Raw genomic sequence first — 57226 nt, 5'->3', positions numbered from 1 at the left:
ACCGGTACCACGAGGCCGCGATCCGTCGATACGGCCACGCCGATATCCTGGTAGCCGTGGTAAACGATATCGGTACCGTCGATGGAGGCGTTGACATCCGGGAAGCGCTTGAGAGCTTCGGATGCGGCTTTCACGAAGAAGCCCATGAAGCCGAGCTTGGTGTCGTGGGCCTTCAGGAAGGTATCTTTGTACTGGGCACGCAGCGACATTACCGCTCCCATGTCCACTTCGTTGTACGTGGTCAGCATGGCAGCGGTCTGCTGAGCCTGAACCAAACGCTTGGCGATGGTTTGACGCAGACGGCTCATCGGCACGCGCTTCTCGGCACGCTCACCCTCGACCGCTGGCGCAGCAGCGGCTTTGGCAGGCGCAGAGGATTTGGCCGCTTTCTTGGCCGAGCCATCTTTAACGGCTTTCTGAACGTCTTCTTTCAGAATACGGCCGCCTTTGCCGGTGCCTTCGATCCTGGACACATCCAAATCGTGCTCGGCCACCATTTTACGTGCCGCCGGTGCGAGAATCTTATCGCCGACTTTCTCGTCAGCGCCTTCGTCGTCGCTGCTGGAAGTGTCGTTAGAAGCCGGTGCGCTAGCTTCATCGCTACCGCCACCTTCAACGAAGGTCGCCAGAATCGCTTCGGACTCTACTTGGCTGCCCTCTTCGGCCTTGATCTCTTGCAGCGCGCCGTCAGCCGGTGCTACGACTTCCAGCACGACTTTGTCGGTTTCGATGTCGGCGAGTACTTCGTCACGCTTGACCGCTTCGCCGACCTTCTTGTGCCACGTGGCGACGGTGCCTTCCTGGATGGACTCAGGGAAGCTAGGCGCTTTTACATCGTGCTTTTTACCGCCGCCAGCAGGCTTAGACTCTGCTTTTGATTCGGTTTTTTCAGCGCTGTTATCGCTAGAAGCGCTCTCTTTAGAAGAACTATCTTCTTTGCTGCCAGACGCGCTGCCTTCGCCAATTTTGCCCAATACTTGCTCAGACTCGACGGTCTCGCCCTCTTCGGCCATTACGTCGGTCAGGGTACCCGCTTCCGGTGCGACGACTTCGAGCACCACTTTGTCGGTTTCGATTTCAACAATCAGCTCGTCGCGTTCGACGCTGTCACCCGGCTTTTTATGCCACGCGGCCACAGTGCCTTCGGCAACGGATTCCGGAAAGGTTGGCGCTTTGATCTCAGTAGCCATGTCGTTTCCCTTATGTGTTCTCTAAACCCGGTGGGCGCTTATAGATTAAAAGCGTCTTCCACCAGCTGGCGCTGCTGTTCAGTGTGGACGGACATGTAGCCCGCTGCCGGAGCAGCCGAGGCAGGACGCCCTGCGAATTTCAACTCACGCCCAAGGCCGTCTTTCAACATATCGGCCACGGTACGCATGTGGTGCTGACTGGAGTACCAGGCGCCTTGGTTCAGCGGCTCTTCCTGACACCACACGATGTCTTCCACATTGGCATACGCCTGGAGCACTTCCAGAAGCTCTTCTTTCGGGAAGGGGTAGAGCTGCTCTAGACGAATGATCGCCGTGTCGTCACGCTCGTTTTCAGCACGCCAGTTAGCCAAATCGTAGTAGACCTTACCGGCACACATGATGACGCGGGTGACGTTGTCGGCGTCGAGATTCGCTTGATCCGGCAGTACCATGTGGAACTTGCCGTGGGCGAGATCTTCCAGGCTCGACACTGCTTCTTTGTGGCGTAGCAGCGACTTCGGCGACATGACCACCAGCGGCTTGCGCAGCGGACGAATCACCTGGCGGCGCAGCAAATGAAAAATCTGCGCTGGCGTCGTCGGTACGCACACCTGCATGTTGTGCTCGGCGCACAGCTGCAAGAAGCGCTCCAAACGGGCTGAGGAGTGCTCGGGCCCCTGACCCTCATAGCCATGAGGCAGCAGCATGGTCAAACCACACAGACGGCCCCACTTGGTTTCACCCGAGGAGATGAACTGATCCACCACCACCTGGGCGCCGTTGAAGAAGTCACCGAACTGCGCTTCCCAGATGACCAGGTCATTCGGGGCGGTGGTCGAGTAACCGTATTCGAACGCCAACACGGCCTCTTCCGAAAGGAACGAGTCGTGAATGGTGAAGCGCGGCTGACCATCGGACATGTTTTGCAGCGGCACGTAGGTCGAACCATCTTTCTGGTTGTGCACGACCGCATGGCGGTGGGAGAACGTCCCGCGACCTACGTCCTGGCCGGTGATACGGATCGGATGGCCTTGGTCCAGCAGCGTGGCGTACGCCAGGGTTTCTGCAAAGCCCCAGTTGAGCCCCATGCCGCCCGCCTGCATTTTGCGACGGTCTTCATAGATCTTGGCAACCTGGCGCTGAACGTCGACACCGTCCGGAATGTCGCACATTTTCGCGGCTAGCTGCTGAAGGCGCTTCATATCGAAGGTGGTGTCGGCATCGCCGGTCCACTCGTGGCCAAGGTACGGCGCCCAATCCACGAACAGCGACGTGTTCGGCTCTTGCACCAGGGCGTTGGCCACGTGGTTACCCGCCACGAGATCATCGCGATAGGTTTCCACCATCGCTTTGGCGTCCTCTTCCGAGATAACGCCCTGCTCTACCAAGCGCTGCGCGTAAAGCGTGCGCGAAGAGGGATGATCTTTGATCTTGGCGTACATCATCGGCTGAGTGCCTGACGGCTCATCCGCCTCGTTGTGACCACGGCGGCGGTAGCACACCAGATCGATCACGACGTCTTTCTTGAACTGCTGACGATAATCCAGCGCCACTTGGGTGGCGTGAATCACTGCGTCAGGGTCATCGCCGTTGACATGGAAAATCGGCGCCTGAACCATTTTGGCAATGTCAGTACAGTATTCCGTAGAGCGAGCATCCAAGGGGTTCGAGGTGGTGAAGCCCACTTGGTTATTGATGACGATATGCACCGTGCCGCCCGTTTTGTAGGCACGGGTTTGAGACATCTGGAATGTCTCCATCACCACGCCCTGACCGGCGAAAGCAGCATCACCATGGACGTTGATGGGCAGTACTTTGCTGCCTTCATCGTCGTTACGACGATCCTGGCGGGCGCGTACGGACCCTTCGACTACCGGCGCAACGATCTCCAGGTGCGACGGGTTGAACGACATGGCGAGGTGGACTTCCCCACCCGGTGACATGACGTTCGAGCTAAAGCCCTGGTGGTATTTCACATCGCCAGAGCCACGCTCGATGACTTTCTTGCCATCGAACTCGTCGATCAGATCCGCCGGGTTTTTACCCAGGATATTGACCAGCAGGTTCAAGCGGCCACGGTGAGCCATGCCAATGACGACTTCTTTGGTACCGTAACCACCGGCGCGCTGAATCAGTTCGTCCATCATTGGCACGAACGACTCACCACCTTCAAGACCGAAGCGTTTGGTGCCTGGGTACTTGGACGCCAGGTAGTTTTCCAAACCTTCCGCTGCGGTCAAGCGCTCCAGTACGTGCTTACGCACATCGTCGCTGAACTTGGGCGCACTGCGGACAGACTCGAAACGACGCTGCAACCAACGCTTCTCTTCGGTATCGACGATGTGCATGATTTCGCAACCGATGGAGCGACAGTAGGTCTGCTCCAGCGCGTCGACGATGTCACGCAGCGGCGCTTTATCAATACCCAGGAAGAACGAACCGGTTTGAAACTCGGTGTCGAGATCAGCTTTAGAGAGCTGGTGGAACGACAGGTCGAGGTCGGGAACGGGGGTGGGATTACGCAGCCCAAGCGGGTCGATATTGGCCTTCTGATGGCCACGGAAGCGATAAGCGTTGATCAGCTGCAGGACTTTGACCTGCTTTTTGTTCTCACCGCTGTCGGGGGCGGCGGCTACCCGGCCCGGGCGGCTTTCACGGCCCAGTTGGTAGAACTGATCACGAATGGGGCTTAGTGGAACATCGTGGGAGGCACTGCCCTCAGGACGCGGCAGCTGGTCAAAATAGCTGCGCCACTCGTCTGAGACAGAATCAGGATCGGCGAGGTACTGCTCGTAAAGCGCTTCCACGTAGTGGACATTGCCACCACTAACGTGAGAGGAACGCCACATCAACTCCATTATGCCTTGTTGCATCTCTCGGTCACCCTGCACTGATGGGGTGGTATCGGCATCGCTGCATGCGCGCAACGACATCGCTATTGCCCTGCCGGCGGGGCGGGACGTTTGCCGGCGGCGCCGACCGAAGGCCGGAAGCCCTTGTTCATACACGTATTTGCGACGCGTTTCTCACTCAGTTCATGCTCAAAAGCCGGTACTTAAAGCACCGGCTTTTAAACTTGACTGGTCACGGTGCGACGCGTCGCCGCACCGTGACAGCCCCTATGATAACAAGCGAAGCGCTACGATTTAAGTAGCTTTATGCTGCAACTTACGTGGTAGACGCTTTTTCTTCATAGGATTAAGTAGTTACGTGGCGTCCGCGAGCAACATTTCACGAATTTTACCAATCGCACGGGTCGGGTTGAGCCCTTTCGGACACACGGCGACGCAGTTCATGATGCCACGGCAGCGGAAGACCGAGAATGGATCTTCCAGGCTGGTCAGGCGCTCACGGGTGGCAGTATCGCGGCTGTCGGCCAGGAAGCGATAGGACTGCAGCAGCCCCGCTGGGCCTACGAACTTGTCCGGATTCCACCAGAACGACGGGCACGACGTGGAGCAGCACGCGCAGAGAATACACTCGTACAGGCCGTCGAGCTTGTCGCGCTCTTCCGGCGACTGCAGGCGCTCGATGGCCGGTGCCGGGGTGTCGTTCTGCAGGTACGGCTGAATACGCTCGTACTGCTTATAGAACAGCCCCATATCGACCACCATATCGCGGATGACCGGAAGGCCAGGCAGCGGGCGGAGTGTCAGCTTGTTGTTTTTCACAACGTCTGACAGCGGCGTGATGCACGCCAAGCCGTTTTTGCCGTTCATGTTCATGCCATCGGAACCGCACACGCCTTCACGGCAGCTACGGCGATAGGCCAGACCGCTGTCTTGCTCTTTCATCAAGTGCAGAACATCCAGCACCATCAGATCGCGGCCTTTGGTATCGACCTGAAACTCCTGCATATAAGGTGCGGAGTCGGTTTCCGGATTGTAGCGGTATACGGATACCTGAAGATTGGACATGGTGACTCCCTCTCGTCGGTGCGGAGATTAGTAGGTACGAACCTTGGGCTCGAACGTATCGACGGTTTTCGGCTTGAAGTTGACGTCGCGCTTCTTCAGCTCTTTGCTGGCCGGGAAGTAGAGCGAGTGTTTCAGCCAGTTAACATCATCACGGTCAGGGTAGTCGTAGCGCGAGTGGGCACCACGGCTCTCTTTACGCTCGAGGGCAGCAATCGCCGTTGCTTCTGCCACTTCCATCAGGTTGTCCAGCTCCAGCGCTTCGACACGAGCCGTGTTGAACGCGTTGGATTTGTCCGGCAGGTGCGCATTGGCAATGCGGCTACGCAGGTCCGCCAGCTTTTTGACACCTTCTTGCATGTTTTTCTCTTCACGGAATACACCGAAAGAGTTCTGCATGATGTCTTGCAGCTCGGCTTTCAGCGCCGGAATGCTTTCGCCACCCTCTTCGGATTCGTTCCAGCGCGTGATGCGCTTCATGGCGAACTCGATGTCAGACTCGGAAGCGTCGAGGTATTCGATACCTTCGTTCAGCGCGCCTTCGATGAACATACCCGCCGCACGGCCGAACACCACCAGGTCAAGCAGTGAGTTACCGCCCAGGCGGTTAGCACCGTGAACAGATACACACGCCGCTTCACCACAGGCAAACAGGCCGTTGACGATACGATCGTTGCCGTCGTCGTCTTGGGTGATGGCCTGGCCATGGATGTTGGTTGGAATACCGCCCATCATATAGTGGCAGGTCGGCACGACCGGAATCGGGTCTTTCGCCGGATCGACGTGAGCGAAGGTTTTAGACAGCTCTACGATACCCGGCAGACGCTTGCCAAGAACTTCTTCACCCAGGTGATCGAGTTTCAAGAAGACGTGGTCGCCCTTCTCGCCACAGCCGCGGCCTTCGAGGATTTCCATGACCATGGAGCGTGCCACGACGTCACGACCTGCCAAGTCTTTGGCGTTGGGCGCATAGCGCTCCATGAAACGCTCCCCGTCTTTATTGATCAGGTAGCCGCCTTCACCACGGCAACCTTCGGTCACCAGGGTACCCGCACCGTAAATACCGGTCGGGTGGAACTGCCACATTTCCATGTCCTGCATCGGGAAGCCAGCGCGCAGCGCCATACCAATGCCGTCACCGGTATTGATCAGAGCGTTGGTGGTAGAGGCGTAAATACGGCCCGCACCGCCAGTGGCCAGAACCGTGGCTTTCGATTTGACGTGCACCACTTCACCGGTTTCGATGCACATGGCGATACAGCCTACTACATCACCACTGGCGTTCTTGACCAGGTCCACCGCGTACCACTCGTTCAAGAAGGTGGTGTTGTTCTTGAGGTTGTTCTGGTACAGAGTATGCAGCAGCGCATGGCCGGTACGGTCGGCTGCCGCACAGGTGCGAGCCGCCTGGCCGCCTTCGCCAAAGTTTTTCGACTGACCGCCAAACGGGCGCTGGTAGATACGGCCGTTATCGAACCGCGAGAACGGTAGGCCCATGTGCTCCAGTTCGAAGACCGCTTTGGGGCCTTCGGAACACATGTACTCTGCGGCGTCTTGGTCAGCAATGTAGTCGCCGCCTTTGACCGTGTCGTACATGTGCCAGCGCCAGTCGTCGTTCGGGTCGGCAGACGCGATGGCACAAGTGATGCCGCCTTGAGCGGAAACCGTGTGAGAGCGTGTCGGGAACACTTTGGACAGAACGGCTGTCTTCTTACCGGATTTCGCCAGTTCAAGCGCAGCACGCAGGCCAGAGCCACCGCCACCGATGATAATGGCGTCGAATGTCAGGCTACGAAGATTAGACATGTATCAAGCTCCCCACAGAATTTGAATGCCCCACACCAGATACACGAAGATGGCCAGAATGATCAGCGTCTGGGCACCCACGCGCAGGCGAGTGGACTTGAGGTAATCGGTGGTGACTGTCCACAAACCGATCCAGGCGTGCGCGGCGATCGAGATAAACGCCAGCAGCGAGAAAATGCGCATCCAGGTTTGCTCGAACAGACCGCTCCAGGTGTAGTAATCCAGATTCGGATTGAGCAGCAGGTAGGCGACCACGAAAACGGTGTAAAGGGTCAGAACGACCGCAGAAACACGCTGCATTAGCCAGTCAGACAGCCCGCTGCGCCCAAAACTTGTGATGTTGGTTACCATACCCAAACTCCTGCCAGAATGATCAGAACTGCGCTTACTACGACGGTCGCCTGCGCTTTTTTCACGCCACCTTCTAATGTCACGCCAATGTTGGCATCCATCAGCAGGTGCTTGATGCCCGCGACGAAGTGGAACGCCAAGGCAGACAGCAGCCCCCACGCAACGAACTTGGCGAAGAAATTGTTAGCCAAGGCGCTGCTGACAGCGTCGAAGCCAGCCGGAGATGACAGGGATTTACCCAACGCCCAAAAAGCGAAGATCAGGCCAACGAACAGGATGACACCCGTGATACGGTGTGTAATCGACGTTAGCGCCGGTAGTGGGAAATGTATCGTGGTTAGGTCTAGGTTTACGGGTCGTTTGCTATTCACGGCGTTATACACACTCTCTTGGCCCGCTCTGCGACAGGTCGGGCATAGCCCGAGCGGGCAGTGGTTGCTGGAAGGGGCTCGGCCGTTGCCAAGTCGGGCACGACCACCTACCTGCCGGTCGCGCGCCGTGGATTATAAGAACCTTAGCCCCTGCTGACAAACCGATCTCAGGCTTAACTCGACCATGGTGCAAGAAAAATGCCGCCTACCCGAGTCGATTTTGCGATGCAGCATGGTTATAGTGACAGCAGATTGATGGTTTGATAAGCCTGTTAACGTATCGTCAATCCTCTGGCACTTCGCTACTATGAACCCTCTATTCATCATATACAATAATTGTTCAAAACAACAATGTCTGTACAAGCGTTACTAGCGCTTAGGCTAATTGACAAAATGTCGCACACTTCTATAGTGGGCAAGCCTTTTCGCCGGCGCGGTATGCGAAACAACGACTTTACGTCCCAAACCGAATTCGAAAGGAGGCCAGCATGGCTGACAGGAAAGCGACATTGACGGTAGACGGTCTTGATAAAACGATCGAGCTGCCCATGTATTCCGGCACACTTGGCCCCGACGTCATCGACGTGCGCGGCCTAGGTGCTGAAGGCCTGTTTACCTACGACCCCGGCTTTATGGCCACCTCTTCCTGCCAGTCCGCAATCACCTATATTGATGGCGGCAAGGGCGTACTGCTGCACCGCGGTTACCCCATTGATCAACTGGCGAAAGAGTCGAACTTTGTAGAAGTTTGTTACACCCTGCTGTTTGGCGAACTCCCCAACGACGAGCAGTACGCTGATTTCGAATCGCGCATTCGCAATCACACCATGGTGCATGACCAGATCAACAACTTCTTCAAAGGGTTCCGCCGCGACGCGCACCCGATGTCGATTCTGTGTGGTGTCGTAGGCGGCCTAGCAGCCTTCTACCATGACCACATGGACATCACTCAAGAGGAAGACCGGGTCATCAGCGCTATCCGCCTGATCGCCAAGATGCCGACCCTGGCGGCCATGTCGCACAAGTACAACGTGGGTCAGCCGTTCAACTACCCGCGTAACGATCTGAGCTATGCAGAGAACTTCCTCTACATGATGTTCAGCAATCCGTGCGAAGAGTACAAAATCAACCCGGTCTACGCGAAAGCCATGGACCGCATCTTTATGCTGCATGCGGACCACGAACAAAACGCTTCGACTTCGACCGTTCGTTTGGCGGGCTCCACCGGCGCTAACCCGTTTGCCTGCATCAGCGCGGGTATCGCCGCCCTGTGGGGTCCGGCCCACGGCGGCGCGAACGAGGCCGTGCTGAACATGCTCGACGAGATCGGCGACGACTCAGAAGAGAACATTCAGCGCTTCGTCGACAAAGCGAAAGACAAGAACGACCCGTTCAAGCTGATGGGCTTTGGTCACCGCGTGTATCGTAACTTCGATCCGCGTGCCAAAGTGATGAAAGAGACCTGTGATGAAGTGCTGGCCGAACTCGGCATGGCCGACGACCCGCAGCTCAAAATCGCCAAGCGTCTGGAGCAGATCGCGCTCGAGGATGAGTACTTCATCGAACGTAAACTGTACCCGAACGTCGATTTCTACTCGGGCATCATCCTGAAAGCCATGGGCATCCCGACCAACATGTTTACCGTAATCTTTGCGGTGTCGCGCACCATTGGCTGGATCTCTCACTGGCACGAAATGCTCAGTGAAAGCTACAAAATCGGCCGCCCGCGCCAGCTGTACGTCGGTCACGAAAAACGTGACTATCCTAGCAAGTGATTTGGCGGCTAACGCGCTAATGCACGCATAGGATGACAAAGGCCACCCAAGGGTGGCCTTTTGTTTGCTCGTACCTTCTACCAACAACAAAGGTGTTTTATGCGATCTATCAAAACCGTTGCGTTTATCGGTCTTGGCGTCATGGGCTACCCCATGGCGGGCCACCTCACCAAGCAAGGTCTCACCACACGGGTTTATAACCGCACCGCCAGCAAAGCGGAAGCATGGGCCAACGCATTCGGAGGCACAGCCCACGCGACGCCTGCCGAGGCCGCCAAAGGGGCCGACCTAGTGCTGGTCTGCGTGGGCAACGACGACGACGTGCGCCAAGTGACTACCGGCAGCGACGGCGCCCTGAGCACCATGGACAGCGGAAGCTACCTGGTCGATCACACCACCGCATCGGCAGATTTAGCGCTGGAGCTAGAGGCTGCGTGCCGGGAGCGCGGCGTAGCATTCATCGACGCCCCTGTCTCAGGCGGGCAGCAAGGGGCGGAAAACGGCGCCCTCACCATCATGTGCGGTGGCGAGCAGGCTCACTTCGATGCGGTCGCCCCCCTTCTGAACCACTATGCACGTGCCGTGACGCTCATGGGTCCTGCCAGTAGCGGTCAGCTCACGAAAATGGTGAACCAGATCTGTATCGCTGGACTGGTACAAGGCTTAGCGGAAGGCCTGCACTTTGCCGAACAGGCCGGCCTAGATCAGCACCAAGTGATCGACGTCATCTCCAAAGGCGCCGCTGGCTCTTGGCAAATGGAGAACCGCCACACTACCATGATCGCCAACGAGTACAACCATGGCTTCGCGGTGGACTGGATGCGCAAGGATTTGGGCATTTGCCTAGAGCAGGCGCGACGACTGAACGCCACTCTCCCCGTCACCGCCCTGGTCGACCAATTCTATGCGGACATACAGCGTATGGACGGTGGCCGCTGGGACACGTCCTCGCTGTTAAAACGGCTGCGCAAGCCGGAATAACGCTTGACTTTCGGGCACTGCCAATCTGGACAGGGTTTTCCACACTATCTGTGGATAACCCTGTTCACAACCACTAGAAAACGTCCCACAATCGCCATGAACAGTGACCCAGCCTTAAATTGGTTATTTTTTAACCTAACATAAGTTACTGATTTAAAAGGATTTAAGATAAATCGCTGATTTTTTGCGTCATATTTATGCGGTTGTGCACAACCCGTTTTATCGAGATACAAAAGTGGACAAGTCAAGCACAATATTGACAAAAAACGCGTGAAATAGACGCAAGTTCTAAACGGCGGGAATGCAAAAAAGGCAAGTGAGAAGACTCATTGCTATTTGCGAATTAGGCTGTTTTGAAGAAGCAGATAAACGAGGTGGCGTCCCATAGGGGGTTCGAACCCCTGTTCCCGCCGTGAAAGGGCGGTGTCCTAGACCACTAGACGAATGGGACGTATCTGACCTGAGATATCTTGGACAATACAACACCAATGGAGATTGATGTTGGTGGAGCCTAGCGGGATCGAACCGCTGACCTCAACACTGCCAGTGTTGCGCTCTCCCAGCTGAGCTAAGGCCCCACATGTCGTGAAGACGGAGCGTATATTACTGATTCGCCTGATCTTCGTCAAGCGTATTTATCGAAGAAAACGCCACGCTTTCTCACTAGGGGTCACGTGGCGCTCCTCGTGTGCAGGGAAGATGGTCAATTACAGGTCGCGATACTCTTTTTCAAAGCGCTTCGCCTGCTTTTTGGACACGCCCCCAAGCACCTCGATGGCGTTGCGCAGCCGAGCACGCGTCACGTCGGAGCCCAGGATGGCCATCGCGTCCATGACCGACGTACTAGACGTGCTTCCTGTGATGGCGATGAACACCGGTGCCAAAAAAGCCTTCATCTTGAGATCGAAGTGCTCCGCCAATGCTTTCACCTCGGCCAATAGCGCCTCTTTATGCCATGCAGGCACGGCTTCAAAGCGCCATACCAGGAACTGCAGGAGCTTGACGAGCTCCTCGTTCTCGAGCTTGACACCCTCGAAGTCATCTTCGCTAAGCGCCGGTAAGCCCGAGAAGAAGTGCCCCGCTAGCGGAACGACCTGGGAAAGCGTCTCTACTCGGGGACGTACTTGCGGCAAAATCTGCTTCACGTACGCATCGTTGAACGCCCATTCACGGAGCGCCTGCAGCAGTGCGTCGTCATCCAAGTCTTCCCGAATATAGACGCCGTTCAGCCACGTCAACTTCTCCAGATCGAACACGGGCCCACCGAGTGAGACACGCTGAATATCGAATTCCGCCATCATCTCGGACAGGCTGAATTTTTCACGCTCATCGGGCATCGACCAACCCATACGGCCCAGGTAATTGGTCACGGCCTGAGGTAAAAAGCCCATGCGGCGATAGTAGTTGATCGACGTGGGGTTTTTACGCTTGGAGAGCTTGGACTTATCCGGATTACGCAGCAACGGCATGTGACACAGCTGCGGCATGTCCCAGCCAAAGTACTCGTATAGCAGTTGGTGCTTCGGCGCTGAGTTGATCCACTCTTCACCGCGCAGCACGTGGGTAATGCCCATCAAGTGGTCATCTACCACGTTAGCCAGGTGATAGGTTGGCATGCCGTCAGACTTCATGAGGATTTGCGCATCGACCTGCGCCCAGTCCACCTCGATGGTGCCGCGCAGCATATCATTCACGACGCATACGCCCTCGCTGGGCACGTTCATACGTATCACGTACGGCCAGCCTTCCTGCTCACGGCGCGCCTGCTCGGCGGCCTCTAGGGCCAGATCGGCGGGCTTCAGCGCAAGATGAAGCCCCGCTTCTTTACGCGACTCCCGCAGCTCGTCCAGCTCTTCACTCGTGCGGTAGCACTTGAACGCATGTCCGGCGTCTAGCAGCTGTTGAGCGTGCACTGCGTAAATATCACCCCGCTCGCTTTGACGGTAAGGGCCATGGGGGCCGCCAACATCGGGACCCTCGTCCCACTCCAACCCCAGCCAGCGCAGGGAATCCAGAATCATCTGCTCGGATTCAGGCGTGGAACGCACCCGGTCGGTATCTTCGATACGCAGAATGAACTGGCCGCCATGCTGACGAGCAAAGCAGAGGTTAAACAGCGCAATATAAGCAGTGCCTACGTGCGGATCTCCTGTGGGAGAAGGCGCTATGCGAGTGCGAACGGTCATCAACGGATCCTTTTGGCAATGAAGCGTGGCGCCATTATACGCACCCTTAGAACAACCAACAGCCTTAGCAAGGGAACGAGTTCGACTTAAAAGCGTCTGATCGGATGCTCAAGGATCGTCGATAGGAAGATGCGCGTTAAAGCACAATCGCTTAGTATGGCGTAGTACCTATGATTCGTGTTCATACATGAGAAAGAGTTGCGCCTTTCTCGATATGATCAGAGCGCCACCTTACGGGTGGAAGTACATTCAACGAGCTGATTTGGCTCATCGACAGGAAAATGAAATGGAATCGCTAGGCTCACGTATCAAGCAACTGCGGCTTAGGGCCAAGCTCAACAAAGCTGCCCTTGCACGTAAAGTTGGCGTGTCAGATGTCACCATTTCTTACTGGGAGTCTGGGGCGATCAAACAGATCGGCCACGAGCGCTTGGTGGCGCTGGCTGATGCCCTTGATTGTTCGCTGGCTACCCTGCTAGAAGGCGACAGTGCACCACAACTGTTAACCCTGAGCCATACGGGTCCCCTCCCCTGGGAACAGGTTCAGGCAACGACCATTACCGTACCGCATCATCTGCCGTTAAAGATCGACTGGAAAGCGCCTTGCGTGATGGCGACTCCTGGCAAAGACACGGATTTTTCACCCATTGCATCCGGTGATTTACTCCTGCTCGGCCCGACGCATGTGTTCCACAAAGCAGGCCATTACTTGGTCCAACGTGATGACCGCTTCGTGATCGAACACTTTGCGAAAGCCCCCAGTGACACCTCTATCCATGCCGTGCTGTTGGCACACTGGTGTCCTGCCTAAAGCAACTACCTCCCCATCCCTTTAGTTGTCCTCAATCACCTCCACCTGGTCGCGTGTTCGTCTTGGTTCGTTGCCAATCAAGAAACGGCGCGAGTAGGTGGCTATCTGTCCTAACCCATGGCGGGATTGGCTCACTAGCTCTCCCGCCAAATATTCGCCTTCCGGACCAATGCGTGCCTGTACGCTTTCCGGCTGAACGGTGGCTTCGCCTAGCTGTACCGTAACCAAGTAGCCGCCATCCGGGAGTCCGCTGCCCGAGCCAAACGGCCCCGCTTCGAATCGGCCGCCGTCAACCCGCGTCCGCGCCTGCCAGCGGACACGACTAAGCTCTCTTTCGACGATCACCTGCACTTGAGCGCTATCCGGCAAGTTGGTCTCTCCTTGCACCATGAGGCGACGATCCGGCCTTAACGATGCCGTGGTAGAGATGGCGACCTGCAGCGGCTCCATTGACTCAGTCGGTTGCTCTGGCTCCGATGCACGCTCCTCGGCAACCGAGGTCGGCTGTGACTGGGCCACCTCCTCTTCCGGCCCGCTGCAGCCGTTCAATAGCAGGGTGCCTACCAGCGCCACGCCAATACTACCGAGCGTTTTCCCCATAACGACTCCTCTTGTTAGTGTTCCGCCCACGACAGCACAACGCAAGCTCTCACCATACCGCTTTTGACCGCAAAATACGCAAAGTGATGCAAGGGTTTATAAGAAGAGCGATCTGCTGTGCCATTATTGATACAAGCCTTTCCACATCGCCCCCTTTGATAAGCCACGCATCATTGGGCGATACTGCCCTATTAACGTTTGAGCGGTACGCCCAGCTTTGTACTGTTCAGCCCTTCTTGCGTACAATTGCAAGCTAACGATACCCCTCCGACTACATAGCCACGGCGTACCACCTCTTTTCGTGACACGGCAAGAACGTTGACATTGGTACATGAGTGGTCCTCCGAGCAAGACATATAGACAGCATCCTACTGATGCAAGTGATTGATATGACGACACAACACCCAGCAAACGCGGCCCGCCGATTCTCCGTCGCCCCCATGATGGATTGGACGACCCGCGATTACCGCGCCTTCGCCCGCACGCTCACCAAGCGGGCGCTGCTGTATACCGAGATGGTGACCACCGGGGCGGTGCTGCATGGTTCTCCCCGCGAGCGCTTTTTGGGATATAGCGAAGTGGAGCATCCCATTGCTTTGCAGTTGGGAGGCAGCGATGCGGGTGAGCTGGCGGAATGCGCGGCGATTGCGCAGGCGTGGGGCTATGATGAGGTCAACTTAAACGTTGGCTGCCCCAGTGACCGGGTGCAGAACAATATGATTGGCGCGTGCCTCATGGGCCACCCCGACAAAGTGGCCGCTGCGGTGAAGGCCATGCAGGCGGCGGTGTCGATTCCGGTCACGGTGAAGTGTCGTATTGGTATCGATGACCAGGATGAAGACACCGATTTAGCGCGGTTTATTGATATTGTGGCCTCAGCAGGCTGTGAAGTATTTACCGTACACGCCCGTAAGGCGTGGCTGCAGGGGCTGTCGCCGAAAGAGAATCGCGATATTCCGCCGCTCAATTACCCCCGCGTACATCGGCTAAAGCAGAGCCATCCTGAGCTGCATATTGGTATCAATGGCGGTATTAAAACCCTGGCGGAGTGCCAAGAGCAGCTTGCGCAGGTGGATAGCGTGATGGTGGGTCGTGAAGCGTACCAAAACCCATGGCTACTGGCGGGTGTGGATGAGCAGCTCTTTGGCGAGCAGGGCCCTGCCCGTACACGCTTGGAAGCGGCCACGGCGTTTCGCCCGTACATTCAGCAGCGGCTAGATGAGGGGGCGAAGCTCAATCATATTACTCGCCACTTGCTAGGGCTTTTCCAGGGCTGCCCTGGCGGGCGTCGGTTCCGCCGTCACCTGTCGGAGCACGCACATAAAGAGGGCGCGGGCTTACGCTTGTTTGATGACGCGCTTGGCCTGGTTCGTGAGCCGGAGTTCGAAATGGAGGCTATTGAATAGAATACGCCCGACCAGCCCGTGACCTGACGGCCAACGGGCTGGTGGTTTGGCTAACGCCCAGCGATGCTATCGCTGGGCGTTTTCTTTTGAGGGCTACTGCGCGCGAACGCCTTGCTCAATACGCTCGCCTACTTCTTGATCAATATTGCGCCAGTACTCAAAGGCGCGTTCCAAGACCGGTTCCGTCACGCCACCGGAAAGATGCCCCACCACGTTGGAAACCAAACGGTCGCGCTGGGCATCGTCCATCACCTCACGCACTAATGCGTGCGCTTGGCTCCAGTCATCGTCGTCTTTGCGCAGCGTATACGCGGCGCGCACGAATTGCCCATCCGTCGACCACACCGCATCTTCCGGATAGCGCTGCCCGTCTGCCTTGGGGCCGCCTTTGCTGTTAGGCGTGTACACCGGGTCGGTGGCGTGACGAATGCGCATTGCGCCACCCTGGCCATAGCTATGCACGGGGCTCTTGGGCGTATTAACCGGAATATGCTTGTAGTTCACCCCTAACCGCGCACGATGAGCGTCGGCGTAGGAAATGGAGCGCGCTAACAGCATTTTATCCGGCGAAAGCCCGGTGCCCGGCACCATATTGTTGGGCTCGAACGCGGCCTGCTCGATCTCGCTATGGAAATCCGTGGGATTGCGGTCTAGCGTCAGCTTGCCCACTTCGATCAGCGGATAATCCTTATGCGACCACACTTTGGTAAGGTCGAAGGGGTTAACGCGGTAGGTCTTGGCATCCTCAAACGGCATGATCTGCATGTGCAGCGTCCAAGTCGGGTAGTCGCCGCGCTTGATCGCCTCGAACAGATCCCGGCGGTGGTAGTCCGCATCGCTACCGGCCATCTGGTCGGCCTGCTCTTGGGTCATGCACTTAATGCCCTGATCGGTTTTAAAGTGATACTTCACCCAAAACCGCTCACCTTCCTCGTTCACCCACATATAGGTGTGGCTGGAGTAGCCGTTCATATGTCGCCACGTGGCGGGCACACCGCGGTCGCCCATTAGCCACGCGACTTGGTGGGCAGATTCGGGCACCAACGTCCAGAAATCCCACTGCATATCGTGGTCCCGCAGGCCGTTATCTGCGCGGCGCTTTTGGGAGTGTATGAAGTGCTGGAACTTCATCGGGTCGCGCACGAAGAACACGGGGGTATTGTTACCCACCATGTCGAAGTTGCCTTCTTCGGTGTAGAACTTAATCGAGAAGCCACGAGGGTCGCGCCACGTGTCCGGGCTACCGCTCTCGCCTGCCACGGTGGAAAAACGGATCAGCACATCGGTCTTTGTGCCTGGCTGCAGGAAGGCCGCCTTGGTGTATTGGCTGACGTCGTGAGTGACTTCGAAGTGGCCAAACGCGCCGCTGCCTTTGGCGTGGGGCTGGCGGTCAGGAATCATTTCCCGGTTAAACGCCGCCATTTGCTCCATCAGGTAGTGATCGTGCATGACGATCGGGCCATCCGCGCCTACCGATAGCGAATGCTCATCGCTCGATACCGGAATACCTGCTTCATTGGTGGTGGGATGCTGGCTACCACTGCTCATTACTCTTCCTCCTTGTCACGCTCGACATGGCACGGTCTGTACCACTGGAAAGCACCGCTCGCTGCTGCTTTTTTAACGTAAGCTAAGGCGGCACCCACACAGGTATAGTCAACAAGGCGGTATCTCGCCATCCATGGCGCTGGTTGCATGGCTATTAGCCTAATAGCATTTTCCTATCGAAGCGTATTAATACATTGCGTCTGGCGGAGGCGTTAGGCTGGATTGGAAACTCTCGATCGCCGTTTCGGCCTCTTCGATTTCGTCGAAGCGGGCGATGTGGTAGAGCGCTTCCCCTTCGTTGGCAAGCGGCAAGCGGCTCATGCCGATGACGATACCATCGGCCATGGAGCGTACTTCATCTTCGTCGTTACCGAACGGGTCCGCTACCTTGCCCAGCACTTCGCCCTTGGCCACCCGTGCCCCCAGGCGCACTTTGGGCCGCAGGATGCCATCGATGGGCGCACGCGCCCAGCTTGAGCCATTGGCCAGTTCAGCCGGGGCCGGTGCTCGGCGGCGCTGCTCGCCCGTCAGCATGCCCAACCGACGCATGACGCGCAGCACGCCCTGTACGCCAGGGGCGATAGCCCACTCATCGAAGCGCAGCGCCTCACCCGCTTCATAGGTGAGCACCGGAATACCGCGGCTTTGGGCGTAGTGGCGCAGGCTGCCTTCGCGCAGTTCCGCGTTCAAAATGACCGGCGCGCCAAAAGCGTCGGCCATACGCTCGGTTTCGCTGCCCGCACTCAACTGTGCACGGATTTGAGGCAAGTTAGTGCGGTGAATGGCCCCCGTATGCAAATCGATGATATGGGTGGCATGATCGACGATCTCCTCCCGGAACAGCGCCGCAATGCGGCCACCCAGCGAGCCCTTTTCACTGCCCGGAAAGCAGCGGTTCAAATCCCGGCGGTCAGGGAGGTAGCGAGTCTGCTGAAGAAAGCCAAAGACATTCACCACCGGCACCGCAATTAGCGTACCGCGCAGACTATTGATCGCTTTCGAGCGCAGCAAGCGGCGGACGATCTCCACACCATTGATCTCATCGCCATGAATCCCGCCGCACACCAGCATCACCGGCCCCTCTTTGCGGCCGTGGACCACTTCAACCGGAATATGCAGCGGCGTATGGGTATACAGGCGCGCCACCGGCACGTCGATCTGTAAACGTTGTCCGGGCATCACAGTATGCCCAGCTAGAGAGAAAGGTGCTCGCGCCATTGCCATTCCTTACACGTACGTTGAGACAGAGCCTGACACGCCAAAACACGGTGCCTCAGGGTTTTAAAACAGCGTTTCTAAATCGATCTTATACGCTTTTCAGCATCAAGTAACGCGCTTGATAACCTACATTATCAACTTAACCCGCTATCCATACAGTTTTGAATGTAAAAAAGCCGTCACATCAGATAAAATAGTGCCATTCTGTGTTGATATTGAGGTAATGGTTTCATGGCAAGAAAAACCAAAGCGGAGGCTGCTGCAACTCGCGAAGCGCTGTTGGATGCTGCTGAAGAGGTGTTTTTCGCAAAAGGCGTTGCACGCACGTCGTTAGAGCAAATCGCTCGCCATGCTGGCCTTACCCGAGGCGCCGTTTATTGGCACTTCAAGAACAAAGGCGACCTGTTCATGGCCCTGGTGCAGCGAGTGCGCATGCCGTTCCAGTCGCTGATGGAAGAGGTCAATAACGCCGACCCAACCGTATCGCCGCTCGATGCCATTCGTCTTGCCTGCCACGCGGGGTTGAACCGTTTGGAGCAGCCCTCCCACCAGCGCATTCTTTCCATTTTGCTGCATCGCTGTGAATTCTTTAGTGATATCAATCCCATCGAAATGCAGGACGAAATTGCGGAAGAGTGCTTCGACGAGATGCTCGTGGTGTTTCAGCTCGCTCAACAGCAACAGCTTTTACGCGACGATGTCACGCCAGAGGTGGCCACGCGGCTCATGCAGTCCACGCTGGGCGGCCTGTTCCACGACTGGCTGCGCAACCCGGATGCCTTTTCGCTTCGCGAACGAGGCGGCGAATTGATCGATGCCCTGATGGCCATGCTACACCGCTGAGCTGACTCTTCCTATTGCGCTGCAGCATAGCGGACTATACTGAGCGTATCCGTTTTGACAGGTACCCCGTATGGATGCGTTAGAGTTTGTTCGCGTGCGCGAACTGGACATTGCCGTTCGTATCTGGAACCCAGATGCACCACGCACGTTGATCGCCTGGCACGGCCTTGCCCGTCACGGCGGCGACTTTGCTGCGCTGGCAAGAGAGCTGGGCAGTGAATGGCGAATCCTCGCGCCCGATACCCCCGGACGAGGGTTATCGAGCTGGTCGCTGTTTCCCGCTCACGACTATCTCTACAGCCACTACCTCACCATCGCGATCGCACTACTGGATCACTATCAGCTCGAACAGGTGGACTGGCTCGGCACGTCGATGGGCGGCCTGTTAGGGATACTGATCGCGGCTAACGAGCAGCATCGCGCGCGTATTTCACGGTTGATCCTCAACGACGTAGGGCCAGAATTGAACAAAGAGGGATTGATCGCTCTGTCGAGCTACTTTGGCGTGACGCATCGGTTCAACAACTTTGCCGACTTAAAAGCGGAACTCACCAAGCATTACGCTAGCTTCGGCATTACTCGCGACGAGGAGTGGCGAGAGCTTGCCCTTCATAGTGCCCGCCGCCTGCCCGATGGCAGTTGGACCTACCACTTCGACCCACGCATCGGCGAGCAGTTTATCCACGACACGCCCAGGGACACCTGGGCGGACTGGGCCAATATACGCTGCCCGATCATGGTGATTCGAGGGGAGACATCGACCCTGCTCGACGCCGAGACGCTTCCCAAGATGGCGGAGGCACAGCCTACGTTGACGACGTTGACCGCAGCGGGCTGTGGTCACGCGCCGATGCTCAATACGCCTGAGCAGGTCACGCCCATTCGCCACTTCCTCAACGAACCGGCACGTGCACATCGCGCAGCGGCCCCCAGCACCGCCGTTTCGTCCTCATTACTGAGTTGGCTGACGAAGCAGTGGCGGCGCTGGTTTCATTAACCCAAACAGAAGTCAGGTAGAGTAGCCGTTAGGGTGATGCTTGTGCTGCAAACGAAGCTTATTGATACGCACGCGCGTGTCCAAGTAGTGCTGCTCTAAAACGCTTCGGTACGCACCCTCCTCAGCAAGATATTTCACCAGCACACGGCGCTCCCCTGGCTGCGGGCAGTCCCCGGCTTTGCAGTGCAATTTGACCGTACTGCTGGGCTCATTGAGCAGCGTAGCGCTGGCAGATTCATCGTTTTGGCGCTCTGCCACCACGACGGTAGCGCCCAGCAGGCAGCGGCGTTTGAAGGGTTGATAACGGTGCAGCCCACGCTGCAACACATGGCATACAGCGGCGGCCATGGGAGAAGCCACCGCGAGCGCAGCCCACACCACCAGTACCCCCACCGGCACCCTAAGCATGCCCAGCGCCATCCAGCGCAGGGCCAGGAGCTCAACGGCAAGCGACAGCGCCCCGGCAAAGAGCACTAAGACGCTGAGCGCTAGCGTGGCGGGCACGCCAGCAAACCCTAGCGAGACGAGCGTGCTGGCCATGTGATCATCGCGCAAGCTGTCGCGTTCGAATAGCTCCAACGGCGCTAGCCGAATGAGCACCAGCAGCCAATAGAGCGCAATGAGCGCTAATAAAAAGGTAAAAACGATGGTAGGAAACTGCAGAGCAGCAGAGATAAGCGTTTGCATGGCGTGTTCTCCTCTGAGCGCGTTGCCCAGTCTTGTTTTCGCCTGACCCAAGCTCTATTTATTGACGTTTATTACGTACAAGCTGAAAACGGTGGTCACTACTAGCGTAGCTCATCTTAATCGCTTATGAAGCGGCAGATTTGACCCGTATCATAACGCTGGCAAAAAAAACGGGCGCCCCGTAAAGGGGCGCCCGTGGTAGGCCTGGCCAGATAGGTTACGCCTTATCGTGGCCGAGCTCCGCTTGCTCTTGACGCTCCTGGTTCGGATGGCGCTTGCGGTAGAGCCAATCCGATACTGCGGCAATCATGGCGTAGAAACTGGGAATGAACAGACTCCCCAGAATCGCTACGGATGCCATCCCCACGGCGACCGTGGTACCGATGTGGTGACTACTTACGTCACTGGCACCGGTCGCCAAGGCCAAGGGCAAGGTACCGAAGACAAACGCCAGCGACGTCATGACGATCGGACGGAAGCGCAGTTCTGCTGCGGTAATCGCCGCTTCGCGAATCGATTTACCCAGCTCTTTACGCTGCAGCTCGGCAAACTCGACGATCAGGATGGCGTTCTTCGCCGCCAGACCGACCACCACTAGCATGCCGATCTGCACGTAGACACTGGTATCCAAACCACGCAGCACGATCCCCCCAATACCGCCAAGGAATGCGAAAGGCGTGGCGGTCAGTACCGCCAGCGGCAACGACCAGCTTTCGTACTGCGCCGCTAGGATCAGGAACACCATCAGGATACCGAACACGATCGCAAGCGTTGCCGTATTCCCCAGGTTGGATTCCTGATACGCCGTACCGGTCCAGCCCATGCCCCAGTTATCACCCAGCGTCTCCTGCACCACTTCTTCCATGGCTTCGATGGCCTGAGCCGAGCTGTAGCCCGGTGCCGGGTTACCCTGGAACTGCGCCCCTGCGTAGACCCCAAACCGTGACACGACCGCAGGCCCCGTCTGGCGTTCGAGGGTGACGAACTCAGAGAGCGGGATACGCTCGCCATTACCGCCGCGCACGTAGACGTTGTTGACGTCTTCCGGCGTTTTACGGAACTCGTCTTCGTTCTGCAAGTACACCTGGAAGTTACGGTTTTGGTAGCTGAAGTAGTTCACGAACCCGTTACCAAAGGTGTTCGCCAGCGCCGAATTGATATTCTCAAGCGCGACGCCGTAGCTGAGCGCTTTTTGCTGGTCGATCTCCGCCCGGTACGAGGGCACGTTTACGTTGAACGTCGTGAACACTCGGTTCAATACAGGGTGCTGGTTCGCGGCCTGCATGATTTGCAGCGAGGCTTCATACAGTTCCCGAGTAGACGCCCCGTCGAACGACTGCAGGTAACCGGTGAAACCACCGGTGGTAGACAGTCCCATGATCGGCGGCACGTTGAAGGCCATCGCCGAACCGCCATCGATACTGGCACCCAGCTGCATGATGCGGCCAACCAGCTCATTGGCAGTGAGCTCACGCTCCGCCCATGGCTTCATGTTGATGAACATGATGCCGCGTGCGGTATTCACCGCGCTGGACAGAATGTCATAGCCCGCCACCGCAGAAGAGTACTCGACCCCTGGAATCGCTTCGATCTGCTCGCTCAGCTCCGCCATGTATGCCTGGGTACGGCTCAGCGAGGCAGCATCCGGCAAGGAGATACTCGCCAGCACGATTCCCTGATCGGTCTCGGGCACCAGTGTCGAGGGCGTGTTGGCGTAGAGCCAATAGGAGCCCGCGCCCACTGCCACGGTGAGCGCCAACGCCAGCACCCAGAAGCGCACCAGCTTCTTGACGAACCACATGTACACGGCGGTAAAACCGGCAAAGAAGCGGTCGAACAGACGCAGTGGCGTGCTGATGGCACGCCTAAAGGCCGACTGCTTGGAATGGTGCAAGTTGTGCTTGATGAAGATCGCCGACAGGGCTGGGGTAAAGGTCAACGCCATCAACGCCGACAGCGCTACCGAAATGGCCACGGTGATCGCAAACTGCTGATAGATCTGCCCGGTAAACCCGCCCAGGAAAGCCACCGGCACGAAGACCGCCGCCATGATCAGTGACGTGGCGATAACCGGCCCGCCCACTTCCTTCATAGCGCGGATCGTCGCGTCACGAACGCTGATATCGTCCTCTTCGCTAATGACCCGCTCGACGTTCTCGACCACCAGTATCGCGTCATCCACCACGATACCTATCGACAACACCAACGCGAATAGCGTCAGCAGGTTGATCGAGAAATCGAATAGATAGAAGCCTGCGAAGGTACCGATCACCGATACCGGCACCACCGACATGGCGATGACGGTAAAGCGCCAGTTCTGCAGGAAGATAAACAGAATCACGATAACGATCAGGAACGCTTCGATGAACGTCTTGATGACCGTTTCGACCGAGGCATCGATGAACAGCGTCGTATCATACGGAGTTACGTACTCCAGGCCCGGCGGGAAACGCCCGGACAACTCCTCCATGGTAGCGCGCACCGCATCCGCGGTTTCCAGCGCGTTGGCCCCCGGCTGCTGGTTGATGATGATCGGCGTCATGGCATCGCCGTTCAAACGCGCATCGACACCATAAAAGGAGGCACCCAGCTCGATCCGTGCGACGTCTTCCAGACGCAGCGATGAGCCATCGGGATTGGTACGCAGGAAGATTTCGCGGAAGTCGTCAGTGCTCGTGAGACGTCCACCGGCGGTAATCGTATAGGTATAGGCGCGCGGCTCGCTTTGTGGCGTCGCGGCCAAGTTACCGGCGGGGATTTCGGTGTTCTGAGCACGAATGGCACTGGCCACTTCGCTAGGCGTAAGGTCGTACTGCGCTAGCTTGTCAGGGTCCATCCAGATACGCATGGCAAACTCGCCACCGCCAAGTACCTCGGCATTACCCACCCCAGGCACTTGGCGCAGCTCATCGAGAATATTGAGCGTGGCGTAGTTCTGCATATAGATCTTGTCATAATCACCGCTCTGGGAGGTCAAGGCCACCAGCATCAGGATCGAGTCTGACCGCAGCTCGACGGTCACCCCCTGAGACTGGACGGCTTCGGGCAGCTGCGACAGCGCCCCCTGAACACGGTTATTGACGTTGATCGTATTTATGTCGCCATCCGTGCCGATGTTGAACGCCACGCTCAGGCTCATGGTGCCATTATCGGCGCTGTTGGAGGTCATGTAGAGCATGTCCTCGACGCCGTTAATCGCCTCGGCCAGCGGCGCAGCGACCGTCTGTGCCACGGTTTCGGCATCCGCCCCTGGGAACTGGGCCTGAACCGATACCGTGGGCGGCACCACGCTAGGGTACTGCTCGATCGGCAGCACCCGCATGGCCATCACGCCTACCAGCGTGACGATAATTGCCAGTACCGTGGCAAAAATCGGGCGGCTGATAAAGAAGTTAGAGAAATTCATTATTGCGCGCCCTCTTCCCCTTCAGCAGCGGGTTGTGCGCCGTCGGCTTGTTGCATCGCGTCGGCGGCTTCCGCTTCTTCCTGGGCTTCTTCTTGCTCGGTCTCTTCCACGAGGTCAGCAGCGTCGCCACTAAACGACTGAGGGTCGATCACGACGCCCGCCTCCAAGCCAGCCGGATCGCCGACGACAACGCGGTCACCTGGCTCCAAGCCATCGCGGATGATTTGCCAGGGGCCTGCGACTTCGCCTAACTGAACGGTGCGTTCGCGAGCTTTGTTCTCGTCATCCAGCACGTAGACCAGCGGGCCCATCAGACCTTGGGTCACGGCAATTTCCGGCACGGCCAGTACATCGAAGCGTTTCAAACCTTCGATGCGCACGCGCACGAATTGGCCGGGCAGTACCGCGCCATCGGGATTGGCAAAGGTCGCCGAGGCCTGCACGGTGCTGGTGCCGGTATCCACGCGGGAGCCGAGGAAGTCCAAACGACCTTCCAGCTCGCTGCCTTCACTACCATCCAGCCCAGGCACCTGTAGGCGAGCGGTGATTTGGGAAGCATCACCGTCGTTGCCAAGCTGACGACGCAGCTCGAAGGCATCCCGCTGGGGCAGTTGGAAGCGCACTTCCAGCGGATCCAGCGGCGTGATCGTGGCGAGCTCGGTGCCCGAATTCACCAGGTTACCGACGTTGATCTGGCTCAAGCTGATCATGCCCGACACCGGTGCCGTCACGTTGGAGTAGCCTAAATCCAGATTGGCGCTGGTCAGCGCCGCTTCCGCCTGGGCCACGTTGGCTTGCGCCACGCGCTGCTCGGCAAGCGCTTGGTCGTACTGCTGGCGGCTAACGGAGTTTTGGCTCAGCAACTGCTCGAAACGCTGAGCATCCCGCTGGGCACGGGCCAGCTCGGCGCGAGCGCTTTGCAGGTCGGCTTCACGCTGGTTGACGGTCGCCTGATAAAGGTCAGGCTCGATGGTATAAAGCCGGTCGCCCTGCTCCACCATTTGGCCCGGCTCGAAGTGGCGCTCTTCCAGAAACCCGCTCACCCGCGCCACCAGCGTCACTTCGCTGTCGCTGCGTAGCAGCGAGGGGTAGGATTTATCCAGCGGTATGTCTTGACGCGCTATTTCAGCGACTTCCACCGGGTGGGGCGGCGCTTCCTGCTGGCTTTGCTGCTCTTGTGGCTGCTCCTGACCACATGCCGTGAGCGCTAACGCGGCGATCAGCGTCACTAGACTCGCTCTACCTGAGTGAATCACTCTTTTCATGCGTCGATTTCCCATTCATTTTTCTAAACATTGACCGATCGCCACGGGGGCATGCACAACGAAGATTAGGCGCCTGGGGTGGGCGGCGCGCCAATGTCCATCGCGCGCTGGTACGCGTCGGGCTCGTTGCTTTCCGGTAGGGTGAAGTTGACGTCATCGCCGGTGAGCCATGCGTTCACTTCTTCGATGGCGTCCACGTCGAGCAGTCCCGCCTGCTGGCGCAGCGACAACAGGTTCACGACGTAGTCGTAACGCGCTTCGGCGTAGTTGGCGATGGCGTTATAGAGATTCTGCTCGGCGTTCAGCACGTCGACGATGTTACGGGTTCCCACTTCGTAACCGGCGCGGGTCGCTTCCAGGGCGCTGCGGTTGGACACGATGGCCTGCTGGCGCGCTTCGACCGTTTCGACGTTGTTGCTGACCTGGGTGTAGAGCGAGCGAACCTGCTGAATCGTGGTGCGGCGCTGAGACTCGAAGTCGTACTGACTGCTCTCTAACTGGAACGTGCCCTGACGAATGCTGGCGCTGGTACTGCCGCCGGTGTAAATCGGCACGTTCGCTGACACACCGACCTGAGCGGACGTGTCGTAACCGCTGACCAGCTCGCTATCGCTGTCGGCGTACTGGTAGTTGGCAAACGCTTGCACGGTGGGCAAGCGACCCGCGCGGGCCAGCTCTACCCCCACACGGGAGACTTCAATACCCGCCTGCTGGGCAAGTACCTGCGGGTTGCGCTCCAGAGACTGCTCGACCCAGTAGTCACGGTCGGTGGGCGTCGGCAGCGCGATGGGCATGCTGTCGCCCAGGGCTTCGATGCTGGCATAACGCTGCCCCGTGAGCTGCTCTAATACTTCAAACGCCACTTGCAGGTTGCTCTCGGCGGCAATGCGATCGGCGCGAGATTGATCGAAGCTCGCCCGCGCTTCCTCTACCTCGGTAATCGCGATCAGGCCGACTTCGAACTGCTCGCGGGCCTGCTCGAGCTGGCGACCAATGGCACGCTCTTGGGCCAAGCGCGCTTCTAACACTTCGTGGGCGCGTAGAATATCGAAGTAGGCACTTGCCACATCGATCAGCAGTTGCTGCTCGGTGGCGGCCAGCAGATACACCTGCTGATCGATCTGACGCTCTGCCTGGTTGACTTCCTGGCGCGTGACCGCGTTGAACAGCGCCTGGGTGGCTTCTAGCGTCAAGGAGACAGTGTTATAGCTATCATCACTGACGCCGACGCCAGCGTTGGAACCCGCTCCAGCACCGGTGCCTGCACTGCGGGCAGAGCCCTGGCTCTCGAATTGCTCGTTATGCGTAGCGCTACCGGAGGCATTCACCTGCGGCAACAGTCCGCCACGTGCAACGTCACGCGCCGCCTCGACGCTGGAGAACTCAGACCGGGCAGAGGCCAGGGCCGCGTTGTTATTCAGCGCATCACGGGTAATGGTCACCAAGTCGGCCGCTTGGGCAGGCAGGATGAACGAAGACGTGAGCACTGCTAACAACAGGGGGCGAAAGGGGGCATTGACTGCCCAGTGTGCTAGTCGCATGGGATTGCCTCTAGGTGTCAACGTAAGACGGCGCGGCAGAGCGCCATTCTGAAAGAGTGGCATTATAGTTACATTCATGTATGTATGCTAGACTTGAACTTGCCTGATTTGTGTGTACAACACTGATGTCAAGCGGATCCTTCCTTACCTTAGTCCAAAGCATCGTTGGTGGGCGCACTTTTGCGACCACGCTGGCGATATTGCCGCAGATCGACGCCCCATTTCTGTAGACGTGAGGCCAGCGTCGTCGGCTTCATCCCTAACAGTTCCGCCGCCCCTCCCGCTCCAGACACTTTGCCCTTTGCCGCTTTCAACGCTTTTAGCGCATTGCAGCGCTGCTGGTGACATAGCGCTTGCTCGGTGAGCGGGTGTTCAGGTAGCGCGCTATGATCTTGCGCCGGTATGTTGAACGTCGTATGACGGGATGGCGGCTCTGCCAGTAGCAAATCATCAAAAGAGAGCCGCTGATCCTGGGTCACGATCACCTGACGTTCGATCACGTTCTCCAATTCACGAATATTGCCCGGCCACGGGTAACGAGCGAGGACCTCTAGCTGAGCTGGCGGTATTCGCACGCCCGGCTTGTTGAATTTCAGGCAGGCGCGATGCAAGAAGTGGCGCGCCAGCAGCGGGACGTCTTCGATACGTTTTCGTAACGGGACGGAATCGATGGGAAAAACGTTCAAACGGAAGTAGAGATCCTCACGAAACTGACCGGCATCGATCATCTCTTTTAGCTCGCGGTTGGTCGCTGCAATCACCCGCACATCCACTTCGCGAGTGCGGTTATCCCCCACCCGTTCGAACTGCTGATCCTGCAATACGCGCAGCAGCTTGCTTTGTAGCTCCAGCGGGATCTCCCCCACTTCATCCAGAAACAGCGTGCCGCCGTGGGCCAACTCAAAGCGCCCTGGCCGGTCTTGTACCGCACCGGTAAAGGCGCCTTTTACATGGCCAAAAAACTCACTCTCGAAGAGGTCACGAGGAATCGCGGCGCAGTTCACGCGGATCAACGGCCGGTCGCTGCGGGTACTGCCTGCATGAATCGCCCGGGCAATCAGCTCTTTGCCCGTGCCCGATTCGCCGCTAATTAACACGTTCGCGCTGGTGGGGGCCACCATGGCGATCTGCTGCACCAGCTTTGCGACCGCCGGGCTGTTGCCGACGATATTGCGATGATTCACCTCGGCTTTAATCTCTTCTTGCAGGTACTGGTTCTCCAGCTCCAATCGGCGCTTGAGCGACTCCACCTCTTCCAGTGCATCGCGCAGCTGCTGCTCGGCCCGTTTACGTTCGCGAATATCGCGAAACAGTACGACGGCCCCCACTAAGCGGCCCATTTCAAAAATCGGCGTGCTGGTGTACTCCACGGGAATCGCATCGCCGTTTTTATGCCAGAACACTTCGTCATCCACATGGTGCACCTGGCCATCGCTAAACGAGGCATGGATGGGGCACTGCTGTACCGGAAAGTGGCTGCCATCAGCGTGGGTGTGGTGAAACATTAAGTGCGCATCGTGGCCCACCATATCTTCCGTGCTCCAGCCGAGAATGCGTTCGGCAGCCGGGTTGACGAACGTGGTTTTCCCCTCCGCATCCAGGCCATAAATGCCCTCCCCGGCAGCGCTGAGAATCAGCTGGTTCTGCTTTTCGATACGCTCGAACACCTGCTCGACCCGCTGCCAACCCACCTCCCCCTGGCGGTGTTGGCGGCTGAGTTCGGCCTTGGCGCGGCGCTGCTCGGCTTTATTGCGATCGATTAGCGTGAGCAATAGCTGTGAGGAGTCGTGTAAGCGTTGCCCATAGACCTCGACACGACGAGGCTGGCGGACGCTATCCAACAGCACTAAATCATCCGACCAGCCTTGGCCGGTCGTCAGCACTTCATCGGTAAAGCTGACCCATAGCGGCAATGAAGCGCTTAGACGGTGGCTAAAGGGAGTGGCGAGCGGCTGTTCGTGATGAATCAATAGCAGTTGGCACGCTGCGGTATTGGCATCAATTAAGCGGTCGCTCAGAGGATCAATAATCACCATGGCCAACGGCGTGTGGTGAGCCATCAGCGTTAAGGACGGGTGAGCGTCATCTTTCAGGGTGACAGCGTGCATCGCAGGCTCCTCATTTGCCAGCAGGATGTCGCTTACTCCATACAAACAACGGGCCAATCACGAACTTTCGTTATTTAAACAACGAAATATCGTGAGTTACGAAAAATCGTGTTTTATCTGAAGACTTCGCGCCCCCTTCAAAAAATCAATAAACTATTGATAAACATGATAAAAACTAAAAAAAGGCCGTTCTGGCATATAAGTCGCTATCAATAGAAATAGCGCCGCAGGGACACGTTTCGCACCAAGACGGCGCAGCCTAAAGCCCTTTTGCTCCTGTGAGGTAAACGTCCATGAAAGAGAACAACGACCACAGCAGTCTTGGCAACCCGTTTGATCATCGCCAATCACTGATTCACGGACGGCAGTGCGATTGTCATCAGTGCCACTCTTCCCAACCCAGCATTATTACGTCGTCTACTCAGCCAAGCGCGAAAACAGCGGCGTCCACGCCGAATAGTGCCGATGATGTGATGGATCGCATGGTCGAAAGCGCGCTGGTGCGCGGCATGTTTGGCCATAGCGATATGCACCGCCGCCAGTTTATGAAGCTGGTAGGTGGCGGGACGGCCGCTGCGGCGCTGGCGAGCCTGTTCCCCCTAGATTCGATTAAAGCCGCAGTGAAAGAGAGTTTAGGGCCGCTTGAGAAAACCCAGCTTAATGTCGGCTTCGTTCCCATCACCTGCGCCACGCCCATCATCATGGCCCACCCTATGGGCTTTTATGAGCGTTACGGCCTGGATGTCTCGGTGATTAAAACCGCTGGCTGGGCGGTAGCGCGGGACAAGTCCCTCAACCGCGAATACGACGCGGCGCACATGCTAACGCCCATGCCGCTGGCGATGACCCTCGGTGCAGGCTCGACCCCTGAGCCGTTCATTATGCCTGCGGTAGAAAATATCAACGGTCAGGCGATTGTGCTGCATAACGACCACCTGGATAAGCGCGACCCCCAGCAGTGGAAAGGCTTCACCTTTGGCGTACCGTTCGAGTACTCCATGCACAACTTCCTACTGCGCTACTACGTGGCCGAGCACGGCTTAGACCCGGATCAAGATATTCAAATTCGCGTAATTCCGCCGCCCGAAATGGTCGCCAACCTGCGGGCAGGCAACATCGACGGCTTCTTATCCCCCGACCCCTTCAACCAGCGCGCGGTGTTTGAACGCATCGGCTTTATTCACCTGCTGACCAAAGAGATTTGGGACGGCCACCCCTGCTGCGCCTTTGCCACCAGCGCCCGCTTCGCCCGCGAAAACCCGAACACCTATGGCGCACTGCTGCGGGCGATTATCGATGCTACCCAGTACTCTTCAGACCCCGCTAACCGCTCAGAAATTGCCGAAGCCATTGCCCCGACGAACTACCTGAACCAGCCGGTCACGGTGATTGAACAGGTACTCACCGGGCGATTTGCCGACGGTTTAGGCGGCGTGCAGAACGTGCCGGACCGCATCGATTTCGACCCATTCCCCTGGCACTCCATGGCGGTGTGGATCCTGACGCAAATGAAGCGCTGGGGCTATATCGAAGGCGACGTGGATTATCAGCAGATTGCCCGGGATGTGTACCTGGCCACCGATGCCCAGACCGTGATGCGCGAGCTGGGGTACGAAGCGCCCGAAGAGACCGCCCGCAACTATCAAATCATGGGTAAAACCTTTGATTACACCCAGCCTGAAGCGTATGTCGACAGCTTCACCATTCGGAGGGGTTAACCATGGACCGCACCACCACCGAATGGAAATTAAGCCTGAACGTTCGCGCCACGATTCTCGCCATTATGCTGCTCGTGGTTGGCCTGGGCGTTTGGGAAGGGTTGAATCAATCGCCCTTGATGGGCGGCGGCGAGGCGCTAAGTGAGTACGAACAGCTGCTGGCCGGGGCCGATGAGAGCGCCAAAGTACCGCCGCCCTCGGAAATCGCCGTGAAAGCGTGGCAGGAGCTTTCTAACCCTTTTTACGATGCAGGCCCCAACGACAAAGGCATTGGCATTCAGTTGGGCTACTCGCTCTACCGCGTGCTCAGCGGCTACCTGCTGGCCGCGCTGGTGGCGATTCCGATTGGCTTTTTAATTGGCATGTCGCCCCTGGCGTACAAAGCGCTCAATCCGTTTATTCAGGTGCTGCGGCCTATCTCGCCGCTGGCCTGGATGCCGCTAGCGCTGTTCATCATTCGCGACTCTGAAGCCTCCGCCATCTTCGTGATCTTTATCTGCTCTATTTGGCCAATGCTGCTTAACACCGCCTTTGGCGTGGCGGGTGTGCGCAACGACTGGGTGAACGTGGCCCGCACCCACGAGCTGTCGTCGCTGCAAACGGCCTTCAAAGTGATTCTACCTGCGGCCGCACCCACCATTCTGACCGGCATGCGGATCTCCATCGGCATTGCCTGGCTGGTCATCGTGGCTGCCGAGATGCTAGTGGGCGGCACCGGCATTGGCTACTACGTCTGGAATGAGTGGAACAACCTCGACCTGACCAGCGTGATCTTCTCCATCCTGATGATCGGCGTGGTGGGCATGCTGCTGGATATGTCGCTTGCCTATCTTGCCCGGTTTGTCACTTACGCCGAATAAGGAGCCGACCATGAGTCATGCTTTTGTAGAGGTACAGAAAGCTGCCAAGCGCTTCCCCGGCGCCACGAAAGAGGCAGAACCGCTAACGGTGTTTGAGAACATTAGTTTTCAGCTCAAGAAGGGCGAGTTTGTGTGCATCATCGGCCACTCTGGCTGCGGTAAATCCACCATTATGAACGCACTCGCCGGGCTAGATCAGTTCTCTGAAGGCTCCATGGTGATGGAGAACAAAGAGATCAGCGGCCCTGGCCTTGAGCGTGGCGTGGTGTTTCAAAACTACAGCCTGCTGCCCTGGCTCACCGCGCTTGAAAACGTTCGCTTTGGCGTACGCGCCCGCTGGAAAGCGTGGAGCGATCGGGAAGTCACCGACCACAGCATGAAGTACCTGGAAATGGTCGGCTTGAAAGAGGTGGTAGACCGCAAGCCCTCCCAGCTCTCTGGCGGTATGCGCCAGCGGGTGAGCATCGCCCGGGCGTTTGCCACCAAACCCAAACTGCTGCTGTTGGATGAGCCGTTCGGCGCGCTGGATGCGCTGACCCGGGGCGTCATTCAAGACGAGCTGATCAAAATTTGGAGCCAGGATCAGCAAACCGTGTTCATGATCACTCACGATGTGGACGAAGCGATCTTACTGGCCGACCGCATCTTCTTAATGACCAACGGCCCCCAAGCGCGTATCGCCGAAGCGGTGGAGATTGACCTGCCAAGGCCCCGCCAGCGGGCGGAGATCGTCAAGCATCCGCACTTCTACACGATTCGTAACTACCTGGTCGATTTTCTGGTGAACCGCTCCAGCGAGCTGCGCACCCAGGAGTTCGACGGCCAAGGTCTACGATATCCGACGCCGGTGAACCCGGTACAGCTAGCGTCTGCAGACACCACTACAGATTCACCCCCGGCATCCCCTGCCACCGAACCACAAGAAAACCTAGTGAAGTTCACTCCCAAGGAGGTCCGTCATGGATAAGCTCGAAATGCGCCATACCCTGCTGGCTGCCAAAGCCCGTAAAAAAATGAGTTGGGATGACATTGCCAGCGCCGTCGGCATGTCGCCGGTGTGGGTCGCCTCTGCCTGCTACGGCATGAACAGCGCCAGCGCCGATATCGCCCATAAGCTCTGCGACGTACTCGAAGTGGATAGCCACGTCGCCACCGCGCTCACGGCCTTCCCCACAAAAGCGTGGGATGAAGCCATCCCCCAAGACCCATTCGTCTACCGCCTCTACGAAGTGGTCGGCGTGTACGGCGAAACGCTGAAAGACGTGGTGCAAGAGAAGTTTGGCGACGGCATCATGAGCGCCATCGACTTCACCATGGAAGTGGACAAAATCGAAGACCCAAAAGGCGACCGAGTACTGCTGACCCTGAACGGAAAATTCCTGCCTTATAAGTCCTGGTAACGTTAATAACGCGCGCTTAATCGCGTTCCAGCAGCGTTACGCTGCGCTCGACCCCATTGCGGTAACTGGCACCAAACAGCAGCAGATGGTTAAGCAGTGGGTAGAGTTGAAACAGCGCTTCACGCCTCGGCCAGTCGGCCGGGGCGTTGCCGTTCCAGTAGGCCTCGAAAAATGCTTCACCGGGGGAGCCGAACAGCGTCAGCATGGCCAGGTCGGTCTCGGGGTAGTGGCGATAAATCGCCGGGTCGATCAGCGCTGGCCCGCGGGGCGTCGTCAGTACATTGCCCGACCACAGGTCGCCGTGAACCAAACTCCCAGGAGCATCCGGCAACCAGCTTTCCAGGTGTTCGGCCTGCTGCTCGATACGGCGACGTAGCGCGCTATCAAGCAAACCACGCTGAAAACAGGCCTCGCAAAGGGGAAGCAGGCGCCGCTCGCGCTGAAACTGCCGCCCGTCAGCCAGTGGCGCATTGGGCTGCGGGGTCAATCCGCAGGCGTTGTCTTCATGCCAACCGTGGGAGTTGCCTATCACGCCGTGCAGTTGGCGAAGGCCCTCTCCCAGCGCGGTCGCATCCTGCTTGTTGGCGGGCTGAGTCTCCAGGGCTTCCATCACTAGCCAGCCTTCCGCTTGGCCGAGCACTTCGGGAATGATGAGCGAGGTATTGGCCCGGGCAAGGGCGTGCAGCCCTTCTGCCTCACCCCTGAGGCGCTCGGGATCGTCATGCTTCACGATCACCCGCCCCTGGCGCGTGGCTAACGTATACACCGCCGCACTGTCGCCGCCGCTTAGCGGCTCTAGCTCGCCGGTGGGCGCTATATCGTGAGTAGTGAGCAGATGGCGTAAGCTAGCCTCCATGGCATTCTCCGCTGCGTTACCGTGGTTGAGTGGATCACGGTACAAGGCAATCGGCCATGGAGGCAATGGGTGGTTACAGCGTATGGCGCTGCCCTAGCGCGGCCAAATAGCGATGATAGGCACCTTCATAGGCGGCCACACGCTCGGCATCAGGCTCCGCCAGCGAGGCCGCATCCAGATGGACCAGGCGCTCGCAGAGCGATGCCAGGCTAACGCCCTCGGGCTGTAGATCGCACCAGGCCGCTTGTATGGCTGCCCCTAGCGCGGCGGCATCGGTAATCTCGGGGCAAATCACCTGGGTATTGGTAATGTCAGCGACCATTTGCCGCCACACCGGGCTTTTCGCCCCGCCGCCAATCAATCGAATCTGGCTAGTGCCCGCCGCCAGCTCGCCCAACAGCTCCAGCCCATAGCGTAGGCCAAAGGTCGCACCCTCCATCACGCCTCGGCAGAGGTTGGCCTGAGTCATATTCAGGCTGGTCAACCCGAGAAAATCGCCGGTGGCATCGGGCAGCATGGGCACCCGTTCACCGTTAAAGAACGGCAGCACGGTGACGCCCTCGGCACCAATCGGGGCGCTGGCGACCTGTTCGCCAAAGGTAGCCAAATCCAACCCAAACAGCTCACGCACGCGAGTCGTTGCCGAGGTCACGTTCATGGTGCAGATCAGCGGCAGCCATCCCCCGTGGCTGGCACAAAAATTCGCCACCATGGCGCTGTCACACACCACGGAATTAGGTGAGTAAGCACACACCGTGCCGGAAGTGCCCAAACTGAGCGTGACCAGCCCCTGGGTAATATTGCCGGTGCCAATCGCACCCATCATGTTGTCGCCACCGCCGGAGGAGACCACCACGCTATCGCCTAGCCCCAGCTCCAGAGCCACTAACGGGCGCACGCGGCCAGCGGGTTCATGGGCGTCAATGATCCGAGGCAGTACCCGGTCAGGGTCAAGCTCCGGCGCAATGGCAGCAAACACCTCTTTTTGCCAGCACTGGGCGCGGGTATCAAAGTAACCGGTGCCCGAGGCGTCGCCTGCCTCGGTAACCCGTTCGCCAGTCAGCCAAAAATTTAGGTAGTCATGGGGCAGCAAGAGCGTAGCAATACGCTGGTAGGCATCCGGCTGATGCTCGCGTAACCAGGCCACTTTTGAGGCGGTATAGCCCGTTTGCAGCACCAGGCCCAGCTTCTCCAGGCAGCCCGCCTCGCCCCCCAGCGTTTCTACCAACGCGCTATTTTGAGCGCTGGTTTCGGTATCGCACCACAGCTTGGCGGGATACACCGGAACGCCATCGGCATCGAGTGCCACCATGCCGTGCTGCTGGCCAGACACACCAATACCGCGCACCTGCTTGGCATCGATCCCGGCGCGCTCAATCGCTTGAAAGAACGCGCCCTTGAGCGCCGCCAGCCACTCCGCGGGTGCCTGCTCCCGGCGGCCATGCTCCCCTTCATCCAGGCGATGCGGGCGGCTGCCCTCGCCCAGAATGACGCCCCGTTCTACATCCACTACCACGACTTTGGTACTTTGCGTACCGCAATCCACCCCGATATACATCACAACGTTCCTTTGGACGCGACCAGAGCCTCAAGGGTAGCCCGTGCGCCTCGTTCATGCAGCGACTTCAGCGCCTCCAGGTAGGCGTTAAGGAAGCGAGGCTGGTCCGCCAAGTCGCCAAACAGCTCGCGGTTTTCCACGAAGGCCCCTGGATGGGTGCGGTTATTGGCGGCAATGGCCATTAACGGCTCGCGCAAACGGTCCACGATCTCAATGGACTGACCCTGCTCATCGACGCCTTCGGCGTAGCGTGCCCAGCTGGCCACCACGGCGGCGCTGCGCTCAATCTCGCCGCCCTGGGCAAGCTGCTGGCGAATCACCGGCACTAACCATTTCGGAATGCGATCCGAGCTTTCGGCGCACAGCCGCGCCAAGGTGTCTCTGATTTGCGGGTTCGCAAAGCGCTCGATCAGCGTCAGCCGGTAGGTTTCTAGATCCACCCCCGGCACGGGGGCCAGCGTCGGCGTGCCCTCTTCGCGCATGTAGCCGAGCAAGAACTCGACAAACAGCGGGTCTTGGCACACTTCATGGGCGTAGCGGTAGCCCGCCAAATAGCCAAAGTAGGTCAGCGCCTGATGGCTGGCATTGAGCAGGCGCAGCTTCATGAGTTCGTACGGCTCGACATCCTCGACAACCTGCACGCCGACCTTCTCAAACGCCGGGCGGCCCAAGGGGAAGTGATCTTCCAACACCCACTGGGTAAAAGGCTCACACACCACGGGCCAGGCATCTTCAACGCCAAAGCGCTGTGAGAGCTCTTCGATATCCGTGGGCGCGGTCACTGGCGTAATGCGGTCCACCATGGCGTTGGGGAACGCTACCTCAGCGGCTAGCCAGTCGCCCAGCTCCGCACTGCGGGCGCGGGCATAGGCGCTGAACATGCGCTTGGCGACATCGCCGTTGCCTTGAATGTTATCGCAGGACATCACCGTAAACGGCGCAATACCCCGTGCCCGGCGGCGTACCAGGGCTTCCACTACCAAGCCAAAGCTGGTGGAGGGGCGCTCAGGATGGGCGAGATCGTCGCGCACCTGGGGGGCGTCCAAGTTGAATTCTCCGGTGACCGGATGAAAGTTGTAGCCGCCCTCCGTAACGGTGAGCGAGACAATTTTGATGGCGGGGTCGGCCATGGTTTCGATGACCGACTCGGGGTCTTCTGGGGCAAACAGATAGTTCACCATGCTGCCAATCACCCGAGGCTGATATTCGCCGTCAGGGTGCTTGACCACGAGGGTGTAAAGGTAGTCTTGTGCGGCGAGGGCCTGCTGCATGCGTTTGTCGCCGGGCATGACCCCCACGCCTACAATGCCCCAATCCAGCGCTTCGCCTTGGTTCATCAGCGCATCTACGTACATCGCCTGATGGGCACGATGAAAACCACCGACGCCAATATGGACGATGCCAGGCGTCACGGCCTGACGATCATAGGTCGGCGTCTCAACCGCCGCGCTGAGGGAACCCACATTATGGTTATTAAGCTGGGTCATCGTCACTCTCCGGGTTATTGGCTGGGCAAGCGCGTCCTAGCGCCAGCGCTGGTCAGGTGGCACGCTGCTGGTTTTTACCAGCGCGGCGTTCAGCATGTCTTTTTGGTGGGTGCGCTCAAGCGCGCCGCTGTGGTCTTGGCCCATACAGAGCCAGCGGTTCACCAACCGCTCTACGAGCACTGCGTCGTCGACGTCGATCATTAGCGTCCAGTCAAACAGCGCGTGCAGCGAGCGCCACGGGTCTTGGTCCAGCAGCAGATAGTTGCCTTCCACAATCACAATGCGATGCGCGGGGGTAATTAACCGCCCACCGGCACGGGCAAGGTCCAGCGGCCGATCAAAGACCGGCACGGCCACCGGCTTATCCGCCCGACGGATGCGCATTAAATCGTGATGCAAGCCCTCCACATCGAAGGTGTGCGGCGCACCTTTCACAGGCAGCTGTTCATTGCCCAGTACGGCGTTATCGAAGTGGTAGCCATCCATCGGCACCACTGCCGCCTGCCCTGGGCGCAGCTGGTTGATCGCTTCACAGAGCAGCGCGCTGCGGTAGGATTTTCCGGCCCCCGGCGGCCCCGCCAGGGCAACCATAAAGCGCGGCTTGCCTTCGGCGGCATCCAGCAGTTGGTGGCTTAACGAAACGAGATCAGGGCTCATAGGCGTCTTAGCTCATCCAGTTGCCGCCATCGACGTTGAGCGTCTGGGCGACGACGTAATCGCTATCCTGGCTGGCAAGAAACACGGCGGCGCCGGTGTGATCTTCCGGCAGCCCCATACGGCCATAGGGCACCGCCTCGCCCACTAGGCGCTTTTTCTCGCCCAATGGGCGGTTCTCGTAGCGAGCAAACAGCGCATCGACCTCTTCCCACATCGGGGTATCCACCACGCCGGGGGCAATGCCGTTGACGTTGATACGGTGTTTGATCAAATCGAGCCCGCAGGACTGGGTCAGGCTAATCACGGCGGCTTTGCTGGCGCAGTAAACACTCACTAGCGGTTCGCCACGTCGGCCCGCCTGGGAGGCCATATTGATAATTTTGCCTCCCTGACCTTGGGCCACCATGGCGCGGGCCACGGCCTGCAAGGTGAAAAACATGCCTTTGGTGTTCACCGCAAACTGTTTGTCGAAGCTGGCCTGGGTCACTTCCAGCACCGGCGCCATATCGAACACCGCCGCGTTATTGACCAAAATATCAATGCCGCCAAAGCGCTCGGTGACGCTCTCCACCATGGCATCGATAGAGCCTTGGTCGCACACGTTCAGCACCACGCCCATGACCCGCTCGGCGCTGGCATCCTGCTGCAGCGTGGAGAGTGCGTCTTCGATGGCCTCGGCATCGATATCGGCCACCACGACACTGGCCCCTTCGGCCAAATAGCGCTGGGCAATGGCGAGTCCGATGCCACGGGCACCGCCAGTAATCACGGCACGTTTATTGAGCAGTTTCATTGTTATCTTGTCCTTGCAGATGTAATTGCCACTCGTCCACTAAGGCGCGAAGCCCGCGCATATGGGGCAAAATTCGCCAAGCACCCGCCGCGAGCAAGCGGTTAGGCTGCTCGTCGTCGATATGGCTAGCGCCCACAAAACCAATCACCCGCATGCCGGCGGCATGGGCAGCGGTAACGCCTGCCACGCTATCCTCAACCACTAGGCAGCGGCTGGGCGGGCAGCCAAGCTCATGCGCCGCCAAGCGGTAAATTGCTGGGTCCGGCTTAGGGTTATCGACCTGCTCGGCCGTGAAAATCGGCACATCGCCCAACGCCTCTTCCAACTGCGTTGTTGCAAGCGATGCCAATACGCGGCAGCGGCGGCTGTTGGAGACCACGGCCTTGGGTAAATCGAGACTACTAACGGCGTCGTGAACCCCCGCAATCGCGGTGAGTTCTCGTGCCAGACGCGCTTCTATGGCGCTATCGACCCGCTCGGAGGCATCGGGCGGCAGCTGATGGCGGCTTAACTGCTCCAAGTGCTTAAGGATGTCGGCGGTCGTCATGCCCAGGGCTTGGCTGAGCAGCGTGGGAATATCCAGATCCGGCAGCCACTGCCCAAGGTGAGTTTCCAGGGTCTCTTCTGCCAGGGCTTCGCTATCCACCAGGACGCCGTCACAATCAAAAATCAGCGCTTTCATACCTGCGCCCCTGGCGCAGCAGGCTCAGTCGCCGCACGGTTATCCTGGCGGGTCAGGCTAGCCAGCGGGTGCTGTGACAGGCTCTCTAACGCCAATCCTTGGGCGTCGAACAGGTGGGCACGCTCGGCGGCAAAGCCAAACTGCACGGTATCGTTCACCCGATAGGCCACGTCGCCATCGGCCATAATGGTGATCAGTAGCTCGCCCATCTGCACGTACAGCGAGGTCTGCCCGCCTAAGCGCTCCAACACTTTAATCTGCCCACTCAGCGGGCCGTTTTCATCCAGCTGTAGGTGCTCAGGACGAATACCCAGCTCCAGCGCTTCATCGCTGGCGAGCTGCTCGCCCGCCACAGGGATAGTGCAGGGCCGCCCGCCGGGCAGGCGCACGGTGACGCCATCATCGCCAATGGACTGCTGCTCGACGCTGAAGAAATTCATCTTGGGCGAGCCGATAAAGCCTGCTACAAAGCGGTTACGCGGGTGGTGATAGAGCGCCATGGGCGAACCCACCTGCTCCACCACGCCATCGTGTAGCACGACGATTTTATCGGCCATGGTCATGGCTTCTATCTGGTCGTGGGTCACGTAAATCATCGTGGCATCCAGCTCTTCATGCAGCCGCGCCAGCTCGATACGCATCTGCACACGCAACGCCGCGTCTAGGTTGGAGAGCGGCTCGTCGAACAGGAAGATGCTGGGGTTGCGCACAATCGCTCGGCCAATCGCCACCCGCTGGCGCTGCCCGCCGGATAGCGCTTTGGGCTTGCGATCCAGCAGCGGCTCAAGCTGAAGGATCTTGGCAGCTTCCAGCACCTTGGCGCGGCGCTCCTCTTTGGGCACCCCAGCCAAGCGCATGCTGAAGCCCATGTTGCCCTCAACGGTCATGTGCGGGTACAGCGCGTAGCTTTGAAACACCATCGCCAAACCGCGGTCGGCGGGGCCCACCTCGTTCATGCGCTTGCCATCGATGAGAATATCGCCGTCGCTGGCGCTCTCCAGGCCTGCGATCATGCGCATCAGAGTGGATTTACCGCAGCCCGAGGGGCCAACGAACACCACGAACTCACGATCGTTAACGTCGAGATCAATGCCCTTGATGACCTTGGTGTCGCCAAACTGCTTAGTAATGTTCTTGAGTTGTAAGGTTGCCATGGGGAACTCCTTTACTTGACGGCGCCAAAGGTCAGGCCGCGCACCATTTGTTTTTGGGTCATCCAGCCGAGGATTAGGATGGGGGCGATGGCCATGGTAGAAGCCGCCGACAGCTTGGCCCAGAACAGCCCTTCGGGGCTTGAGAACGAGGCAATGTAGGCGGTCAACGGCGCGGCTTTCGACGAGGTGAGGTTGAGACTCCAGAACGCTTCGTTCCAGCTCAAAATCACCGAGAGCAGCCCGGTCGACGCAATCCCTGGCAGGGTCAGCGGCAGTAGCAGGAAGAACACTTCCTGCAGAGTGGAGGCACCGTCCATCCGGCCCGCTTCGAGAATGTCTTTGGGCATATCTTTAAAGAAGGTGTAGAGCATCCACACCACGATGGGCAGGTTCATCAAGGTATAAATAATGATCAGCCCGGTACGGGTGTCCAGCAGCCCGACATCGCGGAAAATCAGGTAGATAGGCACCAGAACACCCACCGGCGGCAGCATTTTGGTGGAGAGCATCCACAGCAGCGTGCCCTTGGTGCGCTTAGTGGGCAAAAAAGCCATGGCATAGGCCGAAGGAATAGCGATGAGCAGCGCTAAAAACGTAGAGCCAAACGCCACCGCGATGCTGTTCAGCGCGAAACGAGCATAGCCCGAGCGTGCCTGCACCTCCTGATAGCTTTCCAGCGTGGGCGAAAAGAGAAAGCTGGGGTCGGCTATCGCCGCCGTCTCGGTTTTAAAACCGGTCAGCACCATCCACAGGATAGGGAAAAAGATAATCAGCGCGATCGACCAGCCCAACAGGGTCAATACCAGTTGCCGGATGGGCAACGAGCGAGTATGTGCTGGTGCGCTATTACGATGAGTTGTCATTGAAATGCTCCCAAGACGCCCTGGTGCCGGGGTCAGTCTTCTAAGTTCTTAGCGACCATACGGACAAGGAAAATCGCGACGATATTGGCCAGAATGATGGCGATCACCCCACCCGCCGAAGCCATGCCCACATCGAAATCCAGCAGCGCTTGGATGTAGATCAAATAAGCCAAGTTGGTGGTGGCGAGCCCAGGCCCACCGGAGGTAGTGACAAAGATCTCGGCAAAAATCGTCAGTAGGAAGATCATTTCAATCATGATCACCACGCTAATCGCCCGCTTTAGGTGCGGCAGCGTGATAAAGAAGAAAATCGCCAGCGGCCCCGCGCCATCCATCCGCGCGGCTTCTACTTGGTCTTCATCCAGCGATTGCATCGCCGTCAGCAGGATCAGTAGCGCAAACGGCAGCCACTGCCACGAGACGATGATGATGATGGAGGTCAGCGGTAGCGATGAGAACCAGTCCAGCGCAGGAAGTCCCAGCGACTGTGCTAACCACGCCAACACCCCGTTAGAGGGGTGCATCATCATGTTTTTCCATACCAGCGCGCTCACCGTTGGCATGACAAAGAAGGGAGAGATCGCCAATACCCGGGCTATGCCCCGCCCAGCAAAATCCTGTTGAAACAGAACCGCTAAGAGCGTGCCGCCCACCACGGTAATCACCAGCACCCACCCCACCAGCAGCAGCGTGGTGCCCATGGCCGACCATAGCGCGGGGTCGGTCAGCAGGTACTCATAGTTTTCCAGCCCGGCGAAGCCGGTCATCTCGGGCATCAGTAAGTTGTAACGCTGGAAAGAGAACCAGATGGTCATGCCTAGGGGCACGATCATCCAGAGCAGGAGCAGCGTTACGGCGGGCGCTTGAAGCGAAAGCGTTCTCAGCCCGCCGACCGTACGGCCAGAAGCACGTGTTCTATTCATGGAAATACCTGCAAGAAAACAGACCTGCGAGAACCACCGAAAACGCCTGCCCGTGGCCGGGCAGGCGCAGGAGTGCATTAACGTTCGATGTAGCCCGCCCGCTGCATCGTGCGCTCAGTCGCACGCTGGGCGCTATCTAGCGCCTGCTCAACCGACGTATCACCGGTCAGCGCCGCCGCAATGGTTTGGCCTACCTGAGTGCCAATTGATTGGAACTCAGGAATACCCACAAACTGCACGCCCACATAGGGGTTCGGCTCTAGGCTAGAGTCGGTGGGGTCGGCCTCTTTAATGGCGTTAAGTACGAAGCCAGCAAACGGCGCGGCTGAGGTGTACTGCTCGTTAGCGTAGGTGGATTCACGAGTGCCCGGCGGTACGCTGGTCCAGCCGTTAGTCTCACCGACAAGCTCGATATACTCTTCAGAAGTGGCCCAGGTAATGAACGCTTGAGCTGCCTCTTTATGCTCAGAGGAGGCTGGGATAGCCAGTGCCCAAGACCACAGCCAGTGGGAACCTTTGGGAGTTTCGGCGATGGGCGCGGGTGCAAAGCCAAGCGTCCCGGCTACGTCGGATTCGCTCTCATCGTAGAGCTTGCCTGCCGCCGAGGTAGCATCGACCCACATGGCGCAGTTACCGCGTGAGAAGAGCGCGAGGTTCTCGTTAAAGCCGTTGGAGCTGGCGCCTGGCGGACCGTAGTTGCTGAGCAGGTCTACGTAGAACGAAATCGCGTTATTCCACGCCTCAGAGTTCAGCTCCGGATTCCACTGCTCATCAAACCAGCGGCCGCCGAAGGTATTCACCAGCGTCGAGACAAAGGCCATGTTCTCGCCCCAGCCCGGCTTGCCACGCAAACAGATACCCGCAAGGCCCTCTTCGCTACCATGGAGCTGTTCGGCCCAGTCACGCACCTGTGTCCAGGTGGGCTGCTCGGGCATCTCAATACCAGCCTGCTCAAACAGATCGGTGCGGTAATACATCATCGAGCTTTCCGCATAGAACGGCAGGGCGTGCAGCGTGCCGTCCAGGCTTAAGCCGTCGCGTACCGATGCCAACAAATCGTCTTCGTTGTAGTCATCGGGCAAGCTGTCCAGCGGCTCTAGCCAGCCGCGTTCCGCCCAGATGGGCACTTCATAAGTGCCGATGGTCATCACGTCGAACTGCCCACCGCCGGTGGCAATATCCGTGGTCATACGCTGACGCAGCACGTTCTCCTCCAGCACCACCCAGTCCAGCGTGATATCCGGGTGCGCTTGCTCAAAGGCATCGGTCAGGCTCTGCATGATGACCATATCGTTATTGTTCACCGTGGCGACGGTGATCTCGGTTTGAGCCTGGGCTTGGCCAGCCACCGCAATGGCGGCCGCTAGGGTCGTGACGGGCAAATGACGCGCGAGACGCATACAGCACTCCTCTTGGCAAATATTGGCATTGTTGTTGCCTTGATCTTATTGATCACCAACCGAACAAATGATCGTATGCGAGCCAAAAAAAAGCAAAGCTTGCCGCGTTAGACTTTACGCTAATTCATTCAATCGCTTGCATGTTGCAACCGCGAAGATAGCGCTCACTCCATGGCCTCGAGGATATGCCGCGCAGCGATCTCGTCGGTGATCAAGCCCTTCAGCCAGCCACCGCGCAGTGCGGCTAAAATGGCAGGCGCTTTATCACGGCCACCGGCAATCCCCACCATGAGGTGCTTCCCAAAACGCTCCAGCGGCAAGCTGGTGACCCGTCGGGTAATCGAGCAATCGATCACCTCTCCACGACGGTTCAGCGGCCAACCCAGTAGCTCTCCCACCGCTTCGCGGCCCAGCAGCTCATCTAGCTCGCTTTCGCTAATGAAGTGGTCTTGAAAAAGCGTGGCCTGGCGGTCAATACGGCCAATGCCGATAAACGCCGCCTCTGACTCTCGCGCTACATCGGCGATCGCTTTGAACAAGCGCTGGGACAGCATGGCCTCTTTTTCCGCCAGCGACTCCGCCACTACGGGTGCAGGCAATAAAAAGCGCTCGCCGCCGGTTTTATCCGCCAGCACCATCACGGCGTCGTAGCGGTTGGCGGAGCCATCCCGTGCCACGTTGCCCACCAGCGAGACAAACCGATGCTGCGGCCGCTCCACGCGGCTTAGCGCTTCCACTGCCGCACGTACTGAACGCCCGGTCCCCAGCGAGAGCGTCAGCGGCTCGCTGCGCTCCACCAGCCGCGCAATGCGCTCGGCCCCCGCCACGGCCAGATAGTACGCGCCGCTTTCGGGGGCCTGGGTGTCCGCAGGCACCACGTCGCAGTAGGCCAGCTGAAAGCGCTCCCGCAGCGCGCTGCCCAGCGCCATACAGGTTGAGATGGGGTGATCGATATGCACTTTTACCAACCCCTCTTGGCGCGCCAGGGCCAGTAAGCGTTGGACGCCAGGGCGTGAGACGCCAAGCTGAGTGGCAATCTCATCCTGGGTCATGCCGCCCACATAGGACATCCAGGCGGCCCTGGCTGCTTGGTCGAGCTTTACTTCAAACTTATCCATGGAGGGGGTCGCCGCCTTGTCGTTAAAAAAACCTCATCATACAAAGCCTTCGCCAAGACCAGTAGTGTCCTATCCGCTAACATAAGCGCCTGACGACGTATCCCGATGCACAGAGGTCGCTGCTATGTATAAACTTGCGTTTTTCGTTCCCATTGAGAATGCCGACAGCGTCAAACGCGCCGTCTTCGACGCGGGTGCCGGTCGAATCGGCAACTACGAGCATGTTTGCTTTCAGACCCGAGGCACCGGTCAGTTCCGTCCGATGGCAGGCGCCGAGCCGCATATCGGGCAAGTCGGCACGTTGGAAACCGTCGAGGAGTTCAAGGTCGAGCTGGTCTGCGCCGACGAGCATATTCAGGCCGCTATTGCGGCGCTCAAACTGGCGCATCCCTATGAAGAAGTCGCCTACGACGTGTGGCAGCTCGCCGACCTTTAAGACGACTAGGCGCTACCCACATAGCGCTCGCGATCTTCGGGCGTGATTTTACTGATATGCAGCGGAAACACGGCGTTTTCGCGGTCGGCAAAGTAGTGGCGCAGCGTGCGCTCGATGGTGGGGAAGGCCAGCGCGTCCCAAGGAATCTCGTGCTCCTCGAATAGCGCCACCTCCAGGCTCTCTGGCCCGGCACCAAAGCCGCCCACCAAATCCGCGCGAAAGATCATATAGACTTGGTTGATATGCGGAAGATCGATCAGCGTGTACAAGTCGCCCAGCGTGACCTCAGCGAAGGCTTCCTCCCAGGTTTCCCGCGTGGCGGCCTGCTGGGTGGTCTCAGCGTTTTCCATATACCCTGCCGGTAGCGTCCAGTACCCTTTTCGAGGGGAGATCGCTCGCTTGCAGAGCAGCACTTTGGAGCCGCTCACCGGCAGCGTACCCGCCACGATGCGGGGATTTTGATAGTGGATCGTGCCACAGCCGTCGCACAGGTAGCGGGGGCGGTCGTCTCCCTCGGGAACGGCAAACCGGACTTTCTCACCACACTGACTACAAAAGTTCATCGCGTTTTCTCTACGGCTGGTGGGTCGAGGCATCAACGTGCTTGACGATGATCACCGTGGCTGGGTAAAAGAGAGCAAAGTAAAGAGACTCCTATGTTAGAGAAACTGCGCAAACGGCTGCAACAGCATACCCCTCAACGGCTGGACCATGTAGCACTGCCGGAAGCTGCCGTGCTCATGCCGATTGTTGAGCGCCCTGCCCCCACCCTACTGTTTACTCGCCGAGCCAGCCACTTGAATACCCACCGTGGCCAAGTCGCCTTTCCTGGCGGTAAACGTGAACCGGGTGACGCTGATCTATATGCCACGGCGTTACGGGAAGCAGAAGAAGAAATTGCGTTAGCCCCTGGCCTGGTACAGCCCCTGGGGCGGCTGTCGGACGTCATTTCGCTGCACGGCATTCGCGTGACGCCCTGGGTGGGTATCATTCCGCCGGACCTACCGCTGGTGGCGGATCCCGCGGAGTTGGACGCCATTTTCGAAGTCCCGCTCAGCCACTTTTTAGACGACCAGCGTACCCATACCGATGTGATCACCGTCGATGGCGTTGCCCACTACGTGCCCAGCTATCACGTCGATGGCCACGTGATCTGGGGCTTATCTGCGATGATGCTGGTGGAGCTGCTGGCCGAGGGGTTTGGTATGGAGATTGACCTGTATCAGCGCCCGCCCGGTGCTTTGCGCCACTACCCTGAACGTCGTACCCCGACTAGCCGACGCTCGGCCAACGCCGAGCGCGCGCCCGTGACGAGAACCACGAAATGATTGCTTCGCCTGACATCGACACCCCGGCCCTCGATCCCCACGCCCACCTAGCGCTGGTAGACGCGCTGGTGGAACAGGGGTGGTATGTAGGTAAAGGCGTGATCGACCCGGCGCTTTGCCAAGCGCTGCACCGGGAGATTCATCAGCTGGCCGAGCTGGACGCCCTGGACGAGGCGGGTATTGGCCGCGGCCAGCAGCATCACTTGCGCAAAGACATACGCGGCGATGCCATCCACTGGCTAGACCGAGAAAGTGACGCCCAACGCCGCTATCTGGATGCCATGGCAGCGCTACAGCAGTCTCTCAACCAAGCGCTGTTTCTGGGTCTGTTCGAGTACGAGGCCCACTTTGCTCATTACCCTGCCGGTGCCTTCTACCAGCGTCACCTAGACAGCTTTCGCGGGCGGGCCAACCGAGTGATTTCTACTGTCGGCTACTTGAATCCCGACTGGCCGAGCGACGGCGGCGGTGAAATGGTGATTTATCATCCGGATGACCCAACGCTAGAAGTGGCCCGCGTGGTGCCCGAAGCCGGCACCTTTGCCTGCTTTTTATCGGAAACCATTCCCCATGAAGTGCTGCCCACCCGCCAGCCTCGCGCCAGCATTGCGGGCTGGTTCCGCCGCAACGCATCGATGGGCGGCGTGTTGGACCCTGCGCGCTAAATGATGAGCGAGACATGTCCGTGAGTGCTGACAGAGCGGCCGCCCTGGCGGCGAAAGTAGCGGCCCTGGAAGCGCGCAACGCCGCACTCGAGGAGGAAAAGCGCCACTATCAGTGGCTGGCCGAAAGCACCACGGACCTGATCTCCCGTCACGCCCGGGACGGCACGTTTTTGTATGCCTCCCAGGCCGCGCGGGAGCTGCTGGGCTATGAACCCGACGAGCTCATCGGCGTCTCCGCGTACCAGCTGTTTCACCCAGCCGATTTGAGCGACCTGCTCAACAAGTCGCCGCGGGTGTACTACCACGACGGCTTCTATCAGCAAACCTACCGGTTCCGCGCCAAGGCGGGCCATTACGTATGGTTCGAAACCACCAGCCGCACTCGGCGGGACGCCGAGACTGGCGAATTGATCGATATCCTCTGCGTCTCCCGAGACGTCGGGCGTCGTATCGAGGCCGAAGCCACTCGGGAGCGTTTGGCACAGGTGGTTGAATCCACCACCGACTACGTGCTGTTTTTAGGGCCCAACCTGCGGGTATTCAGCGCTAACGAAGCCGCTCGCCGCTGCTTTGCCTTACCCAACGAAGCGTCCACTGCGCTCAGTGAGCTATACCAAGCCGAGTCGCTGTGCTTGTTAAATGAGGTAGTGTTTCCAGCCGTGGAGCGTTACGGCTCCTGGAGCGGGGAATTGGAGATGCGCACCGCGAGCGGCAGCGTACCGGTGCTCAGCGTGGTACTGGCCCACCGCAGCCGGGGAGCCGAGCCTGGCCACTACGCCCTGGTCAATCGCGATATTAGCGCTCGAAAAGCCGCCGAATCCCAAGCGCGTCGCCATCAAGAGCAGATTGCCCACGCTAACCGGTTAGCCGCCGCAGGCGAGCTTGCCTCCAATATCGCCCACGAGCTAAACCAACCTTTAGGTGCCATTGCCAACTACACCAGCGGCGCGCTGCTCAAGTGCCAACAGCAGCCCACACCGCTTGCCAGCGAGCTACAGCTGCCTCTGGAGCGCATTGACGAGCAGGTACAGCGCCTTGCTCAGCGGCTGCGTCATCTGCGCAGCTTCGTCCGTAAGCGCAGCCACCACGTCCGCCCACTGGCGCTGGCCGAGGTGGTCGCGGCTGCCTGTCGCCTCTGTGAGTGGCAGTATCAGCAAGCATCGATCGAGCTCGTGGTACGCCTGCCCGATACGCTGCCGCGCGTCTACGCCGACCCGATTGCCCTGGAGCAGGTCATCGTGAACTTACTGCTGAACGCGCTGACCGCTAGCCGCCGAGTGAACGACGCCAAGGTGGTCTTCATGAGCGCCCGGCGAAGCGGCCAGCGCCAGATCACCCTAAGCGTTGAGGACGAGGGGCCGGGGGTTGAAAAAGCGCACCAGCAGACCATTTTTGACGCTTTCTTCACCACCCGCGAGGAAGGGTTGGGCATGGGGCTGGCCATTAGCCGCACGCTCATGGAGAGTATGGGCGGCGCCCTCTCTTTGCGCGACGAGAGTGCCAGGGGCGCCTGTTTTGACGTATCACTGCGAACGGAGACCGATGCCTAATGCCCTCGCCTACTCCTTTATCGACGCCCCCTAACGTCATTGCGGTGATCGACGACGACGACGCCCTGCGTGACTCTCTTGTCTGGCTGTTGGAATCGGTGGGGCTCACCCCCCGCGCCTTCGCCAGCGGTGACGCTTTTTTTGCGGCCTCCCACGATGACTTAGGCGCTCTACTGCTGGACGTGCGCATGCCGGGCATGAGCGGGCTGCAGGTGCAGCAACGGCTAGTCGACCAGCAGGCCCGCCTGCCGATCATCATGATGACCGGGCATGGCGACGTGCCCATGGCGGTGGCGGCGCTAAAAAATGGCGCGTTCGAGTTCATCGAAAAGCCTTTCAACCACCAGCAGTTGATCGACATCGTGCAGCGAGCGCTCAGCAGTGCCGAGCAGCAGCACCAACGCCAGCAGTCAATAGCGCAGCTAAAAGCCTGCTTCGAGACGCTTCGCCCGAAAGAGCAGCGCATTGTGGTGCATGTGGCGGAGGGGATGACGAGCCGGGAAATCGCCGACCATATGGGAATCAGCGCCAAAACCGTCGAGGTGTATCGGCTGCGGGCTATGAAGGCGATGGGAGCGGCCAATGTGGCCGCCCTCGTGCGTCAGGCAGTGGCACTGTCGCTAGTGCCCGCACTTCCTCCTGCCCCTGGGACGCGTGATTAGCTCAGCGGTACGATCTGGCCGTTAGCTTCTTCCAACACGCGGCTCACCTGCTCGTAGTTGGCACGACCTTCCCCTTTATGCTCTTCGATCAGGCTCACCACGTTCAACAGCGTTTCCATGCCAAAGGCCTGCTCATCGGTCGCCGTGAACGCCTGAATGTAGGCATCGTCATTGGCTCCCCAGCCGAGCTTGATGGGCGCGTCGATGATGTTCACCTGGGTGCCCACTGGGACACGCCAAAATACCGACTCGATATCCTCCGGGTGCATACGGATACAGCCGCGGCTAGCGCGCATGCCAATCCCATCCGGCTGGTTGGTGCCGTGGATCAGATAACCGGGGATATCCAGCAAAATGGCATACTGGCCCAACGGATTGTCTGGGCCGGGCGGAACGACCGCAGGCGGAGGATCCCCCCGCTCGGCTGCCTCGCGACGGATCGACTCAGGCGGATACCACGCAGGGTTTTCCAAACGCATGGTGGTTTCGGTGATACCGAGCGGCGTATTGTAGGCATCGCGGCCAATCCCGATCGGATAGGTTTCGACGCGGGGCGCTTCTCCGTCTTCGACCTCGGGATAGTAGTACATCCGCAGCTCGGCCACGTTGATTACGATCCCGGTGCGAGGTTCATCAGGCAGAATGAACTGGCTGGGGATGGTGACCTCGGTGCCCTCTCCCGGCACCCAGATACTGACATCCGGATTGGCCATGCGGATCTCTTCGTAGCCCACGTTATGCTCCCGGGCGATATCCAGCAGCGTATCCTCTTCGCTGGCGGTGACGGTATATACCTCACCGACCATGTTGCCTGATTCGGGCAACAGAAAGTGGCCTTTTGGCAGTTCGGCGTCACTGGCCATCGCGCTGGCCGTCATCAGCCAAGTACTGAGTGCCACAACGCCACTGGCTAAGCGCTGTTTCAACGGCTGAAACGACAGTAAGGGGGCAGTCAGGGTCATGAAGTCTCCTTTATATGCAGCCACCGCGCTGCGGCAAGCCTGGATGGCTATGAATATGCCCAGCCACGGGCAGCGGGTCAATTCGCCAGACTGTCGCAGCGCGTTTAACGTCGCCGCCGCTCTTTCTTGATATGGATTAAGAGTGCGCCCTAATGATTGCAAAGAGGGCTTCAACGCCTACCTTGAGAAGTGTCCCTGCACAGCGAGGTGCCGGGACACTTCGGACGAAAAGAGGTGCCACTCGCGTGTGCCCTCTTCATCACCACGCAAGGAGCAATCACGATGAAACCGACTTTTCTCACGACCCTCATTCTTCCCGCCCTGATGGCCACGGCAGGTATCGCTCAAGCCAATGAGGGCAACACGGGTACGGAAGCGTCTTACCTGACCAATGCCCCAGACAACACTTTCCACTCCGATTCGCTGACGGACAATCAAGTACGCAGCAGCGTTGAAAACGACGAAGACATCGGCACCATCAACGACTTGATCATCGACGAGGATGGCAAAATCAACGCCGTGGTCGTCGGTGTAGGCGGTTTCCTGGGAATGGGCGAAAAGAATGTCGCCATCGAGTGGGACTCCCTGGAACTGACGAAAGGCGAGGACAATGAGGAGTACGTGATTTCCGTCAACGCCTCGGAAGAAGCGCTACAGGATGCGCAAGCGTTCGAGCGCGAGGGAGACCTGCACACGGAGCGCGATACCGAGATGAACAATAGCGACGAAAACACCATGGACGAGACACAAAGCTAATCTCGTCATTGGGTTTTCTAGCAGCCATTGCTCGCAAAAAGGGCCTTGCCACTTGGCAAGGCCCTTCTCGTCTTCAGGGCAGTGCGGCGGGAAAGCCGCTGCCCAGGGGCAAAGGTATTAGCCTTTCAGCTTGGCTGACATCGTGATGTCAGCTTTGAGGACCTTGGAGACCGGGCAGTTGGCCTTGGCGGTTTCTGCGGCTTCCTGGAAAGCGGCGTCATCGGCACCGCTCACGCTGGCTTCCACGTCCAGGTGAATGCTGGAAATATCGAAACCCGCATCGCTTTGTGACAGCGTGACGCGCGCCTGGGTATCGATCGCATCGGCCGTGTAGCCTTTCTCGCCCAGAATCATCGACAGCGCCATGGAGAAACAGCTGGCGTGTGCGGCGCCAATCAGCTCTTCGGGGTTAGTGCCCGGTTCGCCTTCGAAACGCTGCTTGAAGGAGTAACCTGCATCCAGGACACCGCTTTCAGTGGCGACCTTACCTTGGCCATCTTTCAGACCACCTTCCCAATGTGCGCTTGCTTTACTATCCATTCTGTTCTCCTTTCCTAGGGTAGTGTGCTTCTCGCAGGGTGAACGCAGGGTTACGTTCGGTGCTTGTTCAGCGTAGCTGATTCTAGGCGGTGATTCTACGACCCTCGTCTTACGGTGCGCTGACCGTCGCCAACGATGGCGACGCCTCCGAAGCACTGGCCTGCAACGACTGCATGGAGCGCTCACCGCGATCGTCAAAAGGCGCGCTAGCATCGATGGTCAACTCGACCCGGCGATTCGCGGCCCGCCCTTCTGGCGTGTCGTTGGCGGCAAGCGGCCGCGTTTCGGCAAACCCTTGGATGATCAAACGCTCGGGGGCAATGGCACCGGAATCCACCAGGACGTTGGCTACCGACGCGGCGCGCATCGCCGACAAATCCCAGTTACTGCGAAACTGCGCGGTGCGAATAGGGACATCGTCGGTATGGCCATCAATCGAGACGGTACCGGTCAACTCCCCCAACAGCACGGCAAGCTCCTGCAGCAAGCTGGCAAACGCGGGGGTCACCGTAGCGGTTCCCGAGTCGAACGTGCCGTTTTCGGCAATGCGCACCACCACGCGGTACTCATCCACCGTAATCTCCGCTACGCCTTCAGGCAGGGTGTCTTCGAGCAGCGACTCGACGCTGCCAGCCACTTGCAAGCTGCGCTGTCGCTGCTGGGTTTCCAGCATGCTACGCATCGACTCCAACTGCGGCTGCTGTTGCATGGTACGCTGGCGCACCTCTTCGATGAGCGTTCGGTCCGGCGTCGCTGGGGAGAAGTTTTGCATCACCGCACTCGTTCCCATGGGAATCTGCATGGCTTCGATGTCCCGCTGCACCCCAAAAGCTTTGGACAGCTCGTCCGCCACGCGGCGAAACTTCTGCGCGTCGATTTCGGCAAACGACAGCAGCAGCACGAAGAAGCACAGCAGCAGCGACATCAGGTCGGCGTAGGTCACCATCCATGCGGGAATGTTGGTCTGCTTTTGTGCCATGGCCTACGTTCGCTCGCTTGCCGCACCGCGCTCTTCGCTGCTCTCGGCAGTGCGATGCTCTGGCGGCAGATAAATGGTCAGCATCTGTTCGAGTACCCGCGGGTTTTTGTCGCCCTTGATGGCGAGAAGCGCATCTATCCAAAGCTCCTGCATTTTGGATTCTTGGTTCATGCGCACCCAAAGCTTGTCGGCCAGGGGGGTGGCGATCATCGTTGCGATCATCGCGCCATACAGCGTGGTGAGCAGCGCGACTGCCATGGCGGGGCCGATGAGGGAAGGGTCTCCCATATTCGAGAGCATCTGCACCAGCCCCACGAGCGTGCCGATCATGCCCATGGCGGGAGATACTTCACCGAGCGCGGAGAAGACTTGGCCACCGGCTTCGTTACGCTCGAGCGTCAGTAGGCGCTCTTTCTCCATCATCTCCTTGATCATGTCGGCACTAAAGCCATCGGCCAGCATTTGTAGCCCTTTCTTCAAGAACGGAGAGTTTACGTCTCGGCTTTCCAGCGCAATCATGCCTTCTCGACGGGCGACCTTAGAAAGCTCCACCAACTCGTCGATACTCTCTTGAATACTGGGTAACTGAAACTTGAAGGCTCGCGCCGCTGCTTTAAACGCAAACTTGAACTGTGTGATGCTGAACTTGGCGAGCACCACGAATAAACTGCCGCCCACCACCAATAAAAGCCCGGTAGGGTTCATAAACACTTCCGGCGACGTGCCCATGATGACAGAGGCACCTACCAGCACGGCAGCTCCTACCAAGCCAATCAGCGTTGCGAGATCCACGGCGTTTCCTCAACGAGTATCCATTGCCCTACTACGATTGGCTGAGACAGTAGAGACTCCCACCATAGGCGTCAACGCCAAATTCGTGACATGACAAATATTGACAAATCTATTTACTGACTTGTACATACTTCGCTTTCATACGCTTTATGGATAAGCTGACGGCCACTCAACCCCGTGGTTTTCTACGTAAGGACACACCATGTCATCGGCCGATGCGCTGCGCCTTTTATTACTCTCTTCGTTATGGGGGCTATCGTTTATCTTCATGCGGGTCGCAGCGCCCGAGTTTGGCCCTCTGCCGCTGGTGTTGGTGAGAATGGGGATTGGCGCCTTACTGCTGCTACCGCTGCTGTTGAGCCTGCATTACGTGCGTCTGATCTGGCAGCACAAAGGGCCGCTGCTGCTACTGGGAGTGGTCAACCATGTCTTGCCTTTCTCGCTGCTGGCACTGGCGACGACGCGGTTAGAGGCAGGGTTTACGTCACTGATTAACGCCACCACGCCGATTTTTACCGCCCTACTGGGCGCCGCGTTCTTTGCAACGCCCGTGCAGCGCCAGCAGTACCTGGGGTTGGCGCTGGCGCTACTGGGCGTCTATGTGCTCTCCGCCAACCGGCTGGACTTCGGTTTGGGCGGCGATGGCTGGTTCATCATCGCCGTACTGGGAGCGACATTCTGCTACGGCTTGGCGGGCAACTACTCCAAAACGCGCCTTAGCCACTTGCCTACCCGGGTACTTGCCGCTGGCAGTAGCGCCATGTCGGCGCTGGTGTTACTCCTTCCTGGCGTGCTGCTATGGCCCAGCGAGCCCATCAGCCCCCTGGCGTGGGGCAACGCCCTGGCACTGGCCATGCTCAGCACGACGCTCGCCTTCTTGCTGTACTTTGGTTTACTGGCAAGCGCCGGGGCAACGGCGGCGTCGACGGTGACGTTTCTCGTCCCCGTCAGTGCCCTGCTGTGGGGCTATTTGCTACTGGATGAAACGCTGAGCCTACAGGTCGTCACGGGTATGGTGATTACTCTACTGGGCACAGCGATTGCCACGAAGCTTTTGCGCTTCAAGCCTAGCGGGGCGTTACGGACACCGCATCCCCCACACGAATGACGCTGCCTTCACCCGCCGTTAACGTGGCGTTTTGACCAAAGTGCGCGCCTTTCAAATGAGGCTGGGTATTCAACGCCAAGAGCGTTTTGAGCGGCTCGGCCTGAGTGGGAATCGTGCCTGTGTGCTGATCGACGGTAGTGATCTTGCAGCGTTGGCAGGGTTTGCGCAGGGTGAGTTGGTAGGTGTCACTCTCGATTGTTGCCCAGCGATCCTCCTGCCAAGCCTCGTCGGCGTCTACCACGATATTGGGGCGAAACCGGTTCATGGGTACCGGTGTATTGCCTCCCGCCACCAGCGCGCTGTTCAACGCATCCAGGGAACCGGTAGTGGTGATCAAAAAGGGGTAGCCATCAGCGAAGTAGGTGTGGGCTTCACCCCCTGCCAGAAAATCCTCTTCCACCGCTCGGGTAAAGGTCGTGGCGAAGCGGACCAGCCTAATGCCTCGGGCCTGCTCACCCAGCGCAGCCTCCAACCATTCGGACACTGCCTCGCTCTCCGGCAGCGCTTTACAGTGATCATTCCATACCGATACCAGCCTCAGGTTACCCTCGGGCTCTGCCAACGAGATGGATATCGGCTCGACGCTGGGGTGAGAGAGCACCAGGGCTGCCGACGTCAACGCCACGGATATCGTCGCCAGCGCGGGCAGCTGCCGCTGGGTGACAAAGCGCTGCTGGGCATCCACCAGCATCCACCGGCGGTCCCAAGCAAGGCCGTGGGCATGAATCTCGCTCTGGGTCACATCGATCCCCTGCAGGGATTTCACCGGGTAAACCGTTAATTGCGTAATCTTCACAGCGGCCTCGTACGCTTTGGGCATAGCAGAATGAATCGCTAGCCTAACGGGGTTATCGTAAGCAGCCAAACAGTTTTTAGCGCGGACGTTAAAGCGTGCTCCCTGCCTCGATGCGGTATCCCAAATCCACCACTTTCTGCTCCAGCGCCTCGCCACGAATGCGCGCCAGTAGCGTCTTGGCAGCCGCTTTACCGATGGCTTGACGAGGAGTCACGACACTCGCCAAACGAGGCGTCATCGCCTGCCCAACGTCGTGGCCATGGAAACCGGCAATGGCCATCTGCTCTGGCACGGCAATGCTCTGGCGCAGGCACTCGAAATAGGCCCCCACGGCGACGTCGTCGTTGGTACAAAAAATGCCGTCCGCGTCGGGGTAGTCGCGCTGAATTTCCTGCATCAACGCGGCACCCACGGTGTAAGAGGAGCGCTGACTGCTCTGCAGCGTCACGGGGGTAAGACCCCGCTCTTCCATGGCTTGACGATACCCCAGCTCGCGCTGACGGGTGCGCTCATCGAGCCGAACGGCGAGGTAGATCACCTGACGACGGCCGCGGCGAATCATCTCGCTGACCATGTCGTAAGCGGCACGAACGTTGTCGTAGCCCACCGCCTGCTGCAGCGGCGGACGGTGGGTATCCATGATCTCGACGATGGGAATACCCGCCGTTTCCAGCATGCGCAGGCTGCGCGGCGTATGGTCACGATCGGATAAAATCACCCCATCCACATTATAGGAGAGCAGCGAGGCAAGGCTGCGCTCCTCCAGCTCCTGACTGTAGCCGTAGTGGGAGAGCATCAAGTGATAGCCCGCAGGCTCGGTGTAGGCTTCGATCCCCACGATGACGTCGGCAAACACCTGGTTGGTCAGCGAAGGAACCAGCACGCCGATGGAGTGGCTGGTGGCACGGGAAAGCAGGTCGGGGGCGCGATTGGGGATGTAGCCAATTTGCTCGGCAATGCTGAAAATGCGCTCTCGAAGACCTTCCGACACCGTTTCCGGGTCACGCAAACAGCGGCTGACGGTCATTTTGGTGGCACCAACGCGATCAGCAATATCTTGTAATGTAGGGCGTTTTTTCTTCAATGGCGTCGCTGCCTTGTACAGTGGATGGCGCTCGGGCCCTACCATAACGAATAGCAGGGCCCGTCGCCTATCCCTCCCTTTAGCCTAATGAGCGGTGCGGCTCTGGCGCTAGCGTGGAACGAAAACGCTCGACGATCACTTCGGGCGTCAGGCCGATGGAGAGCGTCACGGCCTCATCTGCCTGGGGCGGTTCCAAATCGGCCAGTTGGCTGGCCAACATGCTGTCGCCCTTGAAAAAGTGTCCGGCACGCGTTTCCAAGCGCTCGCGTAGCAGCGCTTGGGTGCCTTCTAGATACAGGATACGCAGCGCGCTATCCCCTTCTCGCAGACGGTCGCGGTAACGCCGTTTGAGGCCGGAACAGGCAATCACCACCGATTCGTCCCGCGACTTATAATCGGCAAACAGCCCCGCCAGGGTCGCCAGCCAGTCGCGGCGGTCATCGTCGTTCAGCGGCGTCCCACTGGCCATCTTGGCCACGTTGGCGGGCGAATGATGATCGTCGCCATCGATGAACGTGGCCCCCACACTGGCCGCTAGCTGCTGACCAATGTGCGACTTGCCCGACCCAGAGACACCCATGACGAGAATACGATGCGAGCCGTTATGAGCTGAGTAAGTAGTCACACGCGACTCCTATCAGTTACCGCGTACGGCGGTGAGGTCAGGTAACCAAGTCACGATGCTTGGGAAGGCAATCAGCAGCACCAGCACGACCAGCAGCGCCGCGTAGTAAGGCAGCATGGCTTTGACCAGCGACTCCATGGAGACCTTGCCCACGCCACAGCCTACATAAAGGCAGGTGCCCACCGGCGGCGTGAGTAGGCCAATCCCCAGGATGAAGGCCATCAGCACGCCAAAGTAAGCGGTATCCACCCCCACCGAGGTGACGATAGGGGCCAGCATCGGCGCCATGATGACCATGGCCGGCGTCAGGTCCATCACGAAGCCGACGAGCAGTAAAAGAGCCGCCACGATCAACAGCAGTAGGAACGGCTCCTGGGTAATCGCCTGAACCTGACGCACCAGCGTTTGCGGCACCATGTTGATGGTCAAGAACCAAGCAATGACGGTGGCAAAGGCCAGGAGCATCATTA

52 protein-coding genes and 2 tRNA genes (2 of these 54 only partly in view) are annotated in these 57226 nt (G+C 58.6%); 17 read left to right on the top strand and 37 right to left on the bottom strand.

Annotated features, from left to right (window positions below):
* The 6 genes from odhB to sdhC all read right to left on the bottom strand — a co-directional run.
* Positions 1-1190 carry the 5' portion of a 2-oxoglutarate dehydrogenase complex dihydrolipoyllysine-residue succinyltransferase gene (gene odhB, locus AB6K10_RS08395; protein ID WP_339118426.1) on the bottom strand. It extends 370 nt beyond the left edge of the window, so 1190 of the gene's 1560 nt are visible here — the first part of the coding sequence; its start codon is at positions 1188-1190; the stop codon falls past the left edge of the window.
* 38 nt (positions 1191-1228) lie between these two features.
* A complete protein-coding gene (locus tag AB6K10_RS08390) occupies positions 1229-4063 on the bottom strand; it encodes a 2-oxoglutarate dehydrogenase E1 component (protein WP_253017043.1) in 2835 nt (944 codons plus the stop codon).
* A 333-nt stretch (positions 4064-4396) separates the two neighbouring features.
* Entirely contained in the window at positions 4397-5107 is a 711-nt protein-coding gene (locus AB6K10_RS08385) for a succinate dehydrogenase iron-sulfur subunit (protein ID WP_016914530.1), read from the bottom strand.
* 27 nt (positions 5108-5134) lie between these two features.
* The gene (gene sdhA / locus AB6K10_RS08380; RefSeq protein ID WP_305947816.1) at positions 5135-6910 is read right to left on the bottom strand and encodes a succinate dehydrogenase flavoprotein subunit; all 1776 of its coding nucleotides are present in this window, start codon (positions 6908-6910) and stop codon (positions 5135-5137) included.
* A gap of 3 nt (positions 6911-6913) precedes the next feature.
* Positions 6914-7261 carry a succinate dehydrogenase, hydrophobic membrane anchor protein gene (gene sdhD / locus AB6K10_RS08375; RefSeq protein WP_339118425.1) on the bottom strand — a complete coding sequence of 116 codons (348 nt, stop codon included), beginning with the start codon at positions 7259-7261 and terminating at the stop codon, positions 6914-6916.
* Positions 7255-7632 (bottom strand): succinate dehydrogenase, cytochrome b556 subunit, encoded by a 378-nt coding sequence (gene sdhC, locus AB6K10_RS08370; RefSeq protein WP_217352983.1) that lies wholly within the window; start codon positions 7630-7632, stop codon positions 7255-7257. Before sdhC ends, sdhD begins: the two co-directional genes overlap by 7 nt.
* Positions 7633-8120: 488 nt before the next feature.
* On the opposite strand from sdhC, the gene gltA reads away from it, so the two are divergent.
* Complete coding sequence (gltA, locus tag AB6K10_RS08365; protein WP_139525436.1) at positions 8121-9407, top strand: citrate synthase; 1287 nt, start codon at positions 8121-8123, stop codon at positions 9405-9407.
* A 99-nt stretch (positions 9408-9506) separates the two neighbouring features.
* Entirely contained in the window at positions 9507-10388 is an 882-nt protein-coding gene (locus AB6K10_RS08360) for an NAD(P)-dependent oxidoreductase (protein WP_339118424.1), read from the top strand.
* A 375-nt stretch (positions 10389-10763) separates the two neighbouring features.
* Here AB6K10_RS08360 and AB6K10_RS08355 read toward each other — a convergent pair.
* The 3 genes from AB6K10_RS08355 to gltX all read right to left on the bottom strand — a co-directional run bounded on the left by AB6K10_RS08355 (position 10764) and on the right by gltX (position 12574).
* Positions 10764-10839, bottom strand: a tRNA-Glu gene (locus AB6K10_RS08355).
* A gap of 51 nt (positions 10840-10890) precedes the next feature.
* Positions 10891-10966 (bottom strand) — tRNA-Ala (locus AB6K10_RS08350).
* Between the two features lie 129 nt (positions 10967-11095).
* Positions 11096-12574 (bottom strand): glutamate--tRNA ligase, encoded by a 1479-nt coding sequence (gene gltX, locus AB6K10_RS08345; RefSeq protein ID WP_339118423.1) that lies wholly within the window; start codon positions 12572-12574, stop codon positions 11096-11098.
* A gap of 286 nt (positions 12575-12860) precedes the next feature.
* Between gltX and AB6K10_RS08340 the strand changes: the two genes are divergently transcribed.
* Positions 12861-13385 (top strand): helix-turn-helix domain-containing protein, encoded by a 525-nt coding sequence (locus AB6K10_RS08340; protein ID WP_253017041.1) that lies wholly within the window; start codon positions 12861-12863, stop codon positions 13383-13385.
* A gap of 21 nt (positions 13386-13406) precedes the next feature.
* Here the strand turns inward: AB6K10_RS08340 and AB6K10_RS08335 are convergent, their stop codons facing one another.
* Entirely contained in the window at positions 13407-13985 is a 579-nt protein-coding gene (locus AB6K10_RS08335) for a hypothetical protein (protein ID WP_339118422.1), read from the bottom strand.
* A gap of 389 nt (positions 13986-14374) precedes the next feature.
* Between AB6K10_RS08335 and dusA the strand changes: the two genes are divergently transcribed.
* On the top strand, positions 14375-15391 hold the full coding sequence (gene dusA / locus AB6K10_RS08330; protein WP_339118421.1) for a tRNA dihydrouridine(20/20a) synthase DusA: 1017 nt from the start codon (positions 14375-14377) through the stop codon (positions 15389-15391).
* Between the two features lie 93 nt (positions 15392-15484).
* Here the strand turns inward: dusA and AB6K10_RS08325 are convergent, their stop codons facing one another.
* Together AB6K10_RS08325 and AB6K10_RS08320 are read right to left on the bottom strand one after the other, a co-directional pair.
* Positions 15485-16939, bottom strand: a complete 1455-nt coding sequence (locus tag AB6K10_RS08325; RefSeq protein ID WP_339118420.1) for a catalase — start codon at positions 16937-16939, stop codon at positions 15485-15487.
* A 186-nt stretch (positions 16940-17125) separates the two neighbouring features.
* Entirely contained in the window at positions 17126-18157 is a 1032-nt protein-coding gene (locus tag AB6K10_RS08320; protein WP_159341485.1) for a succinylglutamate desuccinylase/aspartoacylase family protein, read from the bottom strand.
* Between the two features lie 231 nt (positions 18158-18388).
* On the opposite strand from AB6K10_RS08320, the gene AB6K10_RS08315 reads away from it, so the two are divergent.
* A complete protein-coding gene (locus tag AB6K10_RS08315; protein ID WP_062373572.1) occupies positions 18389-19000 on the top strand; it encodes a TetR family transcriptional regulator in 612 nt (203 codons plus the stop codon).
* Positions 19001-19070: 70 nt separating this feature from the next.
* Complete coding sequence (locus tag AB6K10_RS08310; protein WP_253017036.1) at positions 19071-19997, top strand: alpha/beta fold hydrolase; 927 nt, start codon at positions 19071-19073, stop codon at positions 19995-19997.
* A gap of 12 nt (positions 19998-20009) precedes the next feature.
* On the opposite strand, the gene AB6K10_RS08305 is transcribed toward AB6K10_RS08310, so the two are convergent.
* The 5 genes from AB6K10_RS08305 to AB6K10_RS08285 all read right to left on the bottom strand — a co-directional run bounded on the left by AB6K10_RS08305 (position 20010) and on the right by AB6K10_RS08285 (position 29004).
* On the bottom strand, positions 20010-20684 hold the full coding sequence (locus AB6K10_RS08305) for a hypothetical protein (RefSeq protein ID WP_062373565.1): 675 nt from the start codon (positions 20682-20684) through the stop codon (positions 20010-20012).
* A 217-nt stretch (positions 20685-20901) separates the two neighbouring features.
* Complete coding sequence (locus AB6K10_RS08300) at positions 20902-24090, bottom strand: efflux RND transporter permease subunit (RefSeq protein WP_159341482.1); 3189 nt, start codon at positions 24088-24090, stop codon at positions 20902-20904.
* Positions 24090-25355 carry an efflux RND transporter periplasmic adaptor subunit gene (locus AB6K10_RS08295; RefSeq protein ID WP_253017030.1) on the bottom strand — a complete coding sequence of 422 codons (1266 nt, stop codon included), beginning with the start codon at positions 25353-25355 and terminating at the stop codon, positions 24090-24092. Before AB6K10_RS08295 ends, AB6K10_RS08300 begins: the two co-directional genes overlap by 1 nt.
* Positions 25356-25420: 65 nt before the next feature.
* Complete coding sequence (locus AB6K10_RS08290; protein WP_339118419.1) at positions 25421-26896, bottom strand: TolC family outer membrane protein; 1476 nt, start codon at positions 26894-26896, stop codon at positions 25421-25423.
* Positions 26897-27045: 149 nt separating this feature from the next.
* Entirely contained in the window at positions 27046-29004 is a 1959-nt protein-coding gene (locus AB6K10_RS08285) for a sigma 54-interacting transcriptional regulator (protein WP_339118418.1), read from the bottom strand.
* A 293-nt stretch (positions 29005-29297) separates the two neighbouring features.
* On the opposite strand from AB6K10_RS08285, the gene AB6K10_RS08280 reads away from it, so the two are divergent.
* From AB6K10_RS08280 to cynS, 4 genes are read left to right on the top strand one after another with little or no spacing between them, the layout of a single operon-like run.
* Positions 29298-30722 carry a CmpA/NrtA family ABC transporter substrate-binding protein gene (locus tag AB6K10_RS08280; protein WP_339118417.1) on the top strand — a complete coding sequence of 475 codons (1425 nt, stop codon included), beginning with the start codon at positions 29298-29300 and terminating at the stop codon, positions 30720-30722.
* 2 nt (positions 30723-30724) lie between these two features.
* A complete protein-coding gene (gene ntrB / locus AB6K10_RS08275; RefSeq protein WP_339118416.1) occupies positions 30725-31582 on the top strand; it encodes a nitrate ABC transporter permease in 858 nt (285 codons plus the stop codon).
* 10 nt (positions 31583-31592) lie between these two features.
* A complete protein-coding gene (locus AB6K10_RS08270) occupies positions 31593-32549 on the top strand; it encodes an ABC transporter ATP-binding protein (protein ID WP_159341476.1) in 957 nt (318 codons plus the stop codon).
* On the top strand, positions 32542-32982 hold the full coding sequence (gene cynS / locus AB6K10_RS08265; RefSeq protein WP_305947827.1) for a cyanase: 441 nt from the start codon (positions 32542-32544) through the stop codon (positions 32980-32982). Before AB6K10_RS08270 ends, cynS begins: the two co-directional genes overlap by 8 nt.
* 16 nt (positions 32983-32998) lie before the next feature.
* On the opposite strand, the gene AB6K10_RS08260 is transcribed toward cynS, so the two are convergent.
* From AB6K10_RS08260 to AB6K10_RS08210, 11 genes are all read right to left on the bottom strand, one after another.
* Positions 32999-33838, bottom strand: coding sequence for a fructosamine kinase family protein (locus AB6K10_RS08260; protein WP_339118415.1), 840 nt, complete (start codon positions 33836-33838; stop codon positions 32999-33001).
* Between the two features lie 73 nt (positions 33839-33911).
* Complete coding sequence (xylB, locus tag AB6K10_RS08255) at positions 33912-35396, bottom strand: xylulokinase (RefSeq protein ID WP_339118414.1); 1485 nt, start codon at positions 35394-35396, stop codon at positions 33912-33914.
* Positions 35396-36883 (bottom strand): mannitol dehydrogenase family protein, encoded by a 1488-nt coding sequence (locus AB6K10_RS08250; protein ID WP_339118413.1) that lies wholly within the window; start codon positions 36881-36883, stop codon positions 35396-35398. The genes xylB and AB6K10_RS08250 overlap by 1 nt, the downstream gene beginning before the upstream one ends.
* Before the next feature lie 36 nt (positions 36884-36919).
* A complete protein-coding gene (locus AB6K10_RS08245; protein ID WP_339118412.1) occupies positions 36920-37540 on the bottom strand; it encodes a nucleoside/nucleotide kinase family protein in 621 nt (206 codons plus the stop codon).
* A 7-nt stretch (positions 37541-37547) separates the two neighbouring features.
* Entirely contained in the window at positions 37548-38333 is a 786-nt protein-coding gene (locus AB6K10_RS08240) for an L-iditol 2-dehydrogenase (protein ID WP_339118411.1), read from the bottom strand.
* Positions 38317-39015 carry an HAD family phosphatase gene (locus AB6K10_RS08235; RefSeq protein WP_339118410.1) on the bottom strand — a complete coding sequence of 233 codons (699 nt, stop codon included), beginning with the start codon at positions 39013-39015 and terminating at the stop codon, positions 38317-38319. The genes AB6K10_RS08240 and AB6K10_RS08235 overlap by 17 nt, the downstream gene beginning before the upstream one ends.
* The gene (locus AB6K10_RS08230; RefSeq protein ID WP_253017011.1) at positions 39012-40169 is read right to left on the bottom strand and encodes an ABC transporter ATP-binding protein; all 1158 of its coding nucleotides are present in this window, start codon (positions 40167-40169) and stop codon (positions 39012-39014) included. The genes AB6K10_RS08235 and AB6K10_RS08230 overlap by 4 nt, the downstream gene beginning before the upstream one ends.
* A gap of 11 nt (positions 40170-40180) precedes the next feature.
* Entirely contained in the window at positions 40181-41032 is an 852-nt protein-coding gene (locus tag AB6K10_RS08225; protein WP_253017009.1) for a carbohydrate ABC transporter permease, read from the bottom strand.
* Between the two features lie 32 nt (positions 41033-41064).
* Positions 41065-41955: a carbohydrate ABC transporter permease gene (locus AB6K10_RS08220; protein ID WP_062359322.1), complete on the bottom strand. Its 891-nt coding sequence runs from the start codon at positions 41953-41955 to the stop codon at positions 41065-41067.
* A 77-nt stretch (positions 41956-42032) separates the two neighbouring features.
* Positions 42033-43355, bottom strand: coding sequence for a sugar ABC transporter substrate-binding protein (locus tag AB6K10_RS08215; protein WP_305947835.1), 1323 nt, complete (start codon positions 43353-43355; stop codon positions 42033-42035).
* A gap of 164 nt (positions 43356-43519) precedes the next feature.
* Positions 43520-44473 carry a sugar-binding transcriptional regulator gene (locus tag AB6K10_RS08210; RefSeq protein WP_159341466.1) on the bottom strand — a complete coding sequence of 318 codons (954 nt, stop codon included), beginning with the start codon at positions 44471-44473 and terminating at the stop codon, positions 43520-43522.
* 124 nt (positions 44474-44597) lie between these two features.
* Between AB6K10_RS08210 and AB6K10_RS08205 the strand changes: the two genes are divergently transcribed.
* Positions 44598-44909, top strand: a complete 312-nt coding sequence (locus tag AB6K10_RS08205; RefSeq protein WP_159341465.1) for a YqfO family protein — start codon at positions 44598-44600, stop codon at positions 44907-44909.
* A 5-nt stretch (positions 44910-44914) separates the two neighbouring features.
* Here AB6K10_RS08205 and AB6K10_RS08200 read toward each other — a convergent pair whose 3' ends face one another.
* Positions 44915-45472 (bottom strand): NUDIX hydrolase, encoded by a 558-nt coding sequence (locus AB6K10_RS08200; protein ID WP_089675368.1) that lies wholly within the window; start codon positions 45470-45472, stop codon positions 44915-44917.
* Between the two features lie 93 nt (positions 45473-45565).
* On the opposite strand from AB6K10_RS08200, the gene AB6K10_RS08195 reads away from it, so the two are divergent.
* The 4 genes from AB6K10_RS08195 to AB6K10_RS08180 are packed head-to-tail and all read left to right on the top strand — an operon-like array spanning position 45566 to position 49114.
* Positions 45566-46237, top strand: a complete 672-nt coding sequence (locus AB6K10_RS08195) for a CoA pyrophosphatase (protein ID WP_159341464.1) — start codon at positions 45566-45568, stop codon at positions 46235-46237.
* Positions 46234-46902: a 2OG-Fe(II) oxygenase gene (locus AB6K10_RS08190; RefSeq protein WP_159341463.1), complete on the top strand. Its 669-nt coding sequence runs from the start codon at positions 46234-46236 to the stop codon at positions 46900-46902. Before AB6K10_RS08195 ends, AB6K10_RS08190 begins: the two co-directional genes overlap by 4 nt.
* Before the next feature lie 14 nt (positions 46903-46916).
* Positions 46917-48452, top strand: a complete 1536-nt coding sequence (locus tag AB6K10_RS08185; protein ID WP_339118409.1) for an ATP-binding protein — start codon at positions 46917-46919, stop codon at positions 48450-48452.
* Positions 48452-49114 (top strand): sigma-70 family RNA polymerase sigma factor, encoded by a 663-nt coding sequence (locus AB6K10_RS08180; RefSeq protein ID WP_339118408.1) that lies wholly within the window; start codon positions 48452-48454, stop codon positions 49112-49114. The genes AB6K10_RS08185 and AB6K10_RS08180 overlap by 1 nt, the downstream gene beginning before the upstream one ends.
* On the opposite strand, the gene AB6K10_RS08175 is transcribed toward AB6K10_RS08180, so the two are convergent.
* Complete coding sequence (locus tag AB6K10_RS08175; RefSeq protein WP_253017004.1) at positions 49111-50076, bottom strand: L,D-transpeptidase family protein; 966 nt, start codon at positions 50074-50076, stop codon at positions 49111-49113. The two genes, AB6K10_RS08180 and AB6K10_RS08175, sit on opposite strands and share 4 nt — an antisense overlap.
* Before the next feature lie 282 nt (positions 50077-50358).
* Here AB6K10_RS08175 and AB6K10_RS08170 point away from each other — a divergent pair, with 282 nt between their 5' ends.
* Positions 50359-50832, top strand: coding sequence for a PRC-barrel domain-containing protein (locus AB6K10_RS08170; protein WP_339118407.1), 474 nt, complete (start codon positions 50359-50361; stop codon positions 50830-50832).
* Positions 50833-50949: 117 nt separating this feature from the next.
* On the opposite strand, the gene AB6K10_RS08165 is transcribed toward AB6K10_RS08170, so the two are convergent.
* From AB6K10_RS08165 to AB6K10_RS08155, 3 genes are all read right to left on the bottom strand, one after another.
* Positions 50950-51372: an OsmC family protein gene (locus AB6K10_RS08165; RefSeq protein ID WP_159341459.1), complete on the bottom strand. Its 423-nt coding sequence runs from the start codon at positions 51370-51372 to the stop codon at positions 50950-50952.
* A 109-nt stretch (positions 51373-51481) separates the two neighbouring features.
* Positions 51482-52351, bottom strand: a complete 870-nt coding sequence (locus AB6K10_RS08160) for an OmpA family protein (RefSeq protein ID WP_339118406.1) — start codon at positions 52349-52351, stop codon at positions 51482-51484.
* A gap of 3 nt (positions 52352-52354) precedes the next feature.
* Complete coding sequence (locus AB6K10_RS08155; protein WP_159341457.1) at positions 52355-53143, bottom strand: MotA/TolQ/ExbB proton channel family protein; 789 nt, start codon at positions 53141-53143, stop codon at positions 52355-52357.
* A 202-nt stretch (positions 53144-53345) separates the two neighbouring features.
* Here AB6K10_RS08155 and AB6K10_RS08150 point away from each other — a divergent pair, with 202 nt between their 5' ends.
* The gene (locus AB6K10_RS08150) at positions 53346-54251 is read left to right on the top strand and encodes a DMT family transporter (RefSeq protein WP_159341456.1); all 906 of its coding nucleotides are present in this window, start codon (positions 53346-53348) and stop codon (positions 54249-54251) included.
* On the opposite strand, the gene AB6K10_RS08145 is transcribed toward AB6K10_RS08150, so the two are convergent.
* The 4 genes from AB6K10_RS08145 to AB6K10_RS08130 form a co-directional block, all read right to left on the bottom strand.
* Positions 54211-55047 carry an MOSC N-terminal beta barrel domain-containing protein gene (locus AB6K10_RS08145; protein WP_339118405.1) on the bottom strand — a complete coding sequence of 279 codons (837 nt, stop codon included), beginning with the start codon at positions 55045-55047 and terminating at the stop codon, positions 54211-54213. The genes AB6K10_RS08150 and AB6K10_RS08145 overlap by 41 nt on opposite strands.
* A gap of 88 nt (positions 55048-55135) precedes the next feature.
* Positions 55136-56131 (bottom strand): gluconate operon transcriptional repressor GntR, encoded by a 996-nt coding sequence (gene gntR / locus AB6K10_RS08140; protein ID WP_159341454.1) that lies wholly within the window; start codon positions 56129-56131, stop codon positions 55136-55138.
* A 79-nt stretch (positions 56132-56210) separates the two neighbouring features.
* Positions 56211-56711 (bottom strand): gluconokinase, encoded by a 501-nt coding sequence (locus AB6K10_RS08135; protein ID WP_339119607.1) that lies wholly within the window; start codon positions 56709-56711, stop codon positions 56211-56213.
* A 57-nt stretch (positions 56712-56768) separates the two neighbouring features.
* On the bottom strand, positions 56769-57226 hold the final stretch of the coding sequence (locus AB6K10_RS08130; protein ID WP_339118404.1) for a TRAP transporter large permease. The gene runs 823 nt beyond the window's last position; the window shows 458 of its 1281 coding nt (coding positions 824-1281); its start codon lies off the right edge, out of view; its stop codon occupies positions 56769-56771.

It is taken from the genome of Halomonas sp. BMC6, from assembly GCF_964204995.1.
Taxonomy (GTDB): domain Bacteria; phylum Pseudomonadota; class Gammaproteobacteria; order Pseudomonadales; family Halomonadaceae; genus Vreelandella.
Note: the sequence above shows the minus strand (reverse complement) of the source record. Positions and strands in the feature narration are given on the sequence as shown.

What these genes read in the sequence shown, in the direction of transcription:
- AB6K10_RS08165 (WP_159341459.1), bottom strand. Translation starts at nt 51,372, where the DNA reads ATGGATAGTAAAGCAAGCGCACATTGGGAAGGTGGTCTGAAAGATGGC.
- cynS (WP_305947827.1), top strand. Translation starts at nt 32,542, where the DNA reads ATGGATAAGCTCGAAATGCGCCATACCCTGCTGGCTGCCAAAGCCCGT.
- AB6K10_RS08310 (WP_253017036.1), top strand. Translation starts at nt 19,071, where the DNA reads ATGGATGCGTTAGAGTTTGTTCGCGTGCGCGAACTGGACATTGCCGTT.
- AB6K10_RS08340 (WP_253017041.1), top strand. Translation starts at nt 12,861, where the DNA reads ATGGAATCGCTAGGCTCACGTATCAAGCAACTGCGGCTTAGGGCCAAG.
- AB6K10_RS08150 (WP_159341456.1), top strand. Translation starts at nt 53,346, where the DNA reads ATGTCATCGGCCGATGCGCTGCGCCTTTTATTACTCTCTTCGTTATGG.
- gltX (WP_339118423.1), bottom strand. Translation starts at nt 12,574, where the DNA reads ATGACCGTTCGCACTCGCATAGCGCCTTCTCCCACAGGAGATCCGCAC.
- AB6K10_RS08185 (WP_339118409.1), top strand. Translation starts at nt 46,917, where the DNA reads ATGTCCGTGAGTGCTGACAGAGCGGCCGCCCTGGCGGCGAAAGTAGCG.
- AB6K10_RS08135 (WP_339119607.1), bottom strand. Translation starts at nt 56,711, where the DNA reads ATGGGTGTCTCTGGGTCGGGCAAGTCGCACATTGGTCAGCAGCTAGCG.
- AB6K10_RS08190 (WP_159341463.1), top strand. Translation starts at nt 46,234, where the DNA reads ATGATTGCTTCGCCTGACATCGACACCCCGGCCCTCGATCCCCACGCC.
- AB6K10_RS08305 (WP_062373565.1), bottom strand. Translation starts at nt 20,684, where the DNA reads ATGCAAACGCTTATCTCTGCTGCTCTGCAGTTTCCTACCATCGTTTTT.
- AB6K10_RS08325 (WP_339118420.1), bottom strand. Translation starts at nt 16,939, where the DNA reads ATGAGCAGTGGTAGCCAGCATCCCACCACCAATGAAGCAGGTATTCCG.
- AB6K10_RS08245 (WP_339118412.1), bottom strand. Translation starts at nt 37,540, where the DNA reads ATGAGCCCTGATCTCGTTTCGTTAAGCCACCAACTGCTGGATGCCGCC.
- AB6K10_RS08315 (WP_062373572.1), top strand. Translation starts at nt 18,389, where the DNA reads ATGGCAAGAAAAACCAAAGCGGAGGCTGCTGCAACTCGCGAAGCGCTG.
- sdhA (WP_305947816.1), bottom strand. Translation starts at nt 6,910, where the DNA reads ATGTCTAATCTTCGTAGCCTGACATTCGACGCCATTATCATCGGTGGC.
- AB6K10_RS08290 (WP_339118419.1), bottom strand. Translation starts at nt 26,896, where the DNA reads ATGCGACTAGCACACTGGGCAGTCAATGCCCCCTTTCGCCCCCTGTTG.
- AB6K10_RS08170 (WP_339118407.1), top strand. Translation starts at nt 50,359, where the DNA reads ATGAAACCGACTTTTCTCACGACCCTCATTCTTCCCGCCCTGATGGCC.
- AB6K10_RS08295 (WP_253017030.1), bottom strand. Translation starts at nt 25,355, where the DNA reads ATGAAAAGAGTGATTCACTCAGGTAGAGCGAGTCTAGTGACGCTGATC.
- AB6K10_RS08335 (WP_339118422.1), bottom strand. Translation starts at nt 13,985, where the DNA reads ATGGGGAAAACGCTCGGTAGTATTGGCGTGGCGCTGGTAGGCACCCTG.
- AB6K10_RS08390 (WP_253017043.1), bottom strand. Translation starts at nt 4,063, where the DNA reads ATGCAACAAGGCATAATGGAGTTGATGTGGCGTTCCTCTCACGTTAGT.
- AB6K10_RS08250 (WP_339118413.1), bottom strand. Translation starts at nt 36,883, where the DNA reads ATGACCCAGCTTAATAACCATAATGTGGGTTCCCTCAGCGCGGCGGTT.
- AB6K10_RS08175 (WP_253017004.1), bottom strand. Translation starts at nt 50,076, where the DNA reads ATGACCCTGACTGCCCCCTTACTGTCGTTTCAGCCGTTGAAACAGCGC.
- AB6K10_RS08270 (WP_159341476.1), top strand. Translation starts at nt 31,593, where the DNA reads ATGAGTCATGCTTTTGTAGAGGTACAGAAAGCTGCCAAGCGCTTCCCC.
- AB6K10_RS08280 (WP_339118417.1), top strand. Translation starts at nt 29,298, where the DNA reads ATGAAAGAGAACAACGACCACAGCAGTCTTGGCAACCCGTTTGATCAT.
- AB6K10_RS08195 (WP_159341464.1), top strand. Translation starts at nt 45,566, where the DNA reads ATGTTAGAGAAACTGCGCAAACGGCTGCAACAGCATACCCCTCAACGG.
- AB6K10_RS08360 (WP_339118424.1), top strand. Translation starts at nt 9,507, where the DNA reads ATGCGATCTATCAAAACCGTTGCGTTTATCGGTCTTGGCGTCATGGGC.
- dusA (WP_339118421.1), top strand. Translation starts at nt 14,375, where the DNA reads ATGACGACACAACACCCAGCAAACGCGGCCCGCCGATTCTCCGTCGCC.
- AB6K10_RS08215 (WP_305947835.1), bottom strand. Translation starts at nt 43,355, where the DNA reads ATGCGTCTCGCGCGTCATTTGCCCGTCACGACCCTAGCGGCCGCCATT.
- ntrB (WP_339118416.1), top strand. Translation starts at nt 30,725, where the DNA reads ATGGACCGCACCACCACCGAATGGAAATTAAGCCTGAACGTTCGCGCC.
- AB6K10_RS08220 (WP_062359322.1), bottom strand. Translation starts at nt 41,955, where the DNA reads ATGAATAGAACACGTGCTTCTGGCCGTACGGTCGGCGGGCTGAGAACG.
- AB6K10_RS08200 (WP_089675368.1), bottom strand. Translation starts at nt 45,472, where the DNA reads ATGAACTTTTGTAGTCAGTGTGGTGAGAAAGTCCGGTTTGCCGTTCCC.
- AB6K10_RS08225 (WP_253017009.1), bottom strand. Translation starts at nt 41,032, where the DNA reads ATGACAACTCATCGTAATAGCGCACCAGCACATACTCGCTCGTTGCCC.
- AB6K10_RS08240 (WP_339118411.1), bottom strand. Translation starts at nt 38,333, where the DNA reads ATGAAACTGCTCAATAAACGTGCCGTGATTACTGGCGGTGCCCGTGGC.
- AB6K10_RS08210 (WP_159341466.1), bottom strand. Translation starts at nt 44,473, where the DNA reads ATGGATAAGTTTGAAGTAAAGCTCGACCAAGCAGCCAGGGCCGCCTGG.
- AB6K10_RS08160 (WP_339118406.1), bottom strand. Translation starts at nt 52,351, where the DNA reads ATGGCACAAAAGCAGACCAACATTCCCGCATGGATGGTGACCTACGCC.
- AB6K10_RS08385 (WP_016914530.1), bottom strand. Translation starts at nt 5,107, where the DNA reads ATGTCCAATCTTCAGGTATCCGTATACCGCTACAATCCGGAAACCGAC.
- AB6K10_RS08300 (WP_159341482.1), bottom strand. Translation starts at nt 24,090, where the DNA reads ATGAATTTCTCTAACTTCTTTATCAGCCGCCCGATTTTTGCCACGGTA.
- AB6K10_RS08230 (WP_253017011.1), bottom strand. Translation starts at nt 40,169, where the DNA reads ATGGCAACCTTACAACTCAAGAACATTACTAAGCAGTTTGGCGACACC.
- AB6K10_RS08235 (WP_339118410.1), bottom strand. Translation starts at nt 39,015, where the DNA reads ATGAAAGCGCTGATTTTTGATTGTGACGGCGTCCTGGTGGATAGCGAA.
- AB6K10_RS08320 (WP_159341485.1), bottom strand. Translation starts at nt 18,157, where the DNA reads ATGGCGCGAGCACCTTTCTCTCTAGCTGGGCATACTGTGATGCCCGGA.
- xylB (WP_339118414.1), bottom strand. Translation starts at nt 35,396, where the DNA reads ATGTATATCGGGGTGGATTGCGGTACGCAAAGTACCAAAGTCGTGGTA.
- AB6K10_RS08260 (WP_339118415.1), bottom strand. Translation starts at nt 33,838, where the DNA reads ATGGAGGCTAGCTTACGCCATCTGCTCACTACTCACGATATAGCGCCC.
- sdhD (WP_339118425.1), bottom strand. Translation starts at nt 7,261, where the DNA reads ATGGTAACCAACATCACAAGTTTTGGGCGCAGCGGGCTGTCTGACTGG.
- AB6K10_RS08285 (WP_339118418.1), bottom strand. Translation starts at nt 29,004, where the DNA reads ATGCACGCTGTCACCCTGAAAGATGACGCTCACCCGTCCTTAACGCTG.
- gltA (WP_139525436.1), top strand. Translation starts at nt 8,121, where the DNA reads ATGGCTGACAGGAAAGCGACATTGACGGTAGACGGTCTTGATAAAACG.
- AB6K10_RS08180 (WP_339118408.1), top strand. Translation starts at nt 48,452, where the DNA reads ATGCCCTCGCCTACTCCTTTATCGACGCCCCCTAACGTCATTGCGGTG.
- AB6K10_RS08205 (WP_159341465.1), top strand. Translation starts at nt 44,598, where the DNA reads ATGTATAAACTTGCGTTTTTCGTTCCCATTGAGAATGCCGACAGCGTC.